54 protein-coding genes (2 of these 54 running past the window's edge) are annotated in these 57221 nt (G+C 70.9%); 28 read left to right on the top strand and 26 right to left on the bottom strand.

Going from position 1 to position 57221, the window contains the following annotated elements:
* On the top strand, window positions 1-22 hold the end of the coding sequence (locus tag K4G59_RS10510; RefSeq protein WP_231250919.1) for a glycosyltransferase family 2 protein. Its footprint begins 896 nt before the window's first position; only the last 22 of its 918 coding nucleotides appear in the window; its start codon lies beyond the left edge, outside the window; it ends in the stop codon at window positions 20-22.
* 1 nt (window position 23) lies between these two features.
* Here the strand turns inward: K4G59_RS10510 and K4G59_RS10505 are convergent, their stop codons facing one another.
* The 3 genes from K4G59_RS10505 to K4G59_RS20485 are packed head-to-tail and all read right to left on the bottom strand — an operon-like array spanning window position 24 to window position 2255.
* Window positions 24-566: an acyltransferase gene (locus tag K4G59_RS10505; protein WP_231250918.1), complete on the bottom strand. Its 543-nt coding sequence runs from the start codon at window positions 564-566 to the stop codon at window positions 24-26.
* Between the two features lie 28 nt (window positions 567-594).
* Window positions 595-1479 carry a glycosyltransferase family 2 protein gene (locus K4G59_RS10500; RefSeq protein ID WP_231250917.1) on the bottom strand — a complete coding sequence of 295 codons (885 nt, stop codon included), beginning with the start codon at window positions 1477-1479 and terminating at the stop codon, window positions 595-597.
* Window positions 1464-2255: a class I SAM-dependent methyltransferase gene (locus K4G59_RS20485; RefSeq protein ID WP_231250916.1), complete on the bottom strand. Its 792-nt coding sequence runs from the start codon at window positions 2253-2255 to the stop codon at window positions 1464-1466. The genes K4G59_RS10500 and K4G59_RS20485 overlap by 16 nt, the downstream gene beginning before the upstream one ends.
* Before the next feature lie 21 nt (window positions 2256-2276).
* Here K4G59_RS20485 and K4G59_RS10490 point away from each other — a divergent pair, with 21 nt between their 5' ends.
* A complete protein-coding gene (locus tag K4G59_RS10490; protein ID WP_231250915.1) occupies window positions 2277-3293 on the top strand; it encodes a glycosyltransferase family 2 protein in 1017 nt (338 codons plus the stop codon).
* Window positions 3290-4159, top strand: a complete 870-nt coding sequence (locus tag K4G59_RS10485) for a glycosyltransferase family 32 protein (RefSeq protein ID WP_231250914.1) — start codon at window positions 3290-3292, stop codon at window positions 4157-4159. The genes K4G59_RS10490 and K4G59_RS10485 overlap by 4 nt, the downstream gene beginning before the upstream one ends.
* Here the strand turns inward: K4G59_RS10485 and K4G59_RS10480 are convergent.
* Both K4G59_RS10480 and K4G59_RS10475 read right to left on the bottom strand, forming a co-directional pair.
* Window positions 4137-6014: an ABC transporter ATP-binding protein gene (locus K4G59_RS10480; protein ID WP_231250913.1), complete on the bottom strand. Its 1878-nt coding sequence runs from the start codon at window positions 6012-6014 to the stop codon at window positions 4137-4139. The genes K4G59_RS10485 and K4G59_RS10480 overlap by 23 nt on opposite strands.
* Window positions 6015-6103: 89 nt before the next feature.
* Window positions 6104-6811: a glycosyltransferase gene (locus K4G59_RS10475; RefSeq protein WP_231250912.1), complete on the bottom strand. Its 708-nt coding sequence runs from the start codon at window positions 6809-6811 to the stop codon at window positions 6104-6106.
* 131 nt (window positions 6812-6942) lie between these two features.
* On the opposite strand from K4G59_RS10475, the gene K4G59_RS10470 reads away from it, so the two are divergent.
* The 4 genes from K4G59_RS10470 to K4G59_RS10455 all read left to right on the top strand — a co-directional run bounded on the left by K4G59_RS10470 (window position 6943) and on the right by K4G59_RS10455 (window position 10683).
* Window positions 6943-8028 carry a glycosyltransferase gene (locus K4G59_RS10470; RefSeq protein ID WP_231250911.1) on the top strand — a complete coding sequence of 362 codons (1086 nt, stop codon included), beginning with the start codon at window positions 6943-6945 and terminating at the stop codon, window positions 8026-8028.
* Between the two features lie 107 nt (window positions 8029-8135).
* The gene (locus K4G59_RS10465; protein ID WP_231250910.1) at window positions 8136-8960 is read left to right on the top strand and encodes an alpha-1,2-fucosyltransferase; all 825 of its coding nucleotides are present in this window, start codon (window positions 8136-8138) and stop codon (window positions 8958-8960) included.
* A 10-nt stretch (window positions 8961-8970) separates the two neighbouring features.
* Window positions 8971-9807, top strand: a complete 837-nt coding sequence (locus tag K4G59_RS10460; protein ID WP_231250909.1) for an FkbM family methyltransferase — start codon at window positions 8971-8973, stop codon at window positions 9805-9807.
* A gap of 3 nt (window positions 9808-9810) precedes the next feature.
* Complete coding sequence (locus tag K4G59_RS10455; RefSeq protein ID WP_231250908.1) at window positions 9811-10683, top strand: alpha-1,2-fucosyltransferase; 873 nt, start codon at window positions 9811-9813, stop codon at window positions 10681-10683.
* A gap of 9 nt (window positions 10684-10692) precedes the next feature.
* On the opposite strand, the gene K4G59_RS10450 is transcribed toward K4G59_RS10455, so the two are convergent.
* Genes K4G59_RS10450 through K4G59_RS10440 form a run of 3 tightly spaced genes read right to left on the bottom strand, consistent with a single transcriptional unit; the run spans window position 10693 to window position 13261 of the window.
* Window positions 10693-11946 (bottom strand): glycosyltransferase family 4 protein, encoded by a 1254-nt coding sequence (locus tag K4G59_RS10450; RefSeq protein WP_231250907.1) that lies wholly within the window; start codon window positions 11944-11946, stop codon window positions 10693-10695.
* Between the two features lie 50 nt (window positions 11947-11996).
* The gene (locus K4G59_RS10445; protein ID WP_231250906.1) at window positions 11997-12644 is read right to left on the bottom strand and encodes a WbqC family protein; all 648 of its coding nucleotides are present in this window, start codon (window positions 12642-12644) and stop codon (window positions 11997-11999) included.
* Entirely contained in the window at window positions 12641-13261 is a 621-nt protein-coding gene (locus K4G59_RS10440; RefSeq protein WP_231250905.1) for a PIG-L deacetylase family protein, read from the bottom strand. Before K4G59_RS10440 ends, K4G59_RS10445 begins: the two co-directional genes overlap by 4 nt.
* A 77-nt stretch (window positions 13262-13338) precedes the next feature.
* Here K4G59_RS10440 and K4G59_RS20480 point away from each other — a divergent pair, with 77 nt between their 5' ends.
* Window positions 13339-14565, top strand: coding sequence for a glycosyltransferase (locus K4G59_RS20480; RefSeq protein ID WP_231250904.1), 1227 nt, complete (start codon window positions 13339-13341; stop codon window positions 14563-14565).
* A 6-nt stretch (window positions 14566-14571) separates the two neighbouring features.
* On the opposite strand, the gene K4G59_RS10430 is transcribed toward K4G59_RS20480, so the two are convergent.
* From K4G59_RS10430 to K4G59_RS10410, 5 genes are read right to left on the bottom strand one after another with little or no spacing between them, the layout of a single operon-like run.
* Window positions 14572-15639, bottom strand: a complete 1068-nt coding sequence (locus tag K4G59_RS10430) for a glycosyltransferase family 4 protein (RefSeq protein WP_231250903.1) — start codon at window positions 15637-15639, stop codon at window positions 14572-14574.
* Window positions 15640-15684: 45 nt separating this feature from the next.
* Complete coding sequence (locus K4G59_RS20475) at window positions 15685-16812, bottom strand: glycosyltransferase family 4 protein (protein ID WP_231250902.1); 1128 nt, start codon at window positions 16810-16812, stop codon at window positions 15685-15687.
* A gap of 9 nt (window positions 16813-16821) precedes the next feature.
* The gene (locus K4G59_RS10420) at window positions 16822-18669 is read right to left on the bottom strand and encodes a glycosyltransferase family 2 protein (RefSeq protein ID WP_231250901.1); all 1848 of its coding nucleotides are present in this window, start codon (window positions 18667-18669) and stop codon (window positions 16822-16824) included.
* Window positions 18670-18696: 27 nt separating this feature from the next.
* Entirely contained in the window at window positions 18697-19686 is a 990-nt protein-coding gene (locus tag K4G59_RS10415; RefSeq protein ID WP_231250900.1) for a MauE/DoxX family redox-associated membrane protein, read from the bottom strand.
* Between the two features lie 34 nt (window positions 19687-19720).
* Window positions 19721-20206 carry a DUF1707 SHOCT-like domain-containing protein gene (locus K4G59_RS10410; RefSeq protein ID WP_231250899.1) on the bottom strand — a complete coding sequence of 162 codons (486 nt, stop codon included), beginning with the start codon at window positions 20204-20206 and terminating at the stop codon, window positions 19721-19723.
* Window positions 20207-20521: 315 nt separating this feature from the next.
* On the opposite strand from K4G59_RS10410, the gene K4G59_RS10405 reads away from it, so the two are divergent.
* From K4G59_RS10405 to K4G59_RS10395, 3 genes are all read left to right on the top strand, one after another.
* On the top strand, window positions 20522-21214 hold the full coding sequence (locus tag K4G59_RS10405) for a hypothetical protein (protein WP_231250898.1): 693 nt from the start codon (window positions 20522-20524) through the stop codon (window positions 21212-21214).
* 46 nt (window positions 21215-21260) lie between these two features.
* Window positions 21261-22619 carry an MFS transporter gene (locus tag K4G59_RS10400; RefSeq protein WP_231250897.1) on the top strand — a complete coding sequence of 453 codons (1359 nt, stop codon included), beginning with the start codon at window positions 21261-21263 and terminating at the stop codon, window positions 22617-22619.
* Window positions 22620-22775: 156 nt separating this feature from the next.
* The gene (locus tag K4G59_RS10395; protein ID WP_231251091.1) at window positions 22776-25922 is read left to right on the top strand and encodes a reprolysin-like metallopeptidase; all 3147 of its coding nucleotides are present in this window, start codon (window positions 22776-22778) and stop codon (window positions 25920-25922) included.
* A gap of 67 nt (window positions 25923-25989) precedes the next feature.
* Here the strand turns inward: K4G59_RS10395 and K4G59_RS10390 are convergent, their stop codons facing one another.
* Together K4G59_RS10390 and typA are read right to left on the bottom strand one after the other, a co-directional pair.
* Complete coding sequence (locus K4G59_RS10390) at window positions 25990-26652, bottom strand: hypothetical protein (protein ID WP_231250896.1); 663 nt, start codon at window positions 26650-26652, stop codon at window positions 25990-25992.
* A gap of 8 nt (window positions 26653-26660) precedes the next feature.
* On the bottom strand, window positions 26661-28553 hold the full coding sequence (typA, locus tag K4G59_RS10385) for a translational GTPase TypA (protein WP_231250895.1): 1893 nt from the start codon (window positions 28551-28553) through the stop codon (window positions 26661-26663).
* Window positions 28554-28731: 178 nt separating this feature from the next.
* Between typA and K4G59_RS10380 the strand changes: the two genes are divergently transcribed.
* Window positions 28732-30033, top strand: coding sequence for a protealysin inhibitor emfourin (locus tag K4G59_RS10380; protein ID WP_231250894.1), 1302 nt, complete (start codon window positions 28732-28734; stop codon window positions 30031-30033).
* A 69-nt stretch (window positions 30034-30102) separates the two neighbouring features.
* Complete coding sequence (locus K4G59_RS10375) at window positions 30103-31098, top strand: DNA topoisomerase IB (protein WP_231250893.1); 996 nt, start codon at window positions 30103-30105, stop codon at window positions 31096-31098.
* A gap of 124 nt (window positions 31099-31222) precedes the next feature.
* Here the strand turns inward: K4G59_RS10375 and serC are convergent, their stop codons facing one another.
* Window positions 31223-32344, bottom strand: coding sequence for a phosphoserine transaminase (serC, locus tag K4G59_RS10370; protein WP_231250892.1), 1122 nt, complete (start codon window positions 32342-32344; stop codon window positions 31223-31225).
* A 101-nt stretch (window positions 32345-32445) separates the two neighbouring features.
* Between serC and K4G59_RS10365 the strand changes: the two genes are divergently transcribed.
* The 3 genes from K4G59_RS10365 to K4G59_RS10355 all read left to right on the top strand — a co-directional run bounded on the left by K4G59_RS10365 (window position 32446) and on the right by K4G59_RS10355 (window position 34023).
* The gene (locus K4G59_RS10365) at window positions 32446-32925 is read left to right on the top strand and encodes a GNAT family N-acetyltransferase (protein ID WP_231250891.1); all 480 of its coding nucleotides are present in this window, start codon (window positions 32446-32448) and stop codon (window positions 32923-32925) included.
* Between the two features lie 25 nt (window positions 32926-32950).
* Window positions 32951-33319, top strand: a complete 369-nt coding sequence (locus K4G59_RS10360) for a thiol-disulfide oxidoreductase DCC family protein (protein WP_231250890.1) — start codon at window positions 32951-32953, stop codon at window positions 33317-33319.
* An 80-nt stretch (window positions 33320-33399) separates the two neighbouring features.
* Entirely contained in the window at window positions 33400-34023 is a 624-nt protein-coding gene (locus tag K4G59_RS10355; RefSeq protein WP_231250889.1) for a VldE C-terminal domain-containing protein, read from the top strand.
* Here K4G59_RS10355 and K4G59_RS10350 read toward each other — a convergent pair.
* Window positions 33996-35099, bottom strand: coding sequence for a citrate synthase 2 (locus tag K4G59_RS10350; RefSeq protein WP_231250888.1), 1104 nt, complete (start codon window positions 35097-35099; stop codon window positions 33996-33998). The two genes, K4G59_RS10355 and K4G59_RS10350, sit on opposite strands and share 28 nt — an antisense overlap.
* Window positions 35100-35179: 80 nt before the next feature.
* Here K4G59_RS10350 and pdxH point away from each other — a divergent pair, with 80 nt between their 5' ends.
* The 7 genes from pdxH (at window position 35180) to K4G59_RS10315 (ending at window position 43460) form a co-directional block, all read left to right on the top strand.
* Window positions 35180-35827: a pyridoxamine 5'-phosphate oxidase gene (pdxH, locus tag K4G59_RS10345; RefSeq protein WP_231250887.1), complete on the top strand. Its 648-nt coding sequence runs from the start codon at window positions 35180-35182 to the stop codon at window positions 35825-35827.
* Window positions 35824-36546, top strand: a complete 723-nt coding sequence (locus tag K4G59_RS10340) for a GAF and ANTAR domain-containing protein (RefSeq protein WP_231250886.1) — start codon at window positions 35824-35826, stop codon at window positions 36544-36546. Before pdxH ends, K4G59_RS10340 begins: the two co-directional genes overlap by 4 nt.
* 61 nt (window positions 36547-36607) lie before the next feature.
* A complete protein-coding gene (locus tag K4G59_RS10335) occupies window positions 36608-37186 on the top strand; it encodes a TetR/AcrR family transcriptional regulator (RefSeq protein ID WP_231250885.1) in 579 nt (192 codons plus the stop codon).
* Window positions 37186-38919, top strand: a complete 1734-nt coding sequence (locus tag K4G59_RS10330; protein ID WP_231250884.1) for an ABC transporter ATP-binding protein — start codon at window positions 37186-37188, stop codon at window positions 38917-38919. Before K4G59_RS10335 ends, K4G59_RS10330 begins: the two co-directional genes overlap by 1 nt.
* Before the next feature lie 161 nt (window positions 38920-39080).
* On the top strand, window positions 39081-40982 hold the full coding sequence (locus tag K4G59_RS10325) for an ABC transporter ATP-binding protein (RefSeq protein ID WP_269209953.1): 1902 nt from the start codon (window positions 39081-39083) through the stop codon (window positions 40980-40982).
* Window positions 40983-41433: 451 nt separating this feature from the next.
* Window positions 41434-43020: an MDR family MFS transporter gene (locus K4G59_RS10320; RefSeq protein ID WP_231250883.1), complete on the top strand. Its 1587-nt coding sequence runs from the start codon at window positions 41434-41436 to the stop codon at window positions 43018-43020.
* Window positions 43017-43460 carry a MarR family winged helix-turn-helix transcriptional regulator gene (locus K4G59_RS10315; RefSeq protein WP_231250882.1) on the top strand — a complete coding sequence of 148 codons (444 nt, stop codon included), beginning with the start codon at window positions 43017-43019 and terminating at the stop codon, window positions 43458-43460. Before K4G59_RS10320 ends, K4G59_RS10315 begins: the two co-directional genes overlap by 4 nt.
* A gap of 15 nt (window positions 43461-43475) precedes the next feature.
* Here the strand turns inward: K4G59_RS10315 and K4G59_RS10310 are convergent, their stop codons facing one another.
* Together K4G59_RS10310 and K4G59_RS10305 are read right to left on the bottom strand one after the other, a co-directional pair.
* Window positions 43476-45089: a glycoside hydrolase family 13 protein gene (locus K4G59_RS10310; protein ID WP_231250881.1), complete on the bottom strand. Its 1614-nt coding sequence runs from the start codon at window positions 45087-45089 to the stop codon at window positions 43476-43478.
* A 34-nt stretch (window positions 45090-45123) separates the two neighbouring features.
* Window positions 45124-45909: a hypothetical protein gene (locus tag K4G59_RS10305; RefSeq protein WP_231250880.1), complete on the bottom strand. Its 786-nt coding sequence runs from the start codon at window positions 45907-45909 to the stop codon at window positions 45124-45126.
* Between the two features lie 63 nt (window positions 45910-45972).
* Between K4G59_RS10305 and K4G59_RS10300 the strand changes: the two genes are divergently transcribed.
* Complete coding sequence (locus K4G59_RS10300) at window positions 45973-46653, top strand: iron-dependent transcriptional repressor DtxR (RefSeq protein ID WP_231250879.1); 681 nt, start codon at window positions 45973-45975, stop codon at window positions 46651-46653.
* Here K4G59_RS10300 and K4G59_RS10295 read toward each other — a convergent pair.
* From K4G59_RS10295 to K4G59_RS10285, 3 genes are read right to left on the bottom strand one after another with little or no spacing between them, the layout of a single operon-like run.
* The gene (locus tag K4G59_RS10295; protein WP_231250878.1) at window positions 46650-47543 is read right to left on the bottom strand and encodes a Sir2 family NAD-dependent protein deacetylase; all 894 of its coding nucleotides are present in this window, start codon (window positions 47541-47543) and stop codon (window positions 46650-46652) included. The two genes, K4G59_RS10300 and K4G59_RS10295, sit on opposite strands and share 4 nt — an antisense overlap.
* Entirely contained in the window at window positions 47540-47809 is a 270-nt protein-coding gene (locus tag K4G59_RS10290; RefSeq protein ID WP_231250877.1) for a DUF2277 domain-containing protein, read from the bottom strand. Before K4G59_RS10290 ends, K4G59_RS10295 begins: the two co-directional genes overlap by 4 nt.
* A gap of 58 nt (window positions 47810-47867) precedes the next feature.
* Window positions 47868-49709 carry a beta-propeller domain-containing protein gene (locus K4G59_RS10285; RefSeq protein WP_231250876.1) on the bottom strand — a complete coding sequence of 614 codons (1842 nt, stop codon included), beginning with the start codon at window positions 49707-49709 and terminating at the stop codon, window positions 47868-47870.
* Window positions 49710-49761: 52 nt separating this feature from the next.
* Here K4G59_RS10285 and K4G59_RS10280 point away from each other — a divergent pair, with 52 nt between their 5' ends.
* Window positions 49762-50934, top strand: a complete 1173-nt coding sequence (locus K4G59_RS10280) for a saccharopine dehydrogenase family protein (RefSeq protein ID WP_231250875.1) — start codon at window positions 49762-49764, stop codon at window positions 50932-50934.
* 21 nt (window positions 50935-50955) lie between these two features.
* Here the strand turns inward: K4G59_RS10280 and K4G59_RS20090 are convergent, their stop codons facing one another.
* From K4G59_RS20090 to K4G59_RS10265, 4 genes are all read right to left on the bottom strand, one after another.
* Entirely contained in the window at window positions 50956-51078 is a 123-nt protein-coding gene (locus K4G59_RS20090) for a hypothetical protein (protein WP_269209951.1), read from the bottom strand.
* A 171-nt stretch (window positions 51079-51249) separates the two neighbouring features.
* On the bottom strand, window positions 51250-52059 hold the full coding sequence (locus K4G59_RS10275) for an alpha/beta fold hydrolase (RefSeq protein WP_231250874.1): 810 nt from the start codon (window positions 52057-52059) through the stop codon (window positions 51250-51252).
* A gap of 16 nt (window positions 52060-52075) precedes the next feature.
* A complete protein-coding gene (locus tag K4G59_RS10270; RefSeq protein WP_231250873.1) occupies window positions 52076-52645 on the bottom strand; it encodes a DJ-1/PfpI family protein in 570 nt (189 codons plus the stop codon).
* Between the two features lie 120 nt (window positions 52646-52765).
* Window positions 52766-53473, bottom strand: a complete 708-nt coding sequence (locus tag K4G59_RS10265; RefSeq protein ID WP_231250872.1) for a GntR family transcriptional regulator — start codon at window positions 53471-53473, stop codon at window positions 52766-52768.
* Window positions 53474-53537: 64 nt separating this feature from the next.
* On the opposite strand from K4G59_RS10265, the gene K4G59_RS10260 reads away from it, so the two are divergent.
* From K4G59_RS10260 to K4G59_RS10250, 3 genes are all read left to right on the top strand, one after another.
* Window positions 53538-54899: an iron-containing alcohol dehydrogenase gene (locus K4G59_RS10260; protein WP_308189388.1), complete on the top strand. Its 1362-nt coding sequence runs from the start codon at window positions 53538-53540 to the stop codon at window positions 54897-54899.
* The gene (locus tag K4G59_RS10255; protein WP_231250870.1) at window positions 54896-56371 is read left to right on the top strand and encodes an NAD-dependent succinate-semialdehyde dehydrogenase; all 1476 of its coding nucleotides are present in this window, start codon (window positions 54896-54898) and stop codon (window positions 56369-56371) included. Before K4G59_RS10260 ends, K4G59_RS10255 begins: the two co-directional genes overlap by 4 nt.
* A gap of 140 nt (window positions 56372-56511) precedes the next feature.
* On the top strand, window positions 56512-57221 hold the 5' portion of the coding sequence (locus tag K4G59_RS10250; RefSeq protein WP_231250869.1) for an extracellular solute-binding protein. Its footprint extends 658 nt past the window's final position; only the first 710 of its 1368 coding nucleotides appear in the window; it begins with the start codon at window positions 56512-56514; the stop codon falls past the right edge of the window.

The following is a 57221-nucleotide window of genomic DNA, read 5'->3' as shown; positions in this document are numbered from 1 at the left end:
GGATCCGCGCGACGACCGCTGATTCATCGGAGGATCGGTCGCGCGGGGATGCCCCCAACGGTTTGACCGGGAGCGACGTCCCGAGTGACCACAGCGTGGGCACCGACCGTCGCGCCGTCTCCGATCGTCACGCCGCCCAGCACGACGCATCGCTGGCCGAGGAACACGCGGTCGCCGATCGAGATCGGACCGGTGCCGTGCACCTGGTGCCGGTCGTCTCGGCTGTGGTCGGACGACCCGACAAAGACGCCGTCGGCGATGACGCAGTCCGACCCGACGGTGACAGGGTCGAGGGCGTGGAGGTGCACGTCGTGGCCGAGGTAGGTGCGGTCGCCGATGCGGAGGTCGCCGCCGCCGGGCTCGCTGGCGAGCCAGGCACCCTCGAAGACGGAGCAGCCGGCGCCGAGGTGGATGCGCTCGACGCCCTGGAGCTTACGGGGGCGGACGATGACCGTGCCGGCGCCGAGGGTGCCGAAGGCGCGGCGGTAGACGAGGTCAGTGGCGAGTCGGCCAGCGCGCCAGCGGAGGCCGGGGCGCGCCTCGGCCAGCCTGCGCGTGATCGTCACGGCGGCCACTCTAGTGAGCGGTGCCTGCTCAGGGAGCCGGACTGCCGAGACGGCGGGCCTCGACGAGCTTGCCGGCCTCGAAGGCCACGAGGGTCAGCCACATGCGGCGCTGGTCCGCGCTGCCCCTCCAGGGGAACTGCTTGAGCAGCAGGAGCTCGTGGCGGATCCGCCGCGGCACGGACTTCGGCACCACCTCTGCGGGGCGGAACTTGGCGTAGAGGGTGGCCGTGCCGCGCCCGGAGTTGTACTGCTGGCGCAGCACCCCGCGCAGGTCGGTGCGGATCCGGTAGTGGAGCAGGGCGTCGGGCACGTAGGTGAAGCGGTAGCCGAGGTCCCACGCGCGCCATGCGAAGTCGATCTCCTCCGCGCCGGCCGGGTAGTTCTCGTCGAAGCCGCCGACCGCCTCCCACACCTCGCGGCGGAGGCCCAGGTTGCAGCCGATGCCGTACGTCCTGCCCTCCCACGTCTCGAAGAGGCCGGTGGTCCGCTGCTCGATCGGCACCCACGTGGCGGACCGTCCCGACAGCGCGGTCGTCTCGACGGGGCCGCTGACGAGCGGGTGCTCAGCCAGCGCACTGGTCATCGCCGCGACCCAGCCCGGCGACACCCGGTCGTCAGCGTCGCACACGAGGACGACGTCGGTGACGGCCGCCTCGATCCCGATGTTGCGAGCGACCGAGACGCCTCGGCCACGGGAAGCGTCCACCCGTCGCAGCCGGGGGAGCCGGTCGCTCCACGACCCGACGACGTCGGCGAGGTCGTCGGTCGATCCGTTGTCGGCGACGACCACCTCGAACTCGGGAGCCTCGACCTGCGCGGACAGCGCGCTGAGCTGCTCACCGATGACGTGGGCGGCGTTGTAGGTCGGGATGACGACGGTGCACTCGGTGAGGCCGTCTATCTCTTGGTCCACGATGCCAATCGGGCGCGCGCTCGCTTTGCGTGCGGGACGGTTGCCGGTGGCAGGTATCTGATCCACCGGTAGGTCTCGTGATGAGCGGGTGATAGCACGAGCAGGTCGGCCCCCGCGACCGACTGGATCTCGGACGTCCAGCGGGACGTCTGCCTGGGGATGGCCCGGACATACGGAGCCGGGTCACCCCACGTGGCGTAGAGCTTCTTGGAGCTCAGGACGATCGGGTGCAGTCCATCGGATGCGACCGCTTCCCAAACTGCCGCCGCGACGCCGGGAGTGTGGGTGGCACGGTAGTCGTCGAAGGCCACGACGCCGGCCTCCGACAGGAGTGTCTTGGCCGCCTTGATGTCGCCGACCACCTGGTCATAGAGGTGGGACGCGTCGATGTGGACGAAGCGGACGCTGCCCTCGGCAACGTGGTCGACGATGCGCTCGCTGAAGTCCTGCACCACACGAGGGAGGTGCGCGTGTATGCGCGTGTAGTTCGCCTCGAAGCCTTGCCTGCTCAGGCCCGGGTAGGAGACAGCGTTCTCCTCGAGGTTGCCGGCGTCGTCGGCCTGGGCCTCGAAGAGATCAATAACCGTGAGTTCCTCGCCGTCCTCGAGGTGGTCGCCGAGGAGGACTGCCGACTGGCCCATGTAGGCGCCGAGCTCGGCGATGTTCCCCGCGCCCGAAGCGGCACGACCCGCGGTCAGGAACCAACGGAACAGCTCTCGGTCCATGGGGTCGAACCATCCGGGGATGGAATCCAGATCGTCGTCCGTCACCGTCACGCCGCGAAGTTTGGCACACGCTTGGCGTCGCCGCGGCCCTATCCTGTCGCGGTGCCTTCCCCCGTTCGACTCGCGCAGCGCGCCAAGCATCGCTCGATGTTGTTGGCGAAGGATGCGCGCGCCGCGAGGGACGCGGCCTCCAGGCGGTGGGGTCCGTCGGGGAGCAATGTGCGCAAGCGAGTTGCACAAGGGATGGAACTTCCCGTCCGCCCGGCTCGCCAGCGAGCTCCGGGTTCGGTGTGGGCAGTTGCGATGGTGAAGAACGAGGCCGACATCATCGGTCAGACGATCGACCACCTGCGTGGTCAAGGGGTGGACGGCGTCCTCGTCGTGGACAACGGGTCCACCGACGGGACGCGTGAGCTCCTTCGCACAATGGCGGACGGAGCGTTCCTCCATGTCGGTGACGACCGTGAGCCGGCGTACTACCAGGCCCCGAAGATGCAGTTCCTGGCGCGTTGGGCGGCTCGACAGGGTGCCGACTGGATCGTGCCGTTCGATGCCGACGAGTGGTGGTTCGGGCCGCACCTGTCGCTGGCCGAGACGCTCAGGGACTGCAAGACGCCTATGGCCACCGCCGTCATCCACAACGTGTTCCCCGAGCCTGGGTCGTCCGAAGCCGTGGCCTCGGGTTGGCGCGTGGACACCGATCCCGCGCGGCTGGAGAAGGTTGCCTACCGCACCCACCCACTGGCAGCGCTTCACCACGGCAATCACGGTGTCTCGCGACCGGGACGAGTCAGCCAAATTCTCCGGATCCTCCATGTCCCGTGGCGGAGCGAGCAGCAGTTCCGCTCGAAGATCGCGACCGGTGCCGCTGCGCTCCGCCTTGCTGGTCCCAGGGCGCCGGGGCCAGGCGCCGATCACTGGCGAGACCTCGACGGCCAATCCGTCGATGAGCTCGGGATCATCTGGCGCGAGATGTTGGACGGTCATGGGCACCCCATGCTCGAGTGGTCGCCGACCGGAGAGCTCCGACCCATCAGGATGGCCTCCTGGCTCGGTGGTTGGGACCCAGACAACGTGCTGGGTGCGTGATGGGGCACTCTCCCGTCTCGCTCGCGAAGGAGGTCAAGCACTGGGCCTTCGTCGTTCGGAAGAGATCTGCGCGCAGCGCCAGACACCTCAAGTTCGAGGCGGCCACCGTCGCCTTCAAGAAGACGGATGAGTTCTGGGCGTACAAGTTCCGTCCGGCGCGCTACGCCGACACGTTCCTTGCGCGCGATGTCGAGCCGACCAAGAGGAGTGAGTTCCCCGCCCGTGCCTTCGTCATCTGGGCAGGGGACAACGACCTGACGCCGAACCGACAGGCGAACCTCGATCTCATCAGTGAGCGGATCGGACTGCCTGTCGAGCTGGTGACGCCCTCGACCCTCGAGCGCTGGCTGGTCCCCGGGCACCCCCTGCCGAACGCGTACGAGCATCTGTCGCTCATCCACCGGTCCGACTACTTGCGCGGCTATCTCATGCATCACCACGGCGGTGCCTACCTCGACATCAAGGCGCCGCTCCAGTCGTGGGGCCCGAGCCACGACCGCATGGCGGCCGATCCGCAGGCGTGGGTAACGAGCTACTCCTCGAGTCACGCCAACTGGATCGGCAAGCTGCGAGGTCGGATCGGACGCGACATCCTGGTTCACTACCGCCTGATGTTCGGCAAGAGCGGCTTCATGATGCGCTCCCACACTCCGCTCACCGCCGCTTGGCTCGCGCAGATGGACACGGTGCTAGATCGCCACCGTCTGGCGCTCGAACTCAACCCTGGTGGCACGTACGGAGGGGATGACTACCCACTGTCTTGGACTGACCTGCTTAGCCGCATTCTCGACCCGCTGACTCTCAAGTACCTCGACCACGTGCGCTACGACGAGCGTATGCTGCTCAACTTCGAGCACTACCGCTGACTTGCTCGGCCGGCGCATCGAGGCCCGGGACGTCGAGGGATCCGAGCTCGACCAACCGCGAAAACGTCGAGTTTGTGCGTCGTACTTCGTCGAATGTCCCGGTGCTGGCCACTCGTCCGTCCTCCATGAATATGAGCTTGTCGCAGTGTCGGACTGTGGACAGTCGGTGGGCGACAACTACCACGGTGATCGATCCGTGCAGGCCTTCGATGGTGTCAGTGATACTGCGCTCGGTCTGATTGTCGAGTGCCGAGGTCGCCTCGTCGAGTACTAGGAGCGCCGGGTCGCGGTACAGGGCTCGCGCAATGCCGATCCGTTGACGCTGGCCACCCGAGAGTCGCATGCCGCGCTCCCCGGCCATGGTGTCCAGCCCCTCGGGGAGGTCGGCGATCAGGTCGTTGAGCTGAGCTCGTTCGATCGCCTGCGCCAGCCGGACCGGATCGAGGTCCTCGTCGAAGGCGATGTTCTCGCAGATGCTCGTGTCCAGCAGTGTCACCTCCTGCGGCACGACTGCGACTCGCTTCTGCCAGGCCGGCAGATTGTCGAAGATGGACGTGCCGCCCGCGACTATCGACCCCTCTCGCGGGAGGTGCAGGCCCAGCAAGAGGTCGACGAAGGTGCTCTTGCCAGCGCCGCTCATGCCGATGACGGCCACCGATGTGCCGAAGGGGATGTCTAGGTTGACCCCTGCGAGCACGTCGACGTCCGGGCGGTCCGGGTAGGCGAACTTGAGATCGCGAATGCTTATGTCGCCGGCCGGGACTCGATCCGTAACTACACGGGCGATCTCGTCTGCGCGGCTTAGTCGCATCTGCCTGCTGACCTGGATCAAGTGCTCGAGGGGACCCTGTGCGTATCGGACTCCCGACAGCGCGCTGATGAGTCGGACTGAACTGGGAAGCACACGAGTGCCGGCTGCTACGAAGAGCCCCAGCAGCACGAGGCCTTCCTGCGCGCTTGCCCCAGTCGTGGCGATAGCGGCAAGGACACCTATCCCTAACACGAACGTGATCTCGAGGAAGTAGGAGGGAAGGGTGGTGAGTATCGCGGCCCGGACCCCTGCGTCAGCCCCATCCTGGCTCTTCTCGCGGAATTCCTCGACGAACCGGTGATGCGCACTCCGCAGCCGTATCTCCTTCACGGCAGTGAGGGATTGCAGGCTCGACTTCGACAACGCCTGAGACGCGATTCGCGTGCGCTCTCCTGCGTCCAGGATGCGCGGTCGGATCATGCGCTGCACCACAAAGGCGGCAATTCCGAAGTAGGCGGCAGCAACGAGCGCTATCACGGGCGAGATCACGAGAAGCGAGCCGAAGATGAATGTGATGGTGAGCAGTTCGGTCAATGCGCCGAGAGCGGATGTGAGGCCTCCGGCGTATCCCATCGCAACGGCGCCTTGGACCGTCCAGAGCTTGTCGCCAGTGTTCTGACGCAGGTGCCACCAGTAGGGGGCTGTGAGGTATCCCTCCAGAAGGCTGGTGGAAATGGCGACATTTTGCGCGGCCATGAACCGGAGCTGCCAGCGTTTGACAAGCAGGGCGGCGATGTCCTTCACGACGAAGGTCCCGAAAATGAGAAGCGCTAGGGCCAGTACGAGTGTGCGTGGGCTCGGGTTTCCGAGTAGGTCGCTGATCCAGCCCACCGCGCCAGAGTCCAGCGGCTGATTCGTCACGTACTGCATCATCGGCAGCATTGCTATGACGCCAACCATGTCCAAGGCCGCGAGAAGGGCGGAAAGCATGATCGACACCACGAGTCGTCGTCGAGTCGCGTGATCGATCAACTCGCCCGTTCCGCGGGGAACGCCGAGAATGCGCGCTGCCCGCGCGATGACTCCAACCTCTAGGCTCAGCACGGGCCCCAGTCCTCGTTGCAGCGCATGTGCACATCCTGTCACCTTGGTGACTGTCCCGCGGCGTAGTAGCGGCGCGAGGGATCTCGGCGCTACCGACCTCGGCCCATAATCGACTTGGCCCTACTCATGACGAGGTGCCGGATCCTGCCACCTTGGATGGTGACCATGTCTCGTGCGGCCCGCCAGAACCGGGCTCCCGGCCCGACCGGCCGGATGAAGTCAGGCCATGCGCGCCGAAGGGTTGCGGCACTGGTGGAGAACGCTTCGCTGTCTCCCACCCCGCCCTTGTCGCGGTGCACGTAGTCCACTGGCACCACGAGGACCCGGAAGCCAGCGCTACGGACTCGCAGGCAGTAGTCGGTGTCGTAGCCGTGGAACGCGGGGAAACTCCGCGGATCGAACTCAAGGGAGGCGAAGGCCACCGGCGACAACGCCAGGAGCAGCCCGTCCACGACGTCGACGTCAGCCGTTGCCGGACCGTAGCGGCGCCAGCCGTAGAAGTCGTCGGCGTAACCGGCGCGGTGCCGCGCATCGACCCACTGCGGCCCGAAGAGTCCCCGTCCGCCGACCGCTCCCACCACACCGACACCCGGTCGACGTAGACCATCGAGGATCTGGAGTCTTGCGTTCGCCCCGAGGGCAACGTCGTCGTGGAGGAGTACGACTCCCTCGCAGCCTGCGATGTCGCGAGCACGGGCGAGGATGCGGTTGTACGCAGCACAGATGCCGTCCGACCCCTGCTCCCGGATAAGGATGTCCTCGGACGACATCACCGCCTGCAAGGCGGGCTCGGCCACCGTCGCGAACTTCCCGCTGGGACCGATGCAGCATCCGAAGACCAACACACCGGAACTCTGGCACACGGTGAGGGACTGATTGCCCCTGCGGGTCGTCGGTCTCGACGCACGCGTTAGGTCATGATGGTGGCGTGATCCGGTTCATGGCGCCCGACCTGCCGAGCCCCAGCGGCGGCATCAAGGTGATCTACCGCTACGTCGAGCACTTGCAGGCGCTGGGCCACGACGCTCGTGTGTGGCACGGCACCTCGGGGTTCCGGTACCCCTCATGGGGTTCGACGGCCACGGTCGAGACCGGCTCGCGCCTGGAGTTCGATGCCGGTGATGTCCTCGTCATGCCCGAGACGGGCGGCTCGAAGTGGAGTTTCCTGACGGAAGGGCAGCCCGTGGTGATGCTGTGCCAAGGGATGGACTTCGTGTTCTCGAACTCCGACTTCCTGACCGATGAGCCGGGCGCATACCCGGGGTGGCCACAGGCCACCGCTGCGATCTCGGTCTCCGATGCCATCGACACGTTCCTGCGACGTGCGTGCCATGACGGCTTCCCGGTGCACAACGTGCCCGTGCAGATCGAGGACTGGTTCCAGCCGACCACGAAAGAGAGGCGCATCGCACTGATGCCGAGAAGGCGTCGTGAGGACCTGCTCGGCGCGGTCCAGCTCATCCGCCGCTCCGGACGGCTCGGGGACTGGGAGATCGTGCTGATCGACGGGATGACTCAGCAGCAGGTCGCCGACGAGCTCGGCCGTGCTGCGATCTTCCTCTTCGGCGCCGAGCGCGAAGGTGTGGGTCTGCCCGGAGCCGAGGCGATGGCCTCCGGCTGCTATGTGGTCGGTTTCACGGGAGACGGTGCGAAGGAGTACATGCTCCCCCAGCACTCCTCCGTCATCGCGGACTCCGACGTGGTCGACATGTGTGACCGGACGCTCGAGGCCATGGCCTGGTTCGAGGAGGATCGGGGGCTGTTCGACCAGCGTGCGGCACAGGCGCGTGAATGGGTGCGGCATCGACACAGTGGCGAGGTGGTGCGAGAACGACTGAGAACCGCGTTCGACGCCATCACTGCTCCTGGCTCGTCTTCGCTGATACCCGTGCCGACCGTCCTGCCGCACTACCAGTCACACGCGCCGGCCTCCGATCCGTACAACCGGGCGAGGATCGCCACGCGCAGGATCGGACGCCGCGTGGTGGGACGGCTGCAGGGGCACGTCAGATGACGGGTGCTGATCGAGCGCGGTCGGCCGTGAACCGGTCGATCGGTCCAGTACTGACGGCGCTGCGTCGGAGGCGGGCGTCGCAGGTCGTCAACTGGACACCGGAATTCATGGGGTTCGGGAACCAGCTCTACCTGTGGGCGTGGGCACATGCTCGTCAGGGATGTACACCGCCACATCGGGTCCTGATCGTCGAGCGGAGCCGCTACTGGCTGCCGTACTTCCCCGCGGTCCGTCCGCACCTCGTCGAGAAGTCGGACGTGTCGTTCTGGGACGCCCGCGAGCACTTCTACGCTTACAAGGAGGAGCACTCCGGCGACCCGAGGGGTTACACCGACGAGTCGCGCGCCGCCTTCATTCGTGACTGGATCCTCACGAGCCCTGCTCTGGAGGGCGCCGAACGCGGGCCCCTCGCCGAGGACGGAGTGCTCACCCTCAACCTGCGCCGTGGCGACTTCTACGACAATCCGTGGTTCCTGCCCGAATACGGGTTCGACGTCGAGGGCTATGTTCGGGTAGCAGTGTCGAGGGCGATCGCTCAGGACGGTCCGGTTCGTCGCATCCACGTGGTGTCGGACGACCTCGCATGGTGCCGGCAGCACTTGGACTTCCTGGCCTCGTACGCCGACGAGGTGACGGAGCCTGATCCGTCCGCGCGACCCATAGATCACCTCCGCGACGTCATCTCCTCCCGCCGACTGCTCATCGCGAACGGGACCTTCTCGCTGTGGGGTGCCGCCATCTCACGGGTGCTCCTGGACGCACCCCAGGACACCGTGTGGGCGCCTGCGTTCTTCCAACGCCGCTACGGAGCTGGACGGTGCGCGGAGTACGACCAGGACTGGAGCTTCGTCGACGAGCTCCCTGGTGGCTGGCAGCCGAGCTGGCTGCTCGATGGTCTCGAACGCGACCCCGAGCGGAGCGGGAGCAGCTAGCATCCGGGCAATGGAGCCCACCTCGTCATCGCGTCGCTCGCCGCGGAGTGTGTCCAGCGCCGCTCGCCATGCCCTGCGGCTCACATACGGCGTGGCCAAGACAGTCGGGGACTCCGTCATGCGCCGTCAGGTCGTCACCACGCGCTGGGTGCCGTCCGAGGACCGCTGGCACTACAACTGGCCAGAGGGCCGCGTGGCCGATGAAGGCCGTTGGAAGGACGCGCAAGGGTGGGCGACCCGTGGGTTCTACTACGGCATGGACGACCTCTTGTTCAGTCGCTATCGGCCAGGACCGGGTGATGTCGTGTTCGACGTCGGCGCCGGTGATGGCGGTGAGACGTTCTACCTGGCGAGGATGGTCGGTCGCTCCGGGCGTGTGATCTCGATCGAGGCGGCGCCAAGCCCTTTCCGCCGTCTCACCGACCTGGTCTCCCGCAACGACTGGCCGCAGGTGACCCCTCTCAACGTCGCCCTTGCTTCCGCCCCGGGCACCCTGTCGATCAGCGACGACCCCGAAGGGTGGGTGGCTGGCAACATCTTCGAGTCCGACGGCTCCGTCGAGGTCAGGGCGGAATCGTTCGACGATCTCTGCGAACGGCTCGGCATCGAGCACGTGCATTGGGTGAAGATGAACATCGAGGGGGCCGAGAAGGATGCACTGCGCGGCATGGAGCGAATGGCCCCGCACATCCAGAACTTCACCATCTCCTGCCACGACTTCCTCGGCACCGAGTGGGGTCGCTCGAAGGAGGAAGTGCTCGCATGGCTAGAGGCCCATGGCTTCACTTCCGAGATGCGCGGTGAAGGGGACTTCGTGCAGCAGCTCTACGTGTACGCCTGGCGGTGAGCGATGCACTGGCGCGCGCGCAAGGCGCTGGACCGCCTGCAGGACCGGTGGGTGCGGCAGGGGCCGCGCACGGTGTTGTGGACGCAGCCCACCGCTCACCTCGGCAACTTCCTCTACGACTGGATGCACGCCTGGGACCAACGCCGGCAAGGGGTCGACATGGTCTGCCTGCGAACGCCGGCGATGGACCGGTGGTTGCCGGTGTTCGGGGAGGCGGCCACCGAGCTCCTGGTCGAGCCTGACGACGTACGCCTCACCGATCGTCGGGAGAAGGGCTTGCACAATGAGTTCGGGCCGCACTTCGACGAGCACGTCCTGGCACGCTTCATCAAGGACTTCTTGGAGCCCACTGGCGTCCTGGACATGAACCGGGTGCCGGAGTCGCTGAGAGTGCGCGAGGAGGACGTCGTGATCAACGTCCGGCGCGGCGACTACGTGACGAATGAGGCCAACTGGCGCAACTACGGGTTCGACGTCGACGACTACCTCCGTGTGGCCCTCTCGCGAAGCGTCGACGTCGGCGGCCCGGTCCGGCGCATCCTTGTCGTCTCCGACGGGATCGCGTGGTGCCGTCAGCACCTCGCGTGGCTGGCGAACCATTGTGAGGTGCTCGACTTCGAGGACTCGGGTCAGCCGCCGGAGGTGCACCTTGCGCTGCTGGCCAATTCGAGCCGGCTGATCCTGGCCAACTCGACCTTCTCCTACTGGGGCGGGTACATCAGCTCGTGGAGGACCGGCGCCCCAACACAGGTCGTTGCTCCGTGGTTCCACATCCGCACGGACCTGGGCGGTGCCGCGTGGCAGCTTGATCCGCGGTGGACCATCGTCCGAGACATCCCGACCAACTGGGCGCTGCCTGACGTCGTGCCGGGCTGACGCTCGGTCCTAGCTGCGTCGGAGGATCTTCTTGATCCTGTCAGCCACGACGTGGCGCACGTCGCCCCAGCCGTAGCGGGACCGAGGGCGGCGAGCCAACCACGTGAGGCGGGCTCGGCGTCGACGGTGTGCGGACCACAGGGCCGGGTCGTGGAAAGCCTGCCGGAGCTCGTCGAGCAGGTCGCCGCCGGCCACGAGCCGGCGACGTGCCTCCATGTCGCGGCGGCCTTGGTCGGCGAGCGCCGCACGGAGGCCTTGGTCGTCGGCGAGCGCCCGCATGGCGCGGACGGCGGAGTCGTGGTCCGGTTCGGCCCACACGTCGACCCCGCGTACGTGCTGGTACCCGGGGTAGGGCGTGTCGACCGTCACTAGATCGTGGTCGACGAGGATGGAGTTGTGTGCCGTCATGAAGTCGAGGTTGCCGGAGAACCCTGTTGCCATCACGGGCGTCCCGAGGCTCATGGCCTCCATCATGAGCAGTCCCAGGCCTTCGCTGCGGTGCAGCGATGACACGACGTCGGCGGACGCGTACAGGCCGAGGACGTCCACGTAGTCCAGGTTCTGCTGGAGGAACGTGATCCGGGCGTCGCCGTCAGCCTCAGCCACTGCCTGCAGCGCTTGCCCACCGAGTCGCTCGTCCTCGTCGAGGTGGCCCACCTTGATGAGGAGCGCGACGTCTGCACGTTCAGGGAAGGCTGCCCGGAAGGCGCGAACGAGTCCCAGGGGGTTCTTCCGTTGGGAGTCGCTGTAGGTGTCGAAGCCGAAGACGAAGGTGGTCGTTCCCTCCTGCATGCCCCAGCGCGACCGGTCCGCAGTGACGCCACTGGGAAGGACCACCGACTGGCGGAAGGGAACGGTCACGCTGTCGGGGACGGAGGAGGCGACAGCCTCCGCGACGAAGTCCGTGGGCGTGAGCACCAGGTCGACAGCACGGAGGAACGGGATGAGCTCGGGTCGCATCACGCGGTGTTCCACGAAGACGACCACGGCGCTGAGGCGATCGCGCCGGGCGAGGTGCGGGTGTCGCCGCAGGTAGTCCTCGGCGTCGGAGGGGATGAAGCAGTAGACGGTGAGCGGGTAGGGCTGGTCGGATGCTTCATCACACCCGGCCATGCAGTAGGTCTCGTCGTCCCCCGTGCCGCCGAACGTCGGCGCTACGTCGGTGATCGCGAGCGGCACGCCCTGCGACCGGAGCGTGGCAACCAGGTTTCGGGCGATCACGCCCTGGCTCTGGTTGCTGGTGACGTATCCGAACAGGTTCACCCCGAAGTTGGTGGTGAGTTCGGTCCGCAATGTCGCCCGGTCAACGCCCCTCACCCGGCATCCGCCGCCTTCGCCACGATCTCCAGCGGCTCGTCGTAGTCCATCAGCACGGTGATGATGGAGTCGCCGGTCGTCTTGTGGTGGTCGGAGAACTCGAGCCCGATGCCGAGCTCGCGGAACTTTGCCTGCGCCTCCTCGCCGAGGTAGTCCTTCGCGCCGGTGCCCGAGAGGTACGACGTCGCGCCGACCATCTGGAGCTGCTCGAGCACCCGGTCGGCGGCCTTGGACTGCGGCGGGTCGGTCACCACGACCTCGGTGGTGATCCCGAGGTAGTCGCGCATCGCGAGGATCAGCCGGTGGTTGATGTCGGCGAGGTTGTGGGAGTCGACGGCGTGGATCATCTCGAGGACGTCGCCGCTGCGGTCCTTCCAGTGGCGGGCCCCGCGGTAGCGGCCGGTGATGGAGCTCTCCAGGTGGTCCTGCCAGCCGGGCTTCACGATCGTCTCGTTGATGGGGATCAGGTGCGGCTTGGTCTCCAGCGACAGGGTGACCCAGGAGTCGCGCATCGTGACGCGACGCTGCACCCAGTGCTTCTGGAGCTGGTCGTGCACGGCCAGCACGAAGCGGTCGCTGTTGAGCATCTTGAACCAGAACCCCGGCCACGGCAGGAGGTCGGGCTGGTGGATCGCGACCCTCACCGGCGGACCGTCCGCACCAGCGCGAACTGCTCGGCGTACGGCACGAGCCGCACCTGTCCGAGCGCGCCGGCGATCTGGCGCACGCTGTTGATCGGGTGCACCTCGGTGGGGATCTCCGACTGGTAGGCCTGGCAGGCCGCCTCCTTGGCGGTGATCTGCTCCTCGGTCAGCGCCTCGAAGACGTTCCACCGCAGGTCGGTGGGATAGAGGTTCACGTCGTAGACCGCGATGTCGTAGACGTAGACGCTCGGCGGGAACCAGTGGTCCAGCGACATCGACACCCGGCACGAGCGCATGCCGGCCTCGTAGACCGCGATGTGGTCCTGGTGCAGCGAGGGATAGGGGAGGTAGAGTTCGTCGGGCTTGAGCTCGGCCATGATCGTGTCGATCGCGCCGACCATCTCGGTCATGTGCTGCGGCGTCTGGCCGTCGGGGAAGCCGAGCTGGCGCGACTCGTCGACCCCGAGGATCTTCATCGCCTCCGCGTGCTCGCGCGCGCGCGTCTCGCCGCTGTCGGTCATGACCACGACGACGCACTCGTCGGGGTGCTTCGCCATCAGGCCGCCGCACCCCATGGCCTCGTCGTCCATGTGGGGGGCCAGGATCAGGCGCAGCATCCGCGCTCCTCGGTGGTCACGTGGGCATCCTAGTGAGGCGCGGCATCCTGGACGGTCGGTCCTGACACAATGCCCCGGTGCCCCAGCCCCGCGTGGTCGTCATCGCCACCACCCTCGGCTACGACTGCGTCCCGCACGCCGGCGGCACCTACATGAAGGCTCTGTGCGACTCGACTGAGCCGCTCGTCGACCTCACAGTCGTGGTCCCGGGCTGGCGGATCAACCGCGAGGCGACAGGTCGCTCAGGTGCCCCCCGCCGAGTCATCCCGCTCGGTTTGGAGCCTGCCGAAACCGTGTGGGGAAGTGCGCTGAACCGTCTCGCCCTTAATATCGACACTCGGCTCCGCGCGCGCTGGGATCCCGGCATGCCCTACCTGCCCCTGCTGGCCGACCTGGTGCGCTCCCGCGAGGCCCGGGCAGCGATCCGTGCGGCCGACGTCATCGACCTGCAGTGGTCGGACTCGATCCGGCTGGTGCACCTCCTGCGACGGCTGAACCCGCGGGCTCGCATCGTCGGCACCTTCCACGACGTGATGTCCCAGTCGTTCCTGCGCGAGCCGCAGGACACGCCTGCCGACCGGCGCTACTGGCAGCGCGTCGCCCGCAAGTCCCAGCGTCACGAGCGCCGGATGGTGGCGGCGCTGGACGAGGTCGTGGTCTTCAGCGACAAGGACGTCGAGCTGCTCGGCAACCCGCGCCACACGCGCGTCGTACGCCCTCCGCTCGCCAACGGTCCGCTCGTGCGCCACCGGGCCGCGCCGCCCGGCGACGGGACGGTGCTGGTCGTCTCCTACCTCGCTCGCGACGAGAACAACAAGGCTGCTCTGTGGACGGTCGCCGAGCTGTGGCCGCGGGTCCTCGCCCGGGTCCCCGGCGCGCGCCTGCGCCTCGTCGGTGGCGGCGCGTCCGAGGCGCTGAAGCAGGCGGTCGACGGCATCGCGTCGATCGAGCTGGCCGGCTTCGTCGACGACCTCGACGCGGAGTACGCCGCCGGGGCCGCCGCGCTCGTGCCGGTGCTGCAGGGAGCCGGGGTGAAGTTCAAGACGATCGAGGCGCTGCTGCACGGCGTACCGGTGGTGACGACGCACGTCGGCGCTGAGGGCGTGGGCCCGGACGATCTCTTCGCCTCCCTCACCGACAGCCCGGAGTCGCTCGCCGAGGCGCTGGCGGCGGTGTTGGCCGACCCCGCCGCGGCCCAGGTGCTCGCGGACCGCTCGCAGGACTGGGCGCGGACCGAGTTCGCCCGGCCGCGCTTCGTCGAGCAGGTGCTCGCGTCCTGGGCGCTCGATGGCCCGACCGGCTGAAGCCCGTCAGACCAGGCCGCGGCGCCGCATCTCGCCGGCGATCTCGGTCCACATGTGAACGGCGTTGAAGGTCTCCTCGACCGAGCGTCGCGCGCCTTCGCCCAGGCGTCGACGGATCCCGTCGTCTGCACTCAGGCGCAGCAGGGTTTCGCGCCAGCTGACGGCGTCGTGCGGCGGCACCAGCACGCCGGTGCGGCCGTCCGCGATGTAGTCGGCCATCGCGGGGGTGTCAGTCGCGACCACACAGCAACCACTCGAAGCCGCCTCGAGGACAACGCTGGAACCCGTGGGGTAGGACCGCACGTCAGTGGGGACCGCAACGACCTTCGCCCTACGGAGAAGGTGCCTGTAGGTGGCATGCGGGACCGTGCCGTGCACACGGACATTCGGCGGAACTCGCAGATCCGCAAGGTTCTCCGGTCGGCACACGAGATCAAGCCGGTTGTCTGTGCCTTCGATCGCGGCGAAGAGGGTGGCGTAGTCGCGCCCATGATCCTGACCGACGGCCAAGAGGTCGATGTCGCGCTGCGCTTCCGGACCTGGCACGTAGTAGTTGTGCGAAACGCCAAAGGTGGCTCCGAACAACTGCTCAGGTGCGAACCCGGCTTCCATCAGGATGTCTGACTCGCGGGAGCTCATGTGCGTGATGAGGTCCGCGGACGAGTAGCGATCGACCAGCTTCCTGCGCTCCGCCGCGGAGGCGTGGAGCACGTCGTAGGCGAGCCGCCAGGAGTAGATGACCAGCGGTCGTCGCGAGTACGGAGGGAGGCTGCGTCCGCGAAGGATGGCCGGGAGTGCGCCCTCTCGCTCGAGCAGAGCAATGACGACATCGTGCCGGAGGACCGAGGGCGCGGCGGCCAAGGGCAGCGCGACGCCGTACTTCGTCCGGTGCTCGACCTTGGCGCGCAGCCGCGTCACCGAAGGACGGTGGCTGTTCGAGCGCACAGTCAGGTCGAGGCCGGCGCTGCGCAGCGCGTCGACCTCGTAGGGGAGCTCGGCGGGTGCGGCTCCGGCGGCGTACTCCTCGCGCCAGGCGCGCAGGTCGTGGCCGCTGAGCACGAGGGCCTTGGGCATCCGTCCTCCTCCTCGGGTCCGCGGTGGACAGTAGTGCACCGCCGGTCAGGCGGTGACGGAGAGCAGGTGGTCGATGCGGCGGCCGAACTCCAGGTCGAAGGAGTGGTCTGCGGCGAAGTCGAGCCCGGCCCGCCGCGCCCGGGCGACCTCGTCGCGGTCGTCGGCCAGCGCGGAGAGGTGCGAGACCAGGGCATCGGTGTCGGAGACCGGGGTCGTCCAGCCGCCGCCGCTGGTCGCGTGGAGGGAGCGCCAGTAGCGGTTGTCGTAGCCCGCGACCGGCGTCCCACAGCTCATCGACTCCAGGAAGGTCGACGCCGAGTCGCCCTGGGGGTGCGGGAGGACCATCACGTCGACGCGGTCGCGGACGAACGGCACCCACTCCTCGGCGAAGTCCAGGCGTCCCACGACGGAGACCGCGGGGTGGTCGAGCCTGCGGAGGCGGTCCTCGAGCGGCCCGCCGCCCAGCAGCGTCAGGTGCACACGTGCGCCGTCCGCGTGCAGGCGCTCGGCCACGGTCACCGCGTCGAGGACGCCCTTCTGCTCGATCCAGCGTCCGGAGAAGGCCAGGCGCAGCAGGGGGGCGTCACCGGAGGGCGTGCGCACCGCGGTCGCCACGTCGTCGGAGGTGACCCGGGTGTCGAGGTAGAGCAGTGGGCTCGGCGAGTGGCGCGCGTAGGTGTCGAAGGTGTCGGGCCCGTTGCACTGCAGCCCGTCGGCGCGGCGGATCATCCGGCGCAGGACCGCAGCCCGCCGGGTCAGTCCCACAGCCGTGCGCAGCCGGTCCACCGCTCCGAGCCGCGGGTCGAGGCGGACGTTGTCCCAGCGCACACGCAGCGGGTAGTCGCAGACCAGCACGCACCTGCCGGGCAGGTCGACTAGCGGCGCGTTGTCCAGCTCCAGGGGGGCGAGCACGACAGCGGGGGCCAGCGCGCGGACCATCTCCTCGACGTCGTCGACGACCGAGACGGCGAAGGGCAGGTCCTCGTGGCGCGGCCACTCGAAGGGCTGCGACCGGGCGTCGAGGGGCCCGCGTCGCGCGACGAAGTGGACGTCGCCCGGCCAGGAGGCGGCGTACTGCTCCATGCCGGCCGCCGTCTTCGGGTCGACCTGCACGCGACCGTCGCCGGCGACGGCGAGCCGCCCGGGGGAGACCACGCACAGAGTTCGCGACACGCGGCGATCCTAGGTGTCGCGACGCGACAGCAGCCGCAGCTCGTGGCGCGCCGTCTCGAGCGGTCGGACGTCGCTGCCCGCCGCGCGTCGCGCCGCGTTCACCACCAGGTTGATGCCGGTCGCGGCACCGAGGGCGACCTGCAGCACCCGACGCGAGCCCCACTTGTCGGCGTAGAGCAGCTGGCCCTCGACCAGCCAGCGCCGGCGCGACTCCGACGGCGACGACCCGCCGCCTGCGTGCACGACGGTCGGCGAGCGCAGCGCGACGACCGACAGGCCGCGCTCGCGCAGGCGCCGCTGGAGGTCGACCTCCTCGGAGTTCATGAAGAAGCGCTCGTCGAAGCCGCCGACCGCGCGGAAGTCCGCGACCGGGATCCACATCGCGGCACCGACGACCCAGTCGACCTCGCCCTCGGCGCGGTGGGCGCGTACGTCGTGGCCGACCGCTCGGTGCCAGGCCGTCGTCCCGCGGAAGCGAGCCAGGGGCGTCAGCCAGGCAGCGACCTGGTGGCGCACGCGCGGGAAGTCGCGGCCCACCCACGCCTCGGTGCCGTGCTCGTCGACCATGCGGGGTGCGAGCACCGCCCGTGGGTGGGTGCGCGCCGCGGCGACCATGTCGGCGACGAAGGTCGGCTCGAGGTCGAGGTCGCTGTTGAGCACCAGCATCGCCTCGCCGGTGGCGGCGGCTGCGCCGGCGTTGACGTTGGCGCCGAATCCGCCGTTGGTGGCGCGCCGCACGACCTCGATGCCCTCTCGGTCAGGGAAGGGCTCGAGCGACGCGTCGTCGGCGACGACGACCTGCACCGGGTGGGTCTGGGCGAGGAGCTGCTCGACCAGCGCGAGCGTGGGCGCGGGGTCGCCGTGGTGCGGCACCACGACGCTCACCGTGGCGACCGGCGCGGCGGGCACCTCGCGGACCCACGAGGTGTCGCCGACCCGTCGGCCGGCGACAGCAGCCGCCTCGACGGCCCAGGCAATCGCCTTGCCACGCGCTGCCTCGGGAAGGCGGGGGAGGACGTGGTCGACGCGGCGGCCCAGTGCGGCGGCGCGCTCGCGCGACCCGATCCGTCCCGCCGCTGCGGCGACCGCGCGGCTCCAGGCGCCGCGGGGTGCCTCGGCGGCGGAGTGCGTGCCGGGGTGCCGCTCGTCGAAGGCGACGGTCGAGGCGCCGGAGGTGAAGGCGCGCGCGGCGCGGGTCGCGGTGTCGGGTGCGGGAGCGCGGTGCTCGACCTCGAGGTCGGGGTCGACGACGATCTCGACACCCGACTGAGCCAGCCGCAGGCCCAGCTCGGAGTCCTCGCGGTAGCCCAGCGTCGGGTCGAAGCCGCCCACCGCCTCGTAGGACGCGCGGGGCACGGAGTTGCACGCCGCCCAGTGCTGCCAGCGCTCCTCGGCCGGGCGGGCGTAGGCCTGCGCCAGCAGGCGCTGGTTGGCCGGTCGGCCGTACGCCGCGGCGTACGCCGTGTCGGCGAAGACGTCGCGCGTCATCGAGACGACGCCCAGCGGAGCCGCCCCCTCCGGGCGGGCTCGGTGGCGCGCGAGGTGGGCGGCGAGGAAGCCGGGCTGCGGCGTCAGGTCGTCGTCGCAGCGCAGGACGATCTCGCCGCGGGCCGCCTCGTAGCCCGCGGCCAGCGCCGCACCGACGCCGGTCCCACCGGTGCGCTCGACGATGCGCAGCGGGACGCGGTCGGCGTACGACTCCAGGAGCGTGCGGCTGCCGTCGACGTCACCGTCGAGGACGACCACCACCTCCCAGGGCTCGTCGAGCGACTGGGAGGCGAGGGCGTCGAGCAGCACCGGGAGCCGGCGTATGCCGCCCCGGGTGGGGACGACGACGGACAGGGCAGGCTCGGGCACGCGACGATCCTAGGGAGCCGCGGCCGGCTACTCGGCCGGACTGGGCGCGTCGGCCAGGACGGACAGCACGTCCTCGACGAACTCCGCGACCGCGTCCTCGCCCGCGACGGGTCCGCCGGCGAGGTAGCCGTCGGCGCCGAGCAGGACCGCGGCGGGGGTTGCAGCGGAGAAGACCCGCCGGACGTTCAGCTCGGGCTCGGACGCCGAGAGCTCGCGCCCGTGCTGCGGGGCTGCGGCCGCCGAGGCGACGTCGGGGTAGACCGCCAGCAGCCCCACCGCCGGGGCGAGACGTGCGGCCCAGTCGTCGAGGTGCTCGGCGGTGCGGACGCAGGGACCGCAGCCGGGGCTGAGCATCACGAGCAGGCGCGCCTGCGTCGAGGCCAGCTCGACCAGCGAGGACGTCCGCCCGCCGGGCAGGGTGAGTACGCCGTAGGGGATGGCCTGGCGCTCGTAGTCGAGCAGCTCGCCGACCGGTCCGGCACCGGCGCTCGACGGGGTGCCCACGACCAGCACGGCCACTGCGGCGGCCGCAGCCGCGGCGAGCAGCGCCCACCACCCGCCGGAGTCGAGGTCGGCCACGGCAGCCGGGACCGACCCACCGGCGAACGCGAGCCAGGTGAGGGCGCCGGCCAGGAGTGTCAGGAGCAAGTTGCGGGCGAGGGTCGTGCGGTCGACGTCGTGACGACCGAGGCTGCCGAAGCAGGAGCACGTGACCGGCTCGTCGAAGCCCAGCGCCCGGGCGATGAGGGCGGTGTAGGAGAGCATCAGGACGAGCACGGCGACCGCGACCGGCGCGAGCAGGGGAGCGGGGGTCAGGAGCAGCAGGGCGGCGAGGGCGAGCTCCACCCACGGGAGCGACGTGGCCGCGGCGTCCTTGGGTACGACGCCCGGCACCCGCAGCGCGTCGAAGGCGTCCCTCGTGGCCGTCCGGTCGCGCAGCTTCGCGGCACCGCTGGTGGCCAGCACTGCCGCGAGGGTCAGCGCGACCAGGACCGCGGCGAGCGGGGCAGACGTCATGGGGGCGATCGTAGGGCGTGCTGCACAGCGCGGCTCAGAGCCGCGGGTGCGCCCAACGGTAGAGGGCGACGAGACCGGGCAGGAAGAGCGTCAGCACGATGATGCCGCCGATGCGCTCGCCGAACCCTTCGCCGAAGAGGAGCAGCCCCCCGCCGAGCAGGACGAAGGGCGCGGTGAGGAGCCCGACGACCCAGAAGACCAGCCGCGGCAGCACACCGCGTGGTGCCGGGGTGTTCCACAGCGCGGAGCCGGCCATCCCGTGGAGACCGGCGAGCACGTCCTCGAGGTCGCCGTGCGTGCGGGAGGCGAGGGCGCGTGCCGTGCGCTCGTCGAGCTCGGTCGGGGTGAGCCGACCCTCGCCGAAGGCCTGGTTGAGCATGGTGCACACCTGGTCGCGCTCGGAGTCGGAGGCCAGGCGCGCGTCGCGCTGCTGCTCGACGCGCTCGCGGGCGGCGTACCACCGGCGGAGGGCCTCGTCGCCCGGCCCGCCGCCCGGTGCGGCGCTGCCTGATCTGCTCATGCCCCCAAGGCTAGGGCGTGCGCCACGCCGGTCGGGCGGATTCGACGAAGCCATTGCCTTGACGAAATCCCGACGTGAGGTTCGATCAAGGCGGTCGTCGACGGGAAGGCCGAGGCCGCCGCTTCGGGTCTCCATGAGCGCAGTAGGTAACGCTCAGCAGACGCGACCAGCTTGCTTTGTCTAGGTTTGCCGCAGATGTGATCCAGATCGCATTCGATGAAACCACATTGTTACTGTCTCGTAGGTAGTGCATCCCTACCGTAGTTGACGAAGTGACCACCTGGGGGGTCGCTCGTGATCGATGGGGTACGACCGATGGAACTCGGGACTGAAGCACAAGGCCTGCGCGCGTCGCGACGCAACGTGGTCAGGGGCGCTGCGTGGAGCGTGCCCGTGGTCGCGGTCGCAACGGCAGCACCGGCATTCGCGGCCTCCCCGTGTCCTGCGGTGACGCTCGTCTGGTCCAGCCTTGGCAACGGCACGACCTTCACGAGCACCACGGTCGGCGGTGTCGTCGTGACCTTGTCCTTGACCGGACAGACGACCGCGCCGAACAACCGGACGGTGTCGACGACGCAGACGGGCGGCCAGTCGAGCAACCTGCGTTTCTACAGCACGGCCGACGCCAACAGCTCGCAGACGGCGACGTTCTCCTTCACGCGCAACGGTCAGCCGGTCACGGTGACCAACCTCAGCTTCTCGTTCCTCGACATCGACTCCGGTGGCAACTCGTGGAACGACACCGTGCGGGTGAACACCGCTGGGTTCGGGTACGTCATCACCAACCAGACGTTCGTCACCGGCGTCGGGTCGTCGGCCAGTCCGTTCCGAGCCAACGGCACCAACACTTCCTCCAACACGGCTGGAACGTCCACCAACGGCAACGTGCAGGTCAGCTGGGCGACCGCCCTGTCGTCCATGTCCTTCACCTATGCCCAGGCGGTCGCGGCCAGCGGTTCGCCGTTCATCGGGATCTCCAACATGTCGTTCCAGCCCGTCATCTGCTGACCCCCGCGGGGAACAACCCACAGCCCCGCGCGGTTGTCATCCCTCGATGACCTCCCCCGCCGCGACCGACCCCGCGACCCATCAGCCTGACGACTCCCGACGGGTGTCGATGCTGCTGGGCCTGCTCTTCGGGCTGGCCGGAATGGGGTCGTCGAGCGCTGCGGTGACGTTGCCGCTGATGGGCGACGACCTCGGTGTCGGCCCCGGCCTGGCGGCGTGGACGATCAGCCTCTACGTCCTGATGCTGGCGGTGACCACGGCCCTCTACGGCCGGATCTCGGACCTGGTCGGCGTACGTGGTCCGCTGCTGGCCGGCCTGGTGCTCATGTCGATCGGCGCGCTGGTCGCCGCGCTCGCCCCGACCTTCCCCGTCCTGCTGGGCGCCCGCATGGTGCAGGGCGCCGGTGCGGCCGCCGTACCGACGCTGGGCGTCGCGGTGCTGTCCGCGCGCTACAGCGGAGAGATCCGCGGGCTCGCCTTCGGTCGCCTCGCTGGTGTCGCCGCGGCCGTGAGCTGCCTCGGTCCGCTCATCGGCGGTGTCGTGGAGGCGGCCTTCGGCTGGCGTGCGGTGATGGCACTGCCGATCCTCGGCGCCCTGGTCGTCCCGCTGCTGTGGCGCGCGCTCTCGACCGACGGCAGCGGCGCCCGTCTCGACGTGGTCGGCGCGATCCTCGTCGCCCTCACCGCTGCCGGGATGGTGCTGCTCGTGCAGTCGCCGTCGGCCGGGCTGCTGGTCGCCGCGGTCGGCGCGGGACTGCTCGTCCTGGGCGTGCCGGCCGTGCGTGCGACCGTGCGCCGACGCCCCGACGGCTTCCTGCCCGTCGAGGTGATCCGCAACTCCACCGTCGTGCGCAGCGCGGTCGCCGCGTCCTCGGTGCCGGCGGCGTGGTTCGCGATGCTCATCGCGCTGCCCGCGGTGCTGCTGTCGGCCGGGTGGGAGGCGTGGGAGGTCGGACTGGCGATGGTGCCGAGCGCGGTCGTCGCGCTCCTCGTCCCGAGGATCACGGGTCCCACGCTCAACCGGATCGGCCCGGCGCGGGCGCTCGCTGTCTCGGCCGTCGTCGCGTCGAGCGCCCTGCTCGTCGCCACGGCGGGCGCTCATTGGACGAGCGCCCCGATCCTGGTGGTGGCCATCATCCTGGTGACCTTCGCCTTCGGCCTGGGGCAGCCGGCGCTGAGCGCCGTCGTGGGTGACGCGGTGCACCAGGAGGTGCGAGGGGTCGCGCTCGGGGTGTCGACGTTGCTCTTCCTCATCGGCGGCAGCGTCGGCTCGGCCGTCGTCGCCGGGATCAGCGGCCCGCTCGGGATGCCGGTGGCGCTGCTGGTGCTGGCCGTCCTGCCGTTGCTGGGGCTCCTCGTCCTCGCCCCCACCCTGCGCGCGGACCGCGCCGCCACGGCGGCCTGAGGCTCACCGGTCCCGCCGCCCATCGGCGGGCCCCGACCCCCTACCAAGGAGGTGTGGTGCGCAGCGTCGCAGCGACCTTAGGCTGCGACCTCCACCTTCGAAGGAGCACGTGTGTCGTCTCGGTTCCGCAGTCTCGCTGCCAGTCTCGCCCTCGTGATGGGAGCAGGTGCGTTGAGCTCGATCGCTCCCGCCACCGCGGCGCCCGACGACACGGCGTTCACCCCGCTCCGCGGATTCGAGCCCTCGGGCGCGAAGGTCCGCGTGGAGCCCGAGGAGTACGCCGCCACGCGCGTCGACCTCGCCGCCCTCCGTGCCGACCTCCCCAGCGGTGACGCCACCGCCGTCGTCGAGATCCCGGGGCCGGACGGCTCGCTGGAGTCGTTCCGCGTCCAGCGGTCCCGGACCATGGAGTCCGAGCTCGCCGCGGCGCACCCCGAGATCCAGACCTGGTCCGGTGTCGGCGTCGACGACCCGAGGTCGTCCATCGCGCTCGACATCACGCCGATGGGCTTCCACGCCTTCGTGCGCGAGCCCGGTGCCCAGGCCGACTGGTACGTCGACCCGGCCTACAACCGCCGCGGCACCACCACCCACCTGAGCTACCGCTCCTCCGACCTCCCGGCGCCGGCCAAGCGCCGCGCCGAGGGTGAGGTCGAGGCCCTGCGGGAGACCGTCACCGAGGCCGGGACCGCCGACCGCGTCGCCAACGTGGCGACGAACCGGCGCTACTACCGCCTCGCGCTGACCTCCGACCCGTCCTACGCCGCCTACTTCGGCAGCGAGAACGTGCTGGCCGAGAAGGTCACGCTGATCAACCGTGTCAACGAGATCTACAACGCCGACCTCGCCGTCGAGCTGCGCCTGGTCAACGACACCGACGTGCTCAACCTCGACACCGACGCGAAGGCGACCGGCGCCGACGGCCCGTGCGGCAGCGCGCCCTGCTTCGCGCCGTACGACGACAACGGGACGCCCGACGACGGAGACGACACCTTCGGTGACCTCGACTTCTGCAGCGGGGCCACCCTCGGCAAGAACCGCACCGTCCTCGGCCAGCTGATCGGCGCCTCCAACTACGACGTGGGCCACATCGCGCTCGGCGTGAACGGCGGTGGCGTCGCCTACCTCGGCGTCATCGGCGGCGACTACAAGGGTGGCGGCTGCACCGGCCTTCCCGAGCCCAAGGGCGACTTCTTCGCCATCGACTACGTCGCCCACGAGATCGGGCACCAGTTCGGCGGCAACCACACCTTCAACGGCGCTCTCGGAGCCTGCGGCGGCAACATCTCCGACGCCTCCGTCGAGCCCGGCTCGGGCTCGTCGGTGATGGCCTACGCCGGCATCTGTGGCCAGGACGACCTCCAGCCGCACACCGACCCCTACTTCTCGTTCCTCACCGTGGACGAGGCCTACGCGACGATGGACCAGGCCCCCTACGGCAACGTCGAGGTCCAGACGGTGTCGCTGAGGGGCTTCGGCGACCCGGGTGACTCGTTCACGCTCGGGTTCGGTGGCGAGACCACCGTCCCGATCGTGTTCGGCACCAACTACACCGCGGCCGGCATCAAGGCGGCCATCGAGGAGGTCGTCGACCAGCCTGTGTCGATCGCCCAGTGGGGCTTCGACCAGTTCAGCCTTCCGCTGACCGCGCCCGACGAGACCGGCTTCCAGGTGATCTTCAACGCCACTGCGAGCATCCTGGCCGAGGGCAACGCCGTCGAGGACCAGCTCGCCGTCACCAACGGCTCGGCCGGCGTCAGCGGCTTCGTGGGCGAGACCGCCCGCGGCGGCCCGTCGCAGGCGCAGGGCTTCCCGCTGGAGAGCGACAACACCAACCCGTCGGTCTCCGCCGGTGAGGACAAGGTCGTCCCGATCCGTACGCCGTTCGCGCTGAGCGGCTCGGGCAGCGACGCCGACGGCGACTCGCTGGTCTACCTCTGGGAGCAGACCAACTTCGGTGAGGGCACCCGGCTCTCGTCCAACACCAAGGTCTACGGCCCGCTCTTCCGCGTGTTCGGCGACGACGCCGTCGTCTCCGACGAGGACACCCTGAAGAGCCCCTCGCCGGGCATCAACCTCGCCGACGGGAGCCCGAACCGGGTCTTCCCCGACATGACTCAGGTGCTCGCCGGCAACACCAACGCCGCCACCGGCGACTGCCCGGCGGCGGTCGACGGTGCTGGTGTGCCGCTGCCCAACAACCGGCAGCTCCCGGACACGCTCCTCGACTGCTACTCCGAGTACCTGCCCGACACCGACTACCTCGGCAGCCTGGACGCGGACGACCGGAAGATGAACTTCCGGCTCACCGCCCGCGACCTCGCCGTCCGCGGTGGTGGCCTCGCCTTCGACGACCTCACCCTGACGGTCGACCCGTCGGCCGGTCCGTTCCTGGTGACGTCGCAGTCCGCTCCCGGCGCCACGGTGGCGGGCGGCTCGTCCGTCCCGGTCACCTGGGCGGTCAACGGCACGCGGAAGCTGGCCGAGAACGTGAAGATCACGCTGTCGACCGACGGCGGCGCCACCTTCGGCACCGTGCTCGCCGCGTCGACGCCCAACGACGGGTCGGAGACCTTCGCGATGCCCAACGTCACCGCGAGCGACGTACGCATCAAGATCGAGGCAGTGGGCAACTACTTCTTCGACGTCAACGATGCGTCCTTCGCGCTGAAGGCGACGCCCGCGCCCTCGCCCGCGGCCGCGCCCGACACGACCATCACCTCGGGCCCGGCTGACGGCTCGATCGTGCTGAAGCGGAAGCAGACCATCACCTACGCCTCGAGCGTGTCGCCGGCGACCTTCGTCTGCACGGTCGACGACGAGCCGGTGTCGTGTGACGTCGCCGGGCTGACGGACAAGTTCCGGGCCGGGACGCACGTGTTCACCGTGGCCGCGGTCAACGCCGCCGGGGTCGCCGACCCGACGCCGGCGACGCTCACCTTCACCGTGCCGCGCAACAGCAGCACCTTCGCCCGCAAGGGCAAGGGGGCGTGGGACCGCGAGAAGGACGCACGGGCGTTCTCGGGCAAGTACCTGACGTCGAGGCGCAAGGGCTCCGAGCTCGTCACCCGTGTGAAGCAGACCGACCGGATCGTCGTCGTGCACGGCACGCTGCCGAAGGGCGGCGTCGCCCGGGTCTTCCTGGGCAGGAAGAGGATCGGCACGATCCGCTTCAAGGGCAAGAAGGCCTACGGCCAGCTGCGCACCTTCCGCTTCGACAGGGCCCAGAAGGGCAAGCTCCGGATCGTCGTGGCGAAGAACAAGCCTGTCCGGATCGAGGGCGTCGCGGTCGTCACCGACTGAGCGCACCTCCGTACGACGACCGAGGGTCGTCCCGCCACGTGCGGGGCGGCCCTCGTCGCGTCCGGGGTCAGCCCCGGGTGGAGCGGGCGCGCTCGGCCAGCGCGACCGCGGCGTGCTGCACGACCGGCAGCTCCTCGGGATCGCGGGCGGCCTCGTGCGGCACCGCACCACCGAGCAGCGCTGCTGGGCTGGTGAGCCAGATCCAGGTCCGCCACGGGTCCGTCCCGGCGGCGAGCAGCGGCTCGAGCACCGCGAGCAGCTCCTCGCGGACCTCGCCGACGCCGTCGAGCTGGAAGGACGGGACCAGCGTCGTGCCCTCGTGCTGCACCAGCAGCACGGTGCGGCGCTCGGCCGCCTTGTGGAGCGCGAAGCGGGCCGCATTCTCCGAGGTGCCGCGCAGCCCCGCCACAGCGGCGTAGTCGAGCCAGCCGCCGTCGAGCAGCGCCGCCCGCAGCCTCGTCTCGCGCCGCAGCCGGACCAGCCCCACCGGCACCGCGTGGGCCGGGTCGTCGCCCTGCGCGCGCAGCACCCGGTCGAGCTCGACCAGCCGCTCGTGCGTCAACGGCTCCCCGGTCGCCGGCTCACGCCAGTGGGCTGCGCCGCCGGCACCGCGCACGTAGGACGGCAGGCCGGCGGCCTCGAGCTGGTCGGCCAGGCCGAGGCCCTCCAGCCACGACGCGAGGTCCTCGGCGAGCTGGTCGTCGTGGGGCGCGGCGGGGCTGCAGGGCATCGCGGGACCTACTTGTTGGCCTTGCGCGCCCGGCTCGCGGTCTTGGCGCGCGCGTTGGCGTCCAGCACGACCTTGCGGATGCGGACCTGCTCCGGGGTGACCTCGACGCACTCGTCCTCGCGGCAGAACTCCAGGCACTGCTCGAGGGAGAGGCGCTTCGGCGGGATCAGCTTCTCGAAGTTGTCGGAGGTGGCGGACCGGATGTTGGTCTGCTGCTTCTCCTTGGTGATGTTGACGTCCATGTCGTCGGCGCGCGAGTTCTCGCCGACGATCATGCCCTCGTAGACCTCGGTGGTCGGCTCGACGAAGAGCACGCCGCGCTCCTGCAGCGACGTCATCGCGTACGCCGTTGCCGCACCGCTGCGGTCGGCCACCAGCGAGCCGTTGTTGCGCGAGCGGATCTCGCCGGCCCAGGGGTGGTAGCCCTCGGAGATGTGGTGGGCGATGCCGGTGCCGCGGGTCTCGGTGAGGAACTCGGTGCGGAAGCCGATCAGGCCGCGCGAGGGGACGACGAAGTCCATCCGCACCCAGCCGGTGCCGTGGTTGGTCATGCCCTCCATGCGGCCCTTGCGGGTCGCCAGGAGCTCGGTGATCGTGCCGAGGTACTCCTCCGGGGCGTCGATGGTGAGGCGCTCGAAGGGCTCGTGGATCTTGCCGTCGACCTCGCGGGTGACCACCTGCGGCTTGCCGACGGTGAGCTCGAAGCCCTCGCGGCGCATCTGCTCGACGAGGATCGCCAGCGCCAGCTCTCCGCGGCCCTGGACCTCCCAGGCGTCGGGACGCTCGGTCGGCAGCACGCGCAGCGACACGTTGCCGATGAGCTCGGCGTCGAGGCGGTCCTTCACCAGGCGGGCGGTGACCTTGGCGCCCTTGACCTTGCCGACCAGCGGCGAGGTGTTGGTGCCGATGGTCATCGAGATGGCCGGCTCGTCGACGTGGATGAGCGGCAGCGCGACCGGGTTCTCGGCGTCGGCGAGGGTCTCGCCGATCGTGATGTCCGGGATGCCGGCGATGGCGACGATGTCGCCGGGTCCGGCGGACTCACCGGGGACGCGCTCGAGCCCCTCGGTGACGAGGAGCTCGGTGATCCGGACGTTCTTGACCGCGCCGTCGCGCTTGATCCACGCGACGGTCTGGCCCTTCTTGAGGTGGCCCTGGTGGATGCGCAGCAGCGCGAGGCGACCGAGGAACGGCGAGGAGTCGAGGTTGGTGACGTGGGCCTGCAGAGGCGCGCCCTCGTCGTACTGCGGGGCCGGGATGGTCTCGAGGATCGTCTTGAAGAGCGGCTCGAGGTCGCTGCCCTCGGGCATGGCGCCGTTCTCGGGCTGGACGAGCGAGGCGATGCCGGCCTTGCCCGAGGCGTAGACGACCGGGAAGTCCAGCGCGTCCTGGCTGTGCGACTCGTCGAGGAGGTCCATGAAGAGCTCGTAGGACTCGTCGACGACCTCGGTGATGCGGGCGTCGCTGCGGTCGGTCTTGTTGACCACCAGGATCACCGGCATGTCGGCGTTGAGCGCCTTGCGCAGCACGAAGCGGGTCTGGGGGAGGGGGCCCTCGGAGGCGTCGACGAGGAGCACGATGCCGTCGACCATCGACAGCCCGCGCTCGACCTCGCCACCGAAGTCGGCGTGGCCGGGGGTGTCGATGATGTTGATGACCATCGGCTGGCCGCCACCGGCGGGGCCGGCGTAGTGGACGGCGGTGTTCTTCGCGAGGATCGTGATGCCCTTCTCGCGCTCGAGGTCGCCGGAGTCCATGACGCGGTCGGCGACGCTCTCGGCCTGGTGCGCGGTGAAGGCGCCTGCCTGGCGGAGCATCGCGTCGACCAGCGTGGTCTTGCCGTGGTCGACGTGGGCGACGATCGCGACGTTGCGCAGGTCGGAGCGGGACTGGGGGGACATGCAGGAGCCTTCCGGGCGGGAGACGAGCGAGCGGCCGGGCGGCCGGGCGCGGCCAGCAGGGCCGCAGCGTGGAAAAGTCTAGTGCGGGACGCTGGATTTCGAGACTTCGCGGCGCCTCGGGGACCCGTCCGCCGCCCGGGGCCTACCGGGTGTCGGAGCGGCGGGGTAGAGATGTCCCATGACCTCTCGGGACACCCACCTCCGCTGCACCTTCATCCCGCCGTGGCTCGCCGAGCGCGTCGACGGGCCCGAGCGGGCGGCGTACGACGACGAGCTCAGGCTGCGCCGCGGCGCGATCGCCCGCTCGGCGCTCGCGACGGCTCCGGGCGGGGCGGCCTGGACGGTGCACGACGCAGCGTCGCGCACGTCCCTGCCCGGCACGCCTGCCCGGCGCACCGGCGAGCCCGCCACGGGTGACGTCGCGGTCGACGAGGCCGCGGACGGGATCGCGGCCACGCTCGCGATGTTCGCCGAGGAGCTCGGTCGCAACTCCCACGACGACGTCGGTGCGCCCGTCAGCCTGACCGTCCACTACGGCACCGACTACAACAACGCCTTCTGGGACGGCACCCAGCTGGTCTTCGGCGACGGGGACGGCCGGATCTTCGAGCGCTTCACCAAGCCGGTCGACGTGCTCGCCCACGAGTTCGCGCACGCCGTCATCGAGCACACCGCCGACCTCACCTACCGCGGCCAGTCCGGCGCGCTCAACGAGTCGGTCGCCGACGTCTTCGCCTCCTGCCTCAAGCAGCGCCTGCTCGGCCAGGAGGCCGGTGAGGGCGACTGGCTGATCGGCGAGGGCATCTTCATGCCGACCGTGCAGGCCCGCGCCCTGCGTGACATGGCGGCGCCCGGCACGGCCTACGACGACCCCGAGGTGGGAGCGGACCCGCAGGTCGCGCACATGGACGACTACGTCGTCACCACGGCCGACAACGGCGGGGTCCACCTCAACTCCGGCATCCCCAACAAGGCCTTCCAGCTCGCGGCCATCGCGGTGGGCGGTCGTGCGATCGAGGGCGCCGGCCGGATCTGGTACGCCGCCCTCGCCGGCGGCGACGTCCCGCCCGGGGCCGACTTCGCCACCTTCGCCGCGGCGACGGTCGCCGCGGCCGGCGAGCACGCCGACGCCGTGCGCGAGGCGTGGGCCCAGGTCGGCGTGGGGCCGGGTGCGTCCGGGGTCGGGACACCGCCCCGCGCTCCGGCGGGCAGGCTCCGGGTGGAGCGCAGCGGCGGGTTCGTCGGCCGGACCCAGGTGGCCGAGGTCGACCTCGACGATCCCGCCGAGCCCGACCTGCCGGCGCTGGTGGCGGACGCGCTGGCCCGGCCGGTCGCGAAGGCCTCGCCGACCCACCCCGACATGTACCTCTACACGTTCACCGTCGCCGGCCACGCGCCCGTGAGCATCCCCGAGCACCAGTTGAGCCCCACGCAGCGCGAGCTCGCGCGACGCCTGCTCGACGGTCGACACGATGCGTGACGTCGCGGGTCTGCACTGACCTCCTTCGGGGTGTCCGCACCGCCGGGCCGCGGTGAGTAGGTTCACCGCATGCCCCGACTGCGGCGTACGTTCCCCGACCAGCCGGGCTGGACCCGACGCCGTTCCGGCAAGGGCTTCACCTACCTCGACCAGGACGGCGACAGGCTCGACGCCGAGCAGGTCCAGCGGTGCAAGGACCTCGTGATCCCGCCTGCCTGGAAGGACGTCTGGATCACGCCGTACGCCAACGGCCACCTCCAGGCCGTCGGCACCGACGACGCCGGTCGCCGGCAGTACCTCTACCACCCCCAGTGGCGCACCAGTCGCGACGCGGCGAAGTTCGACCGCATCCTCGGCTTCGGCAAGGCGCTGTCGAAGGCCCGCGAGCGCGTGCTCACCGACATGGGCTCCGAAGGCATGTCGCTCGAGCGGGCGTGCGCGGTCGCCGTACGCCTCCTGGACCTGGGCTACTTCCGCATCGGCAACGACGTCTACACCGACACCAACGGCTCCTTCGGGCTCACCACCCTGCGCAAGGAGCACGTCTCGCGGCACGCGGGAGGCCTGCGCTTCTGCTTCGTCGGCAAGTCCGGGGTCGAGCACTGCATCGACATCGACGACAAGCCCGCCATCGAGTCGCTCGACGTGATGCGGCGCCGTCGCGGCGGCGGCGACGAGCTGCTGGCCTGGAAGGACGGCCGCACCTGGAGGAGCCTGAGCTCCGCGGAGGTCAACGACTACATCCGCACCTGCATGGGGATCGAGGCCTCCGCGAAGGACTTCCGCACCTGGCACGCGACCGTCATCGCCGCCGCCGCGCTCGCCGAGACCGACGAGCCGGGGAAGACCAAGGCCTCGCGCAAGCGCGCGGTGTCGAGCGCGATGAAGGAGGTCTCGGACTTCCTCGGCAACACCCCCACGCTGGCGCGCTCGTCCTACGTCGACCCGCGGGTCGTCGAGGCCTACGAGCGGGGCCGCACCATCAAGGTGCGCGCCAGCTATGACACCGACGACGCCCGCCAGGCCGCGCTCGAGCGGGCGGTGCTCAAGCTGCTGTCTGCGTGAGCGGGCACTTCGTCGCGCTGGAACGCACCGACCGGGCACTTCGTCGCGCTGGAACGCACCGACCGGGCACTTCCTTCGAAAGGAAGTGCCCGGTCGGCGTGGTCTGTCGCGAGGAAGTGCCCGCTCAGCTGTGGGCGACGACGTGGTCGATCGCAGCGGTGAGCTTCTCGACGTCGGAGGGGTCGATCGCGGGGTACATCGCGATGCGCAGCTGGTTGCGCCCGAGCTTGCGGTAGGGCTCGGTGTCGACGATGCCGTTGGCGCGCAGGGTCGCAGCGATCGCGGCGGCGTCGATGGACTCGTCGAGGTCGATCGTGCCGATCACCAGCGAGCGGTCGGCGGCCTCGGTGACGTACGGCGTCGTGTAGGCGGTGCGCTCGGCCCAGCCGTAGAGCGCGTCCGAGGACGCCGTGGTGCGGTCGACCATCGCCGACAGCCCGCCCTGGGCGTTCATCCAGTCGAGCTGCTCGGCCATCAGGAAGAGCGTCGCGACCGACGGGGTGTTGTAGGTCTGGTTCTTCGCGGAGTTGTCGATCGCGGTCGGCAGGTCGAAGAAGGGCGGGACGTAGCGGTCGCTGGCCGCGATCTCCTCGGCGCGGGCCAGGGCGCGCGGCGACATCAGCGCGATCCACAGGCCGCCGTCCGAGGCGAAGCACTTCTGCGGTGCGAAGTAGTAGGCGTCGACCTGGTGCAGGTCCACCGGCAGGCCGCCGGCGCCGGAGGTCGCGTCGACGAGCACCAGCGCGTCGTCGGCCACGTCCGCCGGGCGGCGTACGGGCGCCATGACCGCCGTGGACGTCTCGTTGTGCGCCCAGGCGTAGGTGTCCACGCCCTCCTCGGCGACCGCGTCGGGCCGCGAGCCGGGCTCGCTGGCGATGACGCTCGGGTCGGCGAGCCACGGCGCCTTCTTGGCCGACGTGGCGAACTTGGAGGAGAACTCACCGAACGACAGGTGCTGGCTCTTCTCGCGGATCAGGCCGAAGCAGGCGATGTCCCAGAAGGCGGTCGCGCCGCCGTTGCCGAGCACCACCTCGTAGCCCTCGGGCAGGTCGAACAGCGCGGCCAGTCCCTCGCGCACCCGGCCGACGGTCTTCTTGACCGGCGCCTGCCGGTGCGAGGTGCCCATCAGCGTGTCGCCGGTGGCGGCGAGGGCGTCGAGGTGGCTGGTCTGGATCTTGGAGGGACCCGCGCCGAAGCGGCCATCGGCCGGGAGGAGCTCGGCGGGGATCTTCAGGGCGTCAGTCATGGAGGAAACCTCACGTGGAACGGGAACGGCGGTCCTGACGACGCTGTCAGCGCCGCCTATTGTGGCACCCGCTCACACAGGATCACGACAGGGGACCACGGATGGAGACCGACCTGCAGGTGGTGCGGGTCCCGATCACCCACCCCGACGCGCAGGCCCTCATCGAGGCGGTCCAGGCGGAGTACGTCGCGCGCTACGGCGGCCAGGACGAGTCGCCGATCGACGCGTGCGACTTCGAGGACCCGCAGGGGCGGTTCTACGTCGGACACCTCGACGGCGTCCCCGTCGCGACCGGTGCCTGGCGCCGCAGCTCGGTGCGTGCGCTCGGGGCGCAGGTCACCGCCGAGGTGAAGCGGATGTACGTCGTCCCGGCCGCGCAGCGGCGCGGGGTCGCGCGCCGGATGCTCGCCCACCTCGAGGCCACGGCCGCCGAGGCCGGCATCGAGGCGATGGTGCTCGAGACGGGGATGAAGCAGCCCGAGGCCATCGCGCTCTACACGTCGTCGGGCTACGAGCCGATCCCCGGCTTCGGCCACTACCGCGGCTCGGAGCTCAGCCGTTGCTTCGGCCGCCGGATCTGACACCAGCCGACGTAGGCTCGACACCGTGGACCGCGGACTGATGCTCAACGACGGCGACTGCGGCTTCTGCATGCGCACCGCCGAGCTGGTCCCGCGGCTCGGGGTCGACATCGACCGCACCACGATCCAGGCGGTCGACCTGGCCGCGCTCGGTGTCGATGCCGAGCGGGCGGTCGTGGAGATGCCCTACGTCCACCCCGACGGCCGTGTCGACTACGGGCACCGGGCCTTCGCCGCCATCCTGCGCACCGGGCCGCTGCCGTGGCGCCTCGTCGGCCGGCTGATGACCGCGCCGGGGGTCGACACCGTGGCGCGCCACGCCTACCACTGGATCGCAGGGCACCGGTCCCGGCTGCCCGGCGGCACGCCGTCGTGCTCGATCGAGAGCCGCTGACCGAGCGGCGGACGAACTACACCGTTGGTCTTCGCACAAAGCCCTGACGGTGCCGCGCGGGCCGACCTACGGTCGCGGACGTGCGCGCTCGTGACCTCGTCTCCCTCGCCCTCGTGCTGGCGTGCGCCCTGACGACGGCCACCTCCGGGTCGGCGGGCGCCGCCGCGGATCAGCGCCGGGGCACCGTCACCTCCTCGGCGCCCTACCTGATGCCGATCGAGGCCTACGCCGGCTACCAGCCGCAGACCACGTGCCGCCAGACACCGAAGCCCGGTGTGCTGATGCTCGCCGACTGGCTCGTCGCCCGCGGGGGTGGCTACGGCCCGATCAGCCGTGCCTGCTCGCGGTCGAGCACCAGCGAGCACCAGGAGTCACGCGCCTTCGACTGGCTGCTCGACGCCACCGACCCGGCCGACAAGGCCCTCGCCGAGGCGATGCTCGAGGAGGTCCTCGCCCCCGACGACCTCGGCGAGCCACACGCGCTCGCCCGCCGGATGGGGATCATGTACATCATCTGGAACGACCGGATGTACGCCTCCTACGACGGCTTCGAGCCGAAGCGCTACCTCAGCTCCAGCTGCCGCACGAAGCGGTCGTGCTCGCCGACGCTGCGGCACCGCGACCACCTGCACGTCTCGCTCACGCGCAAGGGCGCGCGCGGCAGGACGTCGTGGTACTACGCCCAGGCCTCGTCCCAGCCCTGAACCTCGCTGGCCGGACGGGTGCTCGGACCGGCGTAGACGGCGGACGGGCGGATCAGGCGCCCGGTGGTCTTCTGCTCCAGGATGTGCGCCGACCAGCCGCCGGTGCGCGCGCAGGTGAACATCGAGGTGAACATGTGCGACGGCACCTCGGCGAAGTCGAGGACGATGGCCGCCCAGAACTCGACGTTGGTCTCGAGCACGCGGTCGGGCCGACGCTCGCGCAGCTCCGCGAGGGCCGCCTTCTCCAGCGCCTCCGCGACCTCGTAGCGCGGGGCGTCGAGCTCCTTGGCGGTGCGGCGCAGCACCCGCGCGCGCGGGTCCTCGGCGCGGTAGACGCGGTGGCCGAAGCCCATCAGGCGCTCGCCCTCGTCGAGCAGCTCCTTGACGTACGACGCGGCGTCGCCGTCGCGCTTCTCGACCTCCTCGATCATGCCGAGGACGCGCGAGGGTGCGCCACCGTGGAGCGGGCCGCTCATCGCGCCGATGGCGCCGGAGAAGGCCGCGGCGACGTCGGCGCCGGTCGAGGTGATCACACGTGCGGTGAAGGTCGAGGCGTTCATCCCGTGCTCGGCCGCCGACGACCAGTAGGCGTCGATGGCGTGGGCGTGCTTCGGGTCGGCCTCGCCGTGCCAGCGGATGAGGAACCTCTCCGCGAGCGTCGTGCCCTGGTCGACCTCCGCCTGCGGGACGACCGGCTTGCCGAGGCCGCGCGCGGACTGGGCGGCGTACGAGAGCACCATGACCGCGACGCGGGAGAGGTCGAGGCGGGCCTGCTCGTCGGAGATGTCGTAGGTCTGGCCCATGCCGAGCATCGGGGCGAGCATCGCGACGCTGGCCTGCACGTCGGCGCGCACGTCACCGGTGTGGATGGCGATGTTGTAGGGCTCGGCCGGCGGGAGGCCGGGGGTGTAGGAGCCGTCGACCAGGAGGCCCCAGACGTTCTCGAAGGGCACGCGGCCGACGAGGTCCTCGATGTCCACGCCGCGGTAGCGCAGCGCCGAGCCCTCCTTGTCGGGCTCCGCGATCTGGGTCTCGAACGCGACCACGCCTTCGAGGCCGTGCTGGATCTCGGTCATGGGTGCTCCTTCGGGCTGCGGGAGTCCCGGGTGGACCGCACGGGACGGCTCATTGTGCACCCCGGCGCTACTGTCCCCCTATGGACCTCTCCGGACTGCGCGAGGAGTACGGCCGCGGGGGTCTCGACCTCCCCGACCTGGCCGGCGACCCGGTCGAGATGTTCGAGAGGTGGCTCGAGCAGGCGGTCGCGGCCGGCGTGCACGAGCCCAACGCGATGGTGATCGCCACCGCCGACGCCGCCGGCCGGCCCTCCAGCCGGATGGTGCTGCTCAAGGGCGTGGGCGCGGACGGGTTCGTGTTCTTCACCAACCACTCCTCGCGCAAGGGCGGCGAGCTCGCGACCAACCCGCACTGCGCGCTCCTCTTCCCCTGGCACCCGCTCGAGCGCCAGGTGCGCGTCGAGGGCGTCGCGACGCGCCTCCCGGGCGAGGAGGTGGAGGCCTACTTCCACTCCCGCCCGCGCGGCGCCCAGCTCGGGGCCTGGGCCTCGGACCAGTCGCGCCCGGTCGCCTCGCGCGCCGAGCTCGCGGCGGCCTACGCCCGGGTCCAGGAGCGCTTCGGTGCCGACGAGACCGACGGCGAGGTGCCGGTGCCGCCGGAGTGGGGCGGCTACCGCGTCACGCCCGACGTGGTGGAGTTCTGGCAGGGGCGGCCCGGCCGGATGCACGACCGGCTGGTCTACCGCCGCGACGGCGAGCGCTGGGACGTCGTCCGGCTCGCGCCATGACGCCCATGGAGCCGATTCCCGAGACGCTCGAGGCCCTCGAGCTCCTGGAGGGAGAGCCTTCGACCCTCCTCGACCGCCTGGTGTGGCTGGCCGAGCGCGCCCGCCAGGTCGTGCCCGAGCTGGTGGGCGTGAGCATCGCCCGCCAGCACGAGGGCCTCGCCTTCACGCTGGTGGCCTCGACCGAGACGGTCGCGGCGCTGGACGCGGTGCAGTACGTCGACGGCGGGCCGTGCGTGGACGCGGCGCGCGCGGTGGACGCCACCGAGTTCACCGTCGGCGACGCCGTGGACGAGCAGGCGTGGCACCTCTTCGCCCTGGCCACCGCCGCGCACGGCGTCCGCAGCACCCTCACGCTGCCGGTCCTGGCCGGCGGGCAGACGGTCGGCACGGTCAACATGTACGCCGCCACCCGTCACGGATTCGACGGCCACCACCAGGAGCTGGCCGACCTCTTCGGGGCGTGGGCCGAGGGCGCGGTGGCCAATGCCGACCTGTCGTTCTCGACGCGTCTCGACGCACGGGCGACGCCGGGGCGGGTGCGCGACCAGGCCGTGGTGGACACGGCCGTCGAGCTCCTGGCCGACCACCTCGACGTCGACGAGGAGGGGGCCGAGGCGCGGTTGCACCAGGCCGCCGTCCGGGCCGGGGTCGACCCGGTCGATGTCGCCCACCACATCGTGCGCACCATGCTCGACCGCGACACCGGTTCGTCCCTCTGACGGCTGCGCATCGCTCGGGAGAAGCCTTGTGAGTGAGCACTCACTCATCTAGCCTCGCCGGGTGACCCCGCGTGCCCGACCGATGACTCCCGAGGACCGGCGCGAGGCGCTGGTGGAGGCGACCCTCCCGCTGCTCCTGGAGCACGGGCGCGGCGTCACGACCAGGCAGATCGCCGACGCCGCCGGGGTCGCGGAGGGCACGATCTTCCGGGTCTTCGACGCCAAGGACGACCTCGTCGCGGCCGCGGTCGACAAGGCGCTCGACATGAAGCCCTTCCTCGCCGACCTCGAGGCGGTCGACATGGACCAGCCGCTCCGCGACCGCCTGACGGCGCTGTGCACGCTGCTGCAGGAACGCTTCCGCGGCATCTTCGCGCTGATGACGGCGATGGGGATGGTGGGCCCGCCGAAGGCCCACCGGCACATGGAGGAGAGCCGCCGTCGGGCCGAGAGGGTCATGGTCGCGGTCGTCGAGCCCGACGCAGGCCTCCTCACCTGCACCCCGGTCCAGCTGGTGCACATGGTGCGGATGCTGACCTTCTCCGGGACCCACCCCCACATCAGTGACGGGCACGTCCTCACCCCCGACCAGATCGTCGGCACGCTGCTCGACGGGGTGCTCGGCAAGGAGGACTCCTGATGCTGCTCCGCCTGGTCCGCACCCACCTCCGGCCGTACGCCGCACCGCTGGGCGCCGTCGTGGCGCTGCAGTTCGTCGGCACGATGGCCGCGCTCTACCTGCCGAGCCTCAACGCCGACATCATCGACCGCGGCGTCGTCACCGGCGACACCGCCTACATCGTGAGCCACGGCGGGTTGATGCTCGCGGTCTCGCTCGTGCAGGTCGTCTGCTCGATCGCCGCGGTGTGGTTCTCGGCCCGCAACGCGATGGGCTTCGGGCGCGACCTGCGCGCCGCGATCTTCCGCCGCGTGGGGTCCTACTCTGCCCGCGAGGTGCAGCACTTCGGTGCCCCGTCGCTCATCACCCGCGAGACCAACGACGTGCAGCAGGTGCAGATGCTCGTCCTCCTGGGCGGCACCCTGATGGTCTCGGCGCCGATCATGATGGTCGGCGGCATCATCATGGCCGCCCGCGAGGACATCGGCCTGTCGTGGCTGGTGCTGGCGGTGGTCCCGGTGCTCGGGGTCTCGATCGGCCTGATCGTGCGGCAGATGGTGCCGAGCTTCCGGCTCATGCAGGAACGCATCGACGAGGTCAACCGGCTGCTGCGCGAGCAGATCACCGGCGTACGCGTGGTGCGGGCGTTCGTGCGCGAGGAGCACGAGACCGCGCGCTTCGCCGACGCCAACGCCGAGCTGACCGACGTGGCGCTCCGAGCCGGCCGGTGGCAGGCGGCGATGTTCCCGACGGTGATGATCGTGGCCAACCTCGCCACCGTCGGCGTGCTGTGGTTCGGCGGCCACCGCGTCGAGGACGGACAGATGCAGGTCGGCGCCCTGACCGCCTACATCTCCTACCTGATGCAGATCGTCATGTCGGTGATGATGGCGATGTTCATGCTGATGATGGTGCCGCGCGCGGCCGTGTGCGCCGAGCGCATCACCGAGGTGCTCGACACGGAGTCGTCGGTCGTGCCGCCCGCTGAGCCCGTCACCGACCTGCCCGACCGGCTGGCGCTCGAGCTCGACGCGGTGACCTTCGCCTACCCCGGCGCGGACGAGCCGGTGCTGCGCGAGGTGTCGCTGCGCGCCTCGCCCGGCGAGACCGTGGCGATCGTCGGCTCCACCGGCGCCGGGAAGTCGACCCTGGTGAACCTCGTCCCGCGCCTGTTCGACGCGACCGGTGGAGCGGTGCGCCTCGGCGGGGTCGACGTACGGGACCTGGCGATGGAGACCCTGTGGTCGCGGCTGGGGCTGGTGCCGCAGAAGGCCTTCCTCTTCCGCGGGACCATCGCCGACAACCTGCGCTACGGCAAGCCCGACGCCACCGAGGACGAGATGTGGGAGGCGCTCGAGATCGCCCAGGCCCGCGAGTTCGTCGAGGCGATGCCCGAGCGGCTCGCCGCCGAGGTGGCCCAGGGCGGCTCGAGCCTCAGCGGGGGCCAGCGGCAGCGGATGGCGATCGCGCGAGCGGTGGTCCGCCGGCCCGACATCTACCTCTTCGACGACTCCTTCTCCGCCCTCGACCTCACCACCGACGCGCGCCTGCGGGCCGCGTTGCGCCCGGTGACCCGCGACGCGACGGTCGTGATCGTGGCGCAGCGGGTCGCGACCATCCGGCACGCCGACCGGATCGTGGTGATGGAGGACGGCGCCGTCGTCGGCACCGGCACCCACGACGAGCTCCTCGAGACGTGCGGGACCTACCGCGAGATCGTCGAGTCCCAGCTCACCGCGGAGGAGGTCGCATGAGACTCACCCCACGACGGTCTTCTCCTCCGCTGCGCTCCCCCGGACAACGCCGCGGGGACCCCGAGTCCTCCGAGAGTCCCGCGGCTCCCAGTCAGCTGAAGGAGACCGAGCGCGTCCAGACCGGACCCGGCGGTCCCGGCCGTGGTCCGATGGGCGGCGGCATGATCGGGCAGAAGGCCGACACGTTCTGGCCCTCGCTGAAGCGGCTGCTCGCCCGGCTGCACCCGGAGCGCCGCAAGGCGTACGCCGTGCTGGTGCTGACGGTCGTCAGCGTCGGCGCCACCGCCGTCGGGCCGTGGATCCTGGGCCGCGCCACCGACCTGATCTTCGCGGGGTTGCTCGGCAAGGACGTGCTGAGCGGCGACACCACCCAGGAGCAGGCGGTCGAGGCGCTGCGTGCGCAGGGCGAGGACGACCGGGCCGACATGCTCGCCTCGATGGCGCTGACCGACGGCGTCGACTTCTCCGCCGTGGCCGACGTGCTGCTGCTCGTCGTCGGGGTCTACGTCGCCGCCTCCCTGCTGTCCTGGCTGGGCGGCTACCTCCTCAACGACGTCGTGCAGGGCACCGTGCTGCGGATGCGCTCGGAGGTGGAGGACAAGGTCCACCGGCTGCCGCTGGGCTACTTCGACAAGCAGCCGCGCGGCGAGCTGCTGAGCCGTGTCACCAACGACATCGACAACATCAGCCAGACGCTCCAGCAGACGTTGAGCCAGATGCTCACCTCGCTGCTCACCGTGGTGGCGGTGCTCGGGATGATGTTCTGGATCTCTCCGCTGCTGGCGACGGTCGCGCTGGTGTCGGTGCCGATCTCGATGTGGGTCACCGGCGCGGTGATGAAGCGCTCGCAGGGCATGTTCATCCAGCAGTGGCGCCGCACCGGCACCCTCAACGCGCACATCGAGGAGACCTTCTCCGGCCACGCGATCGTCAAGGTCTTCGGCCGCCAGGCCGAGGCCGAGCGGGTGTTCGCCGAGCAGAACGACGAGCTCTACCAGGCCTCGTACGGCGCGCAGTTCGTCAGCGGGCTGATCATGCCGATCATGATGTTCGTCGGGAACCTCAACTACGTCGTCATCGCGGTCCTCGGCGGGCTGCGGGTCGCGAGCGGCACCATGTCGCTCGGCGACGTGCAGGCCTTCATCCAGTACTCCCGCCAGTTCACCCAGCCGCTGACGCAGGTCGCCTCGATGCTCAACCTGCTGCAGTCCGGCGTCGCGTCGGCCGAGCGGGTCTTCGAGCTGCTCGACGCCCCCGAGGAGTCCGTCGAGGAGCAGGGTCGACCGGCGCCCGCCGCCGACGCGCACGGCGAGGTCCGCTTCGAGGACGTGTCGTTCTCCTACGACCCCGAGCGCCCGCTCATCGAGGGCCTGTCGCTCGTGGCCCATCCCGGCAGCACCGTTGCGATCGTCGGCCCCACCGGCGCCGGCAAGACGACCATGGTCAACCTGGTCATGCGCTTCTACGACCCGCAGGCGGGCCGGATCCTCATCGACGGGGTCGACATCGCGTCGGTGCCGCGCGGGGTGCTGCGAGGCAGGATCGGGATGGTGCTGCAGGACACCTGGCTCTTCGCCGGCACGATCCGCGACAACATCGCCTACGGCCGCCCCGACGCCAGCGCCGAGGAGGTGCTCGAGGCTGCGCGCGCGACCTTCGTCGACCGCTTCGTGCACTCGCTGCCCGACGGCTACGACACGGTCATCGACGAGGACGGCTCCAACCTGTCGGCCGGTGAGCGCCAGCTGGTGACCATCGCGCGGGCCTTCCTCTCCGACCCCGCGCTGCTGATCCTCGACGAGGCCACCTCCTCGGTCGACACCCGCACCGAGCTCCTGCTCCAGCACGCGATGGCGGCCCTGCGCTCGGACCGTACGTCCTTCGTGATCGCCCACCGGCTCTCCACGATCCGTGACGCCGACCTGATCCTGGTGATGGAGGCCGGCGCCATCGTCGAGCAGGGCTCGCACGAGGAGCTGCTGGCGGCCGGCGGCGCCTACGCCCGCCTCTACCGCTCGCAGTTCGAGGCGCCGGCCGAGGAGGCGGTGCAGGGGTCGGCTTAACCCGTTGAGCGACCCCGCGCGCCGACGTACGCTCGAGGCACACAGAAGGGAGGTGATCCGAGGAATGAGTTCTTTTCGGATGAGTGAGGTGGCTGCCCGCTGAGGCAGCCCGGTCCGCCGACAGTTGCCGGCGAATCCACTGCAGCCACCCGACCCGCAGGCTCCCGGTGTCATCCGCCGGGGCTCCTCACGGAGCAGCAGGCCTGCGGGTCGCTGCATGTCCGGGGGTCCCTCGCCCCCCGTTGCTTTCCCCGGGTACCCGGGGAAAGTGGAGCCTCCACCCCGAAGCTTCGCGGGCGAAGCTCCAGCTTCGATACGGAGGCCTGTGCCCGCAGCGGTACGACGGTGTGGCCCACGTCTCGCCGCGTCCGGGTTGGCGGCGTGAGACCTCGAGGCATATGGTTGTGGTCAACAACTATTGTGATCGGCAACCACGAATCGAAGGCGCGCAGTGACCCAGGCTCCCACCCTCACGGCCGAGCAGGCCGGGGAGATGACGCACCGACAGGTGCTCGAGGCCCTCAGCGGGCTCCTCCTCGCGATGTTCGTCGCGATGCTCTCCAGCACGATCGTCAGCAACGCGCTGCCGACCATCGTCGACGACCTCCAGGGCAGCCAGACCGGCTACACCTGGGTGGTCGTGGCGACCATGCTCGCGATGACGGCCACGACGCCGATCTGGGGCAAGCTCGCCGACCTCTTCGAGAAGAAGATGCTCGTGCAGTCGGCGCTGGTCATCTTCTCGGTCGGCTCGCTGATCGCCGGCTTCGCGCCGTCGATGGAGGTGCTGATCGGTGCCCGGGTGGTGCAGGGCCTCGGCGTCGGCGGCCTCACCGCGCTGGTCCAGGTCGTCATCGCGACGATGGTCTCGCCGCGTGAGCGCGGTCGCTACAGCGGCTACATCGGCGCGGTCTTCGCCCTCGCCACGGTCAGCGGCCCGCTCGTCGGCGGCGTCCTGGTGGACACCGTCGGGTGGCGCTGGTGCTTCTTCGCCGGGCTCCCGGTCGCGGCACTCGCGTTCGTGGTGCTGCAGAAGACGCTGCGCCTGCCGGTGGTCAGGCGCGAGGTCTCCATCGACTACCTCGGCGCCTTCCTGCTGGTCGGCGGCGTCTCAGTCCTGCTGGTCTGGGTCTCGCTCGGCGGCCAGAACTTCGACTGGGTCTCGTGGACCAGCGGTCTGCTGGTGGTCGGCTCCGTCGCCGTCACCGCCGCGGCCATCCACGTCGAGGCCAACGTCGCGAAGGACCCGGTCATCCCGCTGCGGCTGTTCAAGGACCGTACGCTCACGCTGGCCACGATCGCGTCCGTGCTGATCGGCCTCGCGATGTTCGGCTCGACGGTCTACCTCAGCCTCTACTTCCAGCGTGGCAAGGGCATGAGCCCCACCGGGGCCGGCCTGATGTCGATCTGCATGGTCGGCGGCCTGCTCGTCTCGAGCATCCTCAGCGGACGGATCATCACCGCGACCGGCCTGTGGAAGCGCTGGCTGGTCGGGGGCATGGTCGCCGTCATCATCGGCATCGGCCTGCTCGCGACCATCGACGCCGGCACCCCGCTGTGGCAGACCGGCGTCTACATGGCTGTCCTCGGCGTCGGCCTGGGTGCCACCATGCAGAACCTCGTCCTCGCGGTGCAGAACACCATCGCGCTCTCCGACATGGGCGCGGGCTCCTCGGTCGTCGCGTTCTTCCGCTCCCTCGGCGGCTCGGTCGGCATCGCCGCGCTCGGCGCGGTGCTGGCCCACCAGGTGGCCGACGCGGTGAGGTCCGGCCTCGCCGCGCTCGTCGCCGACCGCCCCGAGCTCGCCTCGCAGGTCGGCCACGACACGGGCGGCATCCCCGACGTGTCGGAGCTGCCCGCGCCGGTCCGGGCGATCTTCGAGAGCGCCTTCGGTGACGCCACCGGGCACATCTTCCTCGTCGCGCTGCCCTTCGCGGTCGGCGCACTGGTCGCGGTGCTCTTCATCCGCGAAGTCCCCCTGCGCACCTCGGTGAAGCGCGAGGATGAGCTCGTGGCCGACGCAGCGCTCGACGCATGAGCAGCCGCAACGACGACCTCCGCGCCATCGAGGCCGAGGTCGGCACGCTGATCCGCCGCGTGAAGCGGGTGATGGGGGAGCGCGCCCGCGAGGTGCACCCCGAGCTCCACCCGATGACCTACTTCGTGCTCACCCACCTCGCGACCCACGGGCCGCTGCGGGGCGCGGACCTCGCCGACGCCTTCGGCATGGACAAGGGTGGCGTCAGCCGCCAGGTGCAGTCGCTGGTCGACCTCGGGCTCGTCGAGCGCAAGCCGGCGCCGGAGGACCGCCGCGCGATCCTGCTCGACGCCACCGACGAGGGCCGCGAGCGGCTCGACGCGATGAGCCGCAGCCGCCGCGACCGCTTCGACGGGCGCCTGTCCGAGTGGACCGACGAGGAGCTGTCGTCCTTCGCGGCCCGGTTGTCGGCGTACAACCGGGCCCTGTCCGACGACTGAGGCGGCCTCGCCGGGTCAGCGCAGCCAGGCAGCCGTGTCCGGAGGCAGCTTGTCGTCGACCGGCGCGCTCGCCAGCAGCACCTCGCCCTCCGGGAGCTCGACCACGGTGTCGCCGCAGTTGAGCACCACCGTCAGCGGGCCGCGGCGGAAGGCCAGCACGTCGGCGCCGAGGTCGACCAGCTCGACGTCGTCGCCGGCCGTCCTGGCGAACTCTCGGCGCACGCGCAGCGCGTCGCGGTAGAACGCCAGCGTCGAGCCGGGGTCCGAGGCCTGGGCCTCGACGGTGAGCTCCGACCAGTCCGCCGGCTGCGGGATCCACGGCTGCGCGGAGCCCGGGCCGAAGGCGTACGGCGACTCGCTGCCGCCCCACGGGATCGGCACCCGGCAGCCGTCGCGACCGACCTCGCCGGTGCGCAGGTAGGACGGGTCCTGCCGGTGCTCGGGAGCGACGTCGACCTGCTCGAGGCCGAGCTCCTCGCCCTGGTAGAGGTAGCTGGAGCCGGGCAGCGCGAGCATCGTCATCGTGGCCGCGCGACCGCGGGCCAGACCCTGCTCGCCGCCGCCGTAACGGGTGACGTGACGTACGACGTCGTGGTTGCTGAGCACCCACGTCGGCGAGGCGCCGACCGGCTCGACCGCCGCCAGCGTGCTGGTGATGACCTCGGCGAAGCCCTCCGCCGACCAGTCGGCGAGCAGCCACGCGAAGTTGAAGGCCTGGTCGAGCTCGTCGGGGCGCACGAAGGCCGCCATCGACTCCGGCGTCTGGGTCCACGCCTCGGCCACGGCCATCCTGTCCGGGCCGGCCTCGTCGAGCACCCGGTGCCACGCGCGGTAGACGTCGTGGACCTCGGGCTGGTCCCACATCGGCTCGTCCTTGAGCTCGCGCGAGACCATCGAGTGGTCGGTGTTGACCTGGCCGGAGCTGGCTGTGCCGCCCTCGGCGACGACCTGGTCGCGCAGGCCGGCCTCCTTGAACAGGCCGTGCGCGACGTCGACGCGGAAGCCGTCGACACCGCGGTCGAGCCAGAAGCGCAGCACGTCCTCGAACATCGCCGGCACCTCGGGGTTGCGCCAGTCGAGGTCGGGCTGGGTGGAGTCGAAGAGGTGGAGGTACCACTGGCCGTCCTCGACCTGGGTCCACGCGGGGCCGCCGAAGACGGAGCTCCAGTTGTTGGGCGGCGTGCCGCCCGGCTCGCCCCCGGGGGAGTCGCGGAAGAGGTAGCGGGCGCGCTCGGGGCTGCCCGGACCGGCGGCCAGCGCGGCCCGGAACCACTCGTGCTCGTCCGAGGTGTGGTTGGGCACGAGGTCGACCACGACCCGCAGGCCGAGCTCGTGGGCCCGCGCGACGAGCGCGTCGGCGTCAGCGAGCTGGCCGAACAGCGGGTCGACGTCGCGGTAGTCGGCGACGTCGTAGCCGTGGTCGTGCTGCGGGGAGGTGTAGAACGGCGTGATCCAGAGCGCGTCCACGCCCAGCCCGGCCAGGTGCGGCAGGCGCGAGGTGATGCCGGGCAGGTCGCCGACGCCGTCGCCGTCGCTGTCGGCGAAGCTGCGGACGTAGACCTGGTAGACGACGGCGTGACGCCACCAGTCGTCGCGCCCGGCGGGGATTGGATCGTTCAAAGCGGCCATGCCCACCATCTTCTCAACACGGGGGGAGGGCCGGTCAAACCGGCGTTCGGCCGCCGAACATCGCCGGGTCGACCGCGATCCACGTGTGCTCGGCGCTCGCGACCACCCGGCCGTGGGCGTCGTAGAGAGTCGCGGCGGTGAAGGTCTTGCGACCGTCCTGCCCCCGTCCCTCGCCGACCACCACGTGCGCCTCGCCGATCGCCGGCAACGCGTCGACGCGAGCGGTCATCCGCCCGAGCACCATCAGCCGTTCGCTCAGGTCGCCGGCCCAGCCCCCGATGCAGTCGAGCGCGGCCCACGTGGCGGCGACCGAGGCACGCGGCACCTCGTCGGCGTACGTGTGCCAGTCCTCGTGGAGGCTCGGGTGCGGGGTCCAGGTCGCGGCGGTCAGGTCGCCGTCGGGGCCCGCTCCGACGCGCCCGGGGAAGATCCGCAGTCCGTCGCCCTCCCCGCGGTCGGTGCCGCACACGAAGCAGGTGGGAAAGGGGTGGAAGTCCAGGCCGGGGTACGCCGACTCGGCGGCCGCTGCGACGTCCGGCCCGACCGGCGCCACCTCGGTGAGCGCGCGGTCCACGCGGTGCGCCGCGGCGACCGGGGCACCGTCGGCCGACGCGGTGGTCACCGCACCCTCGACCGCGACGTGCAGGGGGGTGTCGAGGGGCGGCGGCCGCCGCAGGGACACCTCGATCGCCGGCCAGGGCCCGGCGTGGTCGTCGGGTGCGTCGGTGTCGTCCAGCGCGGCCAGGGCGCCGGCGGTCCAGCCCCCGTTGCCGGAGTCGGGCGGGCCGCAGAAGCGTCGCGGCACGATCAGTTCGCTCACCGGCCTCACTGTGCCACGACCGGGTGGGGCGGGGGAGTTGCCGGATGGGACACAATGACCTGCGTGAGTGACCTGATCGACACCACCGAGATGTACCTCCGCACGATCTACGAGCTCGTGGAGGAGGACATCGTGCCGCTGCGCGCGCGCATCGCCGAGCGGCTGCACCAGTCCGGGCCGACCGTGTCGCAGACGGTGGCGCGGATGGAGCGCGACGGCCTGCTCACCGTGCAGGGCGACCGCCACCTCGAGCTCACCGAGGAGGGCCAGCTCCTCGCGACCCGCGTGATGCGCAAGCACCGGCTCGCCGAGCGCCTGCTCACCGACGTCATCGGCCTCGACTGGGAGCTCGTCCACGCCGAGGCGTGCCGCTGGGAGCACGTGATGTCGGAGACCGTGGAGCGGCGTCTGCTCGAGCTGCTCGACCACCCGACCGAGTCGCCCTACGGCAACCCGATCCCCGGCCTCGACGAGCTCGGCGACGTCGGTGGCGAGCACTTCATGGACAACGTCGAGCCGCTCTCGGCCGCCGCGGTCCCCGAGGACCAGATGGTCCACGTCAAGCGGATCTCCGAGGAGATGCAGAAGGACGAGGAGCTGATGGGGCTGCTGCGCCGCGTCGGCGCCCTGCCCGGCAAGACCGTCACCATCGCCCGCACCGAGGAGGGCATCCTCATCGGGTCCGGCGGCGAGACCGCCGAGCTGGTGGTCGAGGCGGCCGAGCACATCTTCGTGCGGCGCTAGGGTCTGGCCGCGCTTTCGGGATCCCCGGTCGGCCGGGGATCCCCCAGGTTGTCGGCCTCTGCAAGGCCTGACAACCTCTGGGAACGCCTGACAAGCTCGGTCAGGAACTCGCTGCACCCCACCTCGAGCTTGTACGTCGCCAGCGCGTCGCCGCGCGTCAGCCCGCGGTTGACGATCACGATCGGCGTACCCCCGGCAGCCGCACGCCTGACGAAGCGCAGGCCGCTCATCACCGTCAGGGACGAGCCCGCGACGAGCAGGGCACCGTCGGTGCCGAGCGCCTCGACGGCGGCGTAGCAGCGAGCCACCCGGTCGGCGGGGACGTTCTCGCCGAAGAACACCACGTGCGGCTTGAGCGGACCGCCGCACGCGCACGCCGGCACCACGAAGTCGTCGGTGTCGTCGAGGTCGACGTCGCCGTCGGGGCGCGACTCGACCCAGCCGTGCCGCTCGAGCCAGCCGGGGTTGAGCGCGTCGAGGCGCTGCTCCATCTCCGCGCGCGACGACGTCGTACGGCAGTCGAGGCACACGACGTCGGCGACGCGACCGTGCAGCGCCACCACCTGCCGGGTGCCGGCCGCCTCGTGCAGGCCGTCGACGTTCTGGGTGATGAGCAGCGCGGGGTCGAGTGCGGCGACCGCGCGGTGGCCGTCGTTGGGCAGCGCGCGCCCCATCCGCTGCCAGCCGAGGTGGCTGCGCGCCCAGTAGCGCTGCCGCGCCTCGGGGGCGGCGACGAACTCCTGGTAGGTCATCGGGGCCCGCGCCGTCGAGCCGGGGCCGCGGTAGTCGGGGATGCCGGAGTCGGTGGACAGTCCGGCGCCGGTGAGCACGACCAGCGGTCGGGTCGCGAGCAGGTCGAGCGCGGACTGCTCGGTGGCGACCAGGCTCACGCGCCGTACCTCACCCGGGCCCGGGCGCGGGCCTTCTCGGCCTCGACCTCGCGGTTCTTCGGCGCCGCGGTGGTGACCAGGTCGTCGAGCAGGTGCTCGGTGATGTGCGCGATCTCCTTCACGGCGGCGTGGAACGCCTCCTCCTTGGCCTGCGACGGCTTCGTCGTGCCGGCCACCTTGCGGACGTACTGCAGCGCCGCGGCGGTGACCTCCTCGCGCGTCGCGGGCGGCTCGAAGTTGTTGAGCGGGCGGATGTTGCGGCACATGCGACCGAGCGTACGTCCGACAGTGCGCCGGTTTCGAGCCTCGCTCCGCTCGCACCCCTCAACCAGCGAGGGAGAAGAAGCTGACGTCCTCGCCCGTCACCAGCACCACCCGGCCCGACGCCAGCGGCACCAGGCGTACGTCGGCCACGTCGCTGCCGTGCTCGACCTCGACCATGCGGTTGCTCATCGACCCGCCGTCGAGCGACAGCACCGAGACCCAGCCGGTGGTGCCGGTCCAGCCCTGAGAGACGACCGTCAGCGCGACCCGCTGCTCGGGCAGCCAGGTGAACTGGCGCGGGTCGAGACCGGCGCCGGCCTGGCTGTGCTGGGGGTAGCGGACCACGTCCAGCTGGCGCGGCGCGGTGAGGTCGGTGACGTCGAAGAGCGCCGCCTGCGCGCCGCGGGTCACGCCGTCGAGGGTGGCGTCCTGCCCGACCCCGATCAGCCGCTGCTCGCCCAGCGGGTGGAGGTACTCGCTGAACCCGGGGATCTTCAGCTCGCCGAGCAGCCGCGGGGCGGCCGGGTCGCTGAGGTCGATGGCGTAGAGCGGGTCGGTCTGGCGGAAGGTCACCACGATCGCGAGGTCGTCGAACCACCGCACCGACTTGATCTCCTCGTCGACACCGAGCCGGTCGACGCGGCCCTCCTCGACGAGCCGGGAGCCGTCCTCGCGCAGGGTGAGCACGGAGTTGAAGTTGCCGGTCTCGCTGCTGGCCCCGACCGCGACCCGCAGCGATCCGCCGACGCCGTCCATCGACCAGCGGTCCGCGATGGTGCCCTCGACCTCGCCCGAGGCGACGTACGTCGTGTCCGTCCCGTCGAGCGCGAAGGCGTAGATCGGCGTGGTGCCGCCGGATCCCGGGCCCGGGCGGCAGTCGAAGCAGTCGCCCCAGCCCCACGCCGGCGAGCCGGCAGCGAGGTAGAAGCGGTCGGTGGAGAAGTACGACGTGTCGGAGTCCGTGGCGACCGCCGTCGACGTGCGGTCGGCCGGGGAGGCGGGGTCGAGGGCGACGACGGTCGTCGTGCCGAGCGGCACGGCGTCGTCGGGGACCGCGACGTCCTCGCAGGCCACGACCGGTTCGCCGTCGACGGTCGGCAGCCAGTCGGCGAGCGTCGTCTCGCGGACCAGCGCCCGGTTGCGCAGCTGCGCGCGGATCTGGCCGAAGGTGCCGTCGGGGGAGGAGAAGTCGAGCTCGGGCAGGCCGTTGACCAGCACGATGCGCACCACGTCGCCGTGCAGCCGGGCCGCGGACACCCTGCCGCGCACGGTGGTGGCGTCGACGACCGCGGGGGACGTCGGGTCGGAGAGGTCGACCGTGGTGACCGTGGTCGCCAGGCCGTCGGACGAGGAGCCCAGCACGACGGCTCGCCCGTCGACCAGCAGGAGCTCGCCGCCGGGGCCGCCGGGCCAGTCGGTGCCGCGGGCGTCGTCCAGCGCGGTGGTGGACAGCAGCCTCGGCTCGTCGCCGGAGACGTCGTAGGCCAGCAGCTCGCCCTCCCGCAGGCGCAGCAGCAGGGACCCGGCGACCTTGACGACGTCGGACTCGTCGACACCGACCTCCTGGACGTTGGTGCCCGACTCGTTGCTCGTGCTGCGCGACGTGCTCACGCCGGCCGCCCGCTCGATGCCCGCGGACTCGCCGGCGTCGGACCCGCCGAGCGAGTCGAAGGCGATGATGCCGGACCCCCAGCCGTAGGGGCCGACCTGCTCGAGCGCGCGCTCGACGTAGGAGTCGAGCAGCTCCTCGCAGCTCCCGGCCGCGGTCAGGTCGGCGTTGGCGAGCGCGATCGGCGGGGCGGTGGTGGGCGCGGGGGAGTCGCCGACGACGTAGCCCACGCCGGCCGCGACGCCGAGGCAGGTGACGGCGGCGATGCTGGTGGTGGTCCGGCGCAGGCTCATGGTCGTGGGACGGCCCCGCGGCGGCCGCGGTTCCGCGTGACACGATGGCGCGATGAGCGACCGCCACCTCGACCGGCCCTTCGACATCGTGCTCTTCGGGGCCACCGGCTTCACCGGTGGGCTCACCGCCGACTACCTCGCCGCGCACGCCCCGGCCGGGCTGCGCTGGGCGATCGCCGGGCGCAACGCCGAGAAGCTCGAGGCCGTGCGCCAGCGGCTCAGCGGACCGGCGGCGGCAGACGTCCAGGTGCTGGTCGCCGACTCGGCCGACCCCGCCGCGCTGGCCGACGTCGCCCGCCAGGCCCGCGTCGTCGCGACCACCATCGGTCCCTACCTCCAGCACGGCGGGCCGCTCGTCGCGGCGTGCGCCGAGGCCGGCACCGACTACCTCGACCTCACCGGCGAGCCCGAGTTCGTCGACCAGTCCTTCCTCGCCCACCACCAGACCGCGGTTCGCACCGGCGCCCGGCTGGTCCACGCCTGCGGCTTCGACTCGATCCCCCACGACCTCGGCGCCTACTACACCGTTCAGCAGCTGCCGTCCGACCAGCCGATCACGCTGCGCGGCGTGGTCCGCTCGGCCGGCACCTTCTCGGGCGGCACCTTCCACTCCGCGCTGGACCAGTTCGCCCGGGCGGCGCAGATGAAGAAGACCTACGCCGCCCGCCGCCGCGCCGAGGTGCGTCCCGAGGGCCGGTCGTCGCGCTCGGTCAGCGGCAAGCCGCACCGCGACCCGGTGCTCGGCTACTGGCTGCTCCCGCTGCCGACCATCGACCCGATCGTCGTCGCGCGCAGCGGGGCCGCGCTGCCGGCGTACGGCCCGAGGTTCCGCTACTCCCACTGGGCCGGCACCAAGACGCTGCGCTACGCCGCCGGTGGTGCGGCCGGCGTCGGGCTGCTCACGGTGGCCGCACAGCTCAAGCCGGTGCGTGAGTTCCTCAAGGGCAAGGTGCCGCAGGGCTCGGGCCCCGACGCGTCGAAGCGCGAGAAGTCGTGGTTCACCGTCGACTTCGTCGGTGAGGCCGGTGGGCAGACCGTCCGCACCCGCGTCTCCGGAGGCGACCCGGGCTACACCGAGACGGCCAAGATGCTGTCCGAGGCCGCACTGTGCCTGGCCCTCGACGACAATCCCGAGACCTCGGGCCAGGTCACGCCCGCCCAGGCGATGGGCGACGCGCTGCTCGCGCGGCTGCAGGCGGCCGGGATCCGGTTCGAGACGGTCTGAGGCGCGCGCGGCGACGGTCCGTCACGCGCCGTACGTCGCGACCGGCGCTCCCTCCACATGCACGTCGACGCAGAAGACCGCACCGACCGCGGGGTCCTCGGAGTCGCACAGGCCCTGCCGGGACGTGGCGATGTGCGTGCCCACGTGGAAGGCCCGGGGGCGAGTCCACGACACCGGCCGGCAGCAGCTCGTCGAGCAGCACCTGCGCGCGGTGCGGGACGCGATCGTGCGCACGCCCGCGGACAGCGCGCGGTGGTTGCGGAGGTGGCCAGGCCGGCCGGATCGGAGCCGCGCCGAACTTCGAGGAGAAACAGGTCATGCTTCGAGGAAGGCCGTCAGGAGGCGCCGGAAGCACTCCGGATGCTCCACCGCGGGTACGTGACCGCAGCGTCCGAGCACGTGCAGCCGTACGTCCTCCACGCACTGGAGGAGCGGAAGGGCAGCAGTTCGCAGGGGAGTCACACGGTCCTGGGCGCCGTGGACGAGCAGGACAGGAGCGCCGACCAGCGCGAGCGTCGAGGCAGGCAGGGTGAGGTCGTCGACCCAGCGCTCCCGAGGAGCGGGAAAGATCGGCGCGAAGGCGGTGGCTCCGGCCTCCATCGCCTCTGCCCGGTCTCGCACGGCCGAATCTGTCACGAGGGACTGGTCGTGCAGAAGTCGGCGCAGCATGTCTCGCGCCCCGGCCCGTCCGGGCGGAGCCGCCCACAACGCATCGAGGTCGACGGACAGCCCCGCCCCTGGCGCGCCCATCGTCGACACCGCCACCACGTGCGTCACCCGGTCCGGGTACGCCGCGGCGAGCGCCAGGGCCACAGCCCCTCCCATGGAGTGACCCACCACCGCGTAGGTCTCGACGGACAACGCCTCCATCAGCGCTGCGGCCTGCTCGACCCACGCCCGCAGCCCGCCACGGGAGCCGGGTGGCAGGGGGGTCGCGCCGAACCCCGCCTGGTCCGGCGCGACGACGTGCCACGCCGCCCCGAGGTTCCGCGCCGTCGCCGACCAGGCTCCGGCCCCGGTGGTGCCGGGGCCGGAGCCGTGGAGGAAGAGCACCGACGGTCCGGAACCGGTGTCGAGGACCCGGACAGGGGAACCTTGGACGTCGACGGTCCGCAGCGTCGTCAAGGCCGCGGCCCCGACGTCATGCGGACTCGACGCCCACGGACTCGGAGAAGAGCTTCATCATCGCGCGACCGAAGTGGGGCATGTCGGGCCATCCCCGGCACGAGACCAGGTTGCCGTCCACGACGTCGGGTGCGTCGACGACGGTTGCCCCCGCGTTCTCCATGTCACCCGTGATGGGGGGGAAGCACGCGGTCCGACGGCCTTTCAGGAGACCGTAGACGGCGGGCACCTGGGCGCCGTGGCACACCAGCGCGATGGGGAGGTTGCGGGCGAAGAAGTGCTCGGTGATCCGGCGCACGTCGGCGTCGACGCGGATCCACTCGGGGGCGCGACCGCCGGGGATGATCAGCGCGTCGTAGAGCTCCACGTCCACATCGGCCCACGGCACGTCGACCGGCAGCTTGCGGCCGTTCTTCTCGACGTAGGCGTCGGAGTTGGGGTCGAACTCGTGGATGACGAGCTGGATGTCGCGCATCGTGAGCGAGGCGACGTCGACGTCCCAGCCGCCCTCCTGCACGCGGTAGTAGGGGTACATGGTGTCGAGCTCCTCGGCGGCGTCGCCGGTCAGGAGCAGCGCTCTGGGCACCTGTGTTCTCCTTGCACTTGCTGTGGATGGACCCGCAGGCAATCAGATCGGATCCGATCGGATTCAATGGGGATGGCCAACAATGACGTGACGGGGCTCACGCGTCAAGCCTCGGGCCGTCTACTGGGCACCTTCGGAGGCCTCGAAGAGGCGTCGGAACCGGTCGCGCGACAACAGGATGTGCTGGCGCATGGCGTAGGCGGCGGCGTCGGGGTCCCGTGCCGCGACCCCGGCGAGCACGGCGTCGTGCTCGCCCATCGCGAGATAGGTGACCTCGGTGTCGTAGACCAACCGGAAGAGGTGCACGTGGGTGTGCAGCCGCGCCAGCGCTTCCCGGACCAGCTGGTTGCCGGCGCTCGCGGCGACGAGGTCGTGGAAGGCGGCATCGCGCAGGCCGAAGGAGCCGTAGGCCAGGTGGCCGTCGCCGTCGGCGAGCTCGGCCATCTCCTCGAGCATCCGCCGGAGGTCGTCGACCTGCTGCCTGGAGGCGCGTTCCGCGGCGCGGCGCGCTGCCGCCGGCTCGAGGAGGAGTCGCAGCTCCACCATGTCCTCGAACCTGGCGCGGGTGATCTGCGGGGGGATCCGGTAGCCGGCATTGGGCACCCGCACGACCAACCCGTCGGCCTCCATCCGGTTGAGGGCGTCCCGGATCGGTGTCTGCGAGACGCCCAGCTCCCGGGCCAGCGCGTCGATGGTGACCCGGGAGTCCGGCACGATCCGCAGGGACATCAGCTGTCCGAGGAGGGTGTCGTACACCTCGTCGGCCAGGCGCCCGCTGGCGCGCGCCGGTCTTCCGTCGTCCTGCAGTGGTCCTGGTTCGCCATTCACCTGGGGGAATCCTTTCTCGCACTTCGTCCGAGTGCTCGGTTGACAGCGCCGGGGTGACTGCCCCATGCTCTCGCCATCAGATCGTATAGGAAATTGCTGTGGACGTCCTTCTCCCGGCCAGGTCCTGTCGCACCGACTATCTCCCGGAGCTCCCATGAGCATGCTCGGCGTCCTACGCGGACCGCAACAGGTCCTGTTCGGAGCCGGGCAGCGGCACGCTCTCGGGACCGTGACCGCCAGTCTCGGGTCGCGGGCCCTGGTCTGCACCGATGCCCGCTTCGGTGCGACGTCCGAGTTCGAGGACCTCGTCCGGCTTCTCGAGAACGCTGGGGTCCAGGTCACGGTCTTCGCCGAGGTGCTGCCCGACGTGCCGGTGCACCAGGTGACCCAGTGCGCCGAGCTCGCGTCCGGGGCCGACCCCGACGTCGTGGTCGGCATGGGAGGAGGCAGCTGCCTCGACCTCGCCAAGGCGGTGGCCGTGCTGCTCACCCACGGCGGCCAGCCCGCCGACTACTACGGCGAGTTCCGTGTCCCCGGCCCGATCGTGCCGGTCGTCGCGCTGCCGACGACGGCCGGGACCGGGTCGGAGGTCACGCCCGTCGCCGTGCTCACCGATCCGGCGCGGGTGAGCAAGGTAGGCATCTCCAGCCCCCACCTCATCCCGCACGCCGCGATCTGCGACCCCGAGCTCACCGTCGGCTGCCCGCCCGCGCTCACGGCCAGCGCCGGGGCCGACGCGCTCTCCCACGTCATCGAGGCGTTCACCGCGATCCGGCGACCCGTGGCGGCCGAGCTCGCCACCGAGCGCGTGTTCGTCGGCAAGAACGAGCTGACCGACACCTTCGCGCTGCTGGGGGTGAGGCTGATCGCGGGGAGCCTGCGCCGTGCCTGGTCGACCCCATCCGACCCAGCCGCACGCGAGGCCATGATGCTTGGAGCCACTGCTGGGGGCTTCGCCCTCGGAACCGCGGGGACGGCTGCTGCCCACGCGATCCAGTATCCCGTCGGAGCGCTCACCCACACCCCGCACGGCATCGGGGTCGGAGCGCTCCTGCCCTACGTCATGGAGTTCAACCGGCCGACCCGGGTCCCCGAGATGGCCGTGATCGCCCTGGCGATGGGCGCCACGCCGGGTGCCTCGCCCGAGGACCTCGCCGACGAGGCCATCGACCGCGTCGCCGCGCTGCTGTCGTCGGTCGGCGTCCCGGCCACGCTCGCCGATCTCGGGCTGCCGCACGACCAGCTCCGCTGGACCGCCGAGCAGGCGCTCGGCGCCGAGCGCCTGGTCGCGAACAACCCCCGCACCCTGGACGTCGACGCCCTCGAGCACATCGTCCGCGCCGCCCACGCCGGCGACCGCGCGGCCCTGCGCGACACGAGCGCCGCGACCACGTCGGTCCTGGCTGCCGGGGCTGACGCGCGATGACGGCCATGGATGCGGCCCTGAGCTCGGTCGTCGACGCGATCGAGGTCCCCACCGACCTGCTGGTGGCAGGATCCTGGCGGCCCGCCGCCGGAGGACGACGGCTGGAGGTCCGCGACCCCGCCAGTGGCACGGTGCTCGCCACGGTCGCCGACGCCGACTCCAGCGATGCCGCGGCGGCCATCGACGCGGCGGCCGCCGCGGCCCCGGTGTGGGCGGCGACGTCGCCCCGCCACCGCTCAGACCTGCTCATGCGCGCCTTCGAGCTCATGCGCGGCAGGAGCGAGGAGCTGGCGCTGCTCATCAGCCTGGAGAACGGCAAGTCGCTCGCCGACGCACGCTCAGAGGTTGCCTACGCGGCGGAGTTCTTCCGCTGGTATGCCGAGGAGGGCGTGCGTCTGCGCGGGCAGCTGGGCATGTCGCCGAGCGGGGCCAACCGTCTCATGGTGAGCTACCACCCCGTCGGGGTCAGCGTGCTCATCACCCCGTGGAACTTCCCTGCCGCGATGGCGACCCGCAAGATCGGCCCGGCCCTCGCTGCGGGCTGCACGGTGGTCCTCAAGCCGGCTGCCGAGACCCCCCTCACCGCCCTGGCGGTGGCGGCGATCCTCACCGAGGTCGGCCTGCCGCCGGGTGTGGTCAACGTCCTCACGACCTCGGAGCCCGGACCCGTCGTGGAGACCATGCTCACCGACCGGCGTACGAGGATGGTGTCGTTCACCGGCTCCACCGAGGTGGGCCGGCTGCTGCTGCGCACCGCCGCGGACAACGTGCTCAAAAGCGCGATGGAGCTGGGTGGCAACGCCCCGTTCGTCGTCCTCGCCGACGCCGACGTGGACGCAGCCGTCGAAGGGGCGATGGTCGCGAAGATGCGCAACGGCGGGCAGGCCTGCACCGCCGCCAACCGGTTCTTCGTCCACACCGACGTCCACGACGCCTTCGTCGACGGACTCACTGCCAGCATGTCCGCGGTGACGGTCGGGCCCGGGCCGGACGAGACCTCCCAGTGCGGCCCCCTCATCAACGCTGAGGCGGTGGAGAAGGTGGACCGGCTCGTGCGCGACGCGATCGAGCGCGGGGCCCGTGCCCTCGTGGGCGGTCGCCCCGGCGAGGGGCCCGGCTGCTTCTACCCGCCGACCGTGCTCGTCGACGTGCCGCTCGATGCCCGCATCCTCCACGAGGAGGTCTTCGGACCCGTGGCACCCGTGTTCCGCTTCGATCGCGAGGAGGACCTGCTGCCGGTGGTGAACGACACCGACCTCGGCTTGGTCAGCTACCTCTACACCCGTGACCTGGCGCGCGGCCTGCGCCTGGCCGAGGGACTCGAGAGCGGCATGGTCGGGCTCAACCGCGGCCTGGTCTCCGACCCGGCCGCGCCCTTCGGCGGCACCAAGCAGAGCGGGCTCGGCCGCGAAGGAAGCACCGAGGGACTCCTCGAGTTCCTCGAGGCCCAGTACGTCGCGACGTCCTGGTGACGCGCGCCCACCTCTCGGACCCACAGCTCGGACACAGCTCGGAACGACCCAGGCAAACAGCCCCGATGCAGGAAGCAGGAAGACAGATGCGGTACGCAATGCGAGTGGGACGTAGGTCCCTTCCCGGTCGACCGTTGCGGTTGGCGACGGCGGCCATCGTGATGGCGGCGGCCCTGGCTGCCTGCGGCGGCGCCGACGGCGGCGGCGACGGTGAGGCAGGGGGCACCAAGGCGCCCGCCACCATCCCCGAGCTCAGTGACGAGGAGCAGACGCTCAGCTTCGTCTGGTTCGAGTGGCCGCCCGCGCAGGCGCTGGAGGACTTCGCGAACGCGGAGTACACCAAGGAGCGGCCCAACGTCACCGTCGAGGTCAACACGGTCCCCAACGCCAACTGGCACGACGCGATGTTCACGCAGTTCGCGGCACAGCAGACCGACTTCGACATCGCGATCCTGGACTCCCAGCACATCGGGGAGGCCGTCACCAACGGCAACATCCTCGACCTCACCGACTTCGTCAACGAGAACATCGACGTCGACGCCTACGACCCCTACCTGCTCGCCGCCTACGGCCAGTACCCCCAGGCCGAGACCGGGCAGCGCGACGAGAACGCCAGCCTCTACGGCCTCCCGCTGCTCGGCGACACCTGGACCATGATCTACCGCAAGGACCTCATCGGCGACGAGCCGCCGGAGACCTGGGACGAGATGATCGCCGCTGCCCAGAAGTGCCAGGACGAGAATCCGAGCGTCAGCGGCCTGGCCTTCCACCAGGCCAACGGCTCCGACGCCGCGGCCGTCACCTACAACACGGTGAACGGCGTCTACGGCGGCAACCTGTGGGACTCGGC

It is taken from the genome of Nocardioides furvisabuli, assembly GCF_021083185.1.
In the GTDB taxonomy this organism is placed as follows: Bacteria; Actinomycetota; Actinomycetes; order Propionibacteriales; family Nocardioidaceae; genus Nocardioides; species Nocardioides furvisabuli.
This window is presented reverse-complemented; position numbering and strand designations above follow the sequence as displayed.

Coding starts and splice junctions, on each gene's coding strand:
- K4G59_RS10315 (WP_231250882.1), top strand. CDS start 43,017: ATGAGCAGCCGCAACGACGACCTCCGCGCCATCGAGGCCGAGGTCGGC.
- K4G59_RS10350 (WP_231250888.1), bottom strand. CDS start 35,099: ATGACCGAGATCCAGCACGGCCTCGAAGGCGTGGTCGCGTTCGAGACC.
- K4G59_RS10460 (WP_231250909.1), top strand. CDS start 8,971: ATGGAGCCCACCTCGTCATCGCGTCGCTCGCCGCGGAGTGTGTCCAGC.
- K4G59_RS10255 (WP_231250870.1), top strand. CDS start 54,896: ATGACGGCCATGGATGCGGCCCTGAGCTCGGTCGTCGACGCGATCGAG.
- K4G59_RS10430 (WP_231250903.1), bottom strand. CDS start 15,639: ATGCCCAAGGCCCTCGTGCTCAGCGGCCACGACCTGCGCGCCTGGCGC.
- K4G59_RS10380 (WP_231250894.1), top strand. CDS start 28,732: ATGACCTCTCGGGACACCCACCTCCGCTGCACCTTCATCCCGCCGTGG.
- K4G59_RS10325 (WP_269209953.1), top strand. CDS start 39,081: ATGATCGGGCAGAAGGCCGACACGTTCTGGCCCTCGCTGAAGCGGCTG.
- K4G59_RS10290 (WP_231250877.1), bottom strand. CDS start 47,809: ATGTGCCGCAACATCCGCCCGCTCAACAACTTCGAGCCGCCCGCGACG.
- K4G59_RS10465 (WP_231250910.1), top strand. CDS start 8,136: ATGGGGTTCGGGAACCAGCTCTACCTGTGGGCGTGGGCACATGCTCGT.
- serC (WP_231250892.1), bottom strand. CDS start 32,344: ATGACTGACGCCCTGAAGATCCCCGCCGAGCTCCTCCCGGCCGATGGC.
- K4G59_RS10395 (WP_231251091.1), top strand. CDS start 22,776: ATGGGAGCAGGTGCGTTGAGCTCGATCGCTCCCGCCACCGCGGCGCCC.
- K4G59_RS10400 (WP_231250897.1), top strand. CDS start 21,261: ATGACCTCCCCCGCCGCGACCGACCCCGCGACCCATCAGCCTGACGAC.
- K4G59_RS10280 (WP_231250875.1), top strand. CDS start 49,762: ATGAGCGACCGCCACCTCGACCGGCCCTTCGACATCGTGCTCTTCGGG.
- K4G59_RS10340 (WP_231250886.1), top strand. CDS start 35,824: ATGACGCCCATGGAGCCGATTCCCGAGACGCTCGAGGCCCTCGAGCTC.
- K4G59_RS10390 (WP_231250896.1), bottom strand. CDS start 26,652: ATGCCCTGCAGCCCCGCCGCGCCCCACGACGACCAGCTCGCCGAGGAC.
- K4G59_RS10310 (WP_231250881.1), bottom strand. CDS start 45,089: ATGGCCGCTTTGAACGATCCAATCCCCGCCGGGCGCGACGACTGGTGG.
- K4G59_RS10440 (WP_231250905.1), bottom strand. CDS start 13,261: ATGCTGCGCCTGATCCTGGCCCCCCACATGGACGACGAGGCCATGGGG.
- K4G59_RS10415 (WP_231250900.1), bottom strand. CDS start 19,686: ATGACGTCTGCCCCGCTCGCCGCGGTCCTGGTCGCGCTGACCCTCGCG.
- typA (WP_231250895.1), bottom strand. CDS start 28,553: ATGTCCCCCCAGTCCCGCTCCGACCTGCGCAACGTCGCGATCGTCGCC.
- K4G59_RS10365 (WP_231250891.1), top strand. CDS start 32,446: ATGGAGACCGACCTGCAGGTGGTGCGGGTCCCGATCACCCACCCCGAC.
- K4G59_RS10410 (WP_231250899.1), bottom strand. CDS start 20,206: ATGAGCAGATCAGGCAGCGCCGCACCGGGCGGCGGGCCGGGCGACGAG.
- K4G59_RS10330 (WP_231250884.1), top strand. CDS start 37,186: ATGCTGCTCCGCCTGGTCCGCACCCACCTCCGGCCGTACGCCGCACCG.
- K4G59_RS10375 (WP_231250893.1), top strand. CDS start 30,103: ATGCCCCGACTGCGGCGTACGTTCCCCGACCAGCCGGGCTGGACCCGA.
- K4G59_RS10405 (WP_231250898.1), top strand. CDS start 20,522: ATGGAACTCGGGACTGAAGCACAAGGCCTGCGCGCGTCGCGACGCAAC.
- pdxH (WP_231250887.1), top strand. CDS start 35,180: ATGGACCTCTCCGGACTGCGCGAGGAGTACGGCCGCGGGGGTCTCGAC.
- K4G59_RS10455 (WP_231250908.1), top strand. CDS start 9,811: ATGCACTGGCGCGCGCGCAAGGCGCTGGACCGCCTGCAGGACCGGTGG.
- K4G59_RS10285 (WP_231250876.1), bottom strand. CDS start 49,709: ATGAGCCTGCGCCGGACCACCACCAGCATCGCCGCCGTCACCTGCCTC.
- K4G59_RS10260 (WP_308189388.1), top strand. CDS start 53,538: ATGCTCTCGCCATCAGATCGTATAGGAAATTGCTGTGGACGTCCTTCT.